This window comes from Bacillus paralicheniformis (assembly GCF_001042485.2).
Lineage (GTDB): Bacteria > Bacillota > Bacilli > Bacillales > Bacillaceae > Bacillus > Bacillus paralicheniformis.
This window is the reverse complement of the sequence record NZ_LBMN02000001.1, coordinates 112,666-170,336: the sequence shown is the minus strand read 5'-3', so window position 1 is coordinate 170,336 and position 57,671 is coordinate 112,666. Positions and strand designations below refer to the sequence as shown.

Sequence of the window (57,671 nt, the reverse complement as noted above, 5' to 3'; positions counted from 1 at the left end):
AGCGGGACTTTCTCTCCTGGCTTGACGATGATGACATCGCCCGCTTTAACCTCATCAGGAGATACTTTAACCGTACCGCCTTCCGTTTGAAGATTGGCGTAATCGGGACGGATGTCCATCAAATCGCTGATCGATTTCCTGGAGCGGCTGACCGCGGCTCCCTGGAACAGCTCGCCTATTTGATAGAACAGCATAACCGCCACACCCTCGGGATACTGCTGAATGATAAATGCACCCAGAGTGGCGATCGTCATTAAAAAGTGCTCATCAAAAACCCGGCCGCGAAAGATGTTTTTGACGGCCCTTAATACGACATCACCGCCGATGATGAGGTAAGCAAGGAAAAAGAGAATCCACTCAGCTGCGGTACCGCCGGGAAACAGAAAGCCCGCCGCGCCGAGAACGGTTCCTGCAGCCAGTCTTGCAACCGTTTTTTTAAACCGGCCATCACCTTCGGATGGAGCTTGTTTTGTCCCTTCCTTCAACTTCACGTTGACGTGCGGTTCGATCTCGGTTACTTTTTTCTTTATTTTTGAAGAAATGTCTTCGCCGCTGTTTTGGTCGACTTTGACAGTCAGCGTGCTTGTTGCAAAATTGACTGAACACGCTTCAATCCCTTTCATACCGGCTATCTCATGCTCAATTTTTTGTGCGCAATTGCCGCAGTCGAGACCGTTTAACATGTATTCCTGCTTCACCTTTTCCATCTCTCTCACCTTTCTTTTTCAGCGCCGGGCTTTATTTTATATATGAGCATATACGCATATATTATTTATCCTTATTATATGCTTCATTCGAAAAATGTGTCAATCGATCTTTGTTATCATACGCACCGGACTGTTTCCGCGTTTTACCCTGCTTTCGCGCCTGCGAAACTCTGCTGGCATATTAGAAGCGATGCCCAAATATACTTAGTTTAGCTATTAAACTAACAAGCTTTTTTTCATAAGGAGTGAGCGTTTTTGAAAAAATCGTGTCTGATGATCATCTGCCTCGCCCTTCTTCTCGTTTTTTCCGCAGGCTGCAAAAGTGGCACCAACGCCGGCGCAAAGCATGCGGAAGAAATCAAAGTCTGGGATTATTTCACCGGCAGACAGCAGGAACTTTATCATGAACTTGTCGACCAGTACAATCGGTCTCAGGATCGGTACAAAGTCGTAACAGAGTACATTCCTTTTAATGAAGTGAAAAAGCAGCTGTCTGTCGGAGCAGCCGGCAATGCCATGCCTGACGCCGTTTTCCTTGACAATGTCGACAATGCCTCATTCGCCGCCATGGGCGTGCTCGAAGATTTAACAGAGAAAGTCGAGCAATGGGGGCAGGCTGACCGGTATTATGAGGGGCCGCTCTCATCAGCCGTATATGAAGAGAAGTACTACGGCATCCCTTTCGCAAGCAATGCGCTTGCTTTGTTTTACAACAAAGACCTCTTGAAGGATGCAGGGATTTCCAAGCCGCCTGAAACGTGGAGCGAGCTGAAAAAAGCAGCGAAAAAAACGAGCAAAGGCCAAACGAAAGGATTTGCCCTGTCAGCCGTCAAATCAGAGGAAAGCGCTTTTCAATTTTATCCGTTCCTTTTGTCTTCCGGAGCAGATTTAAAACAGCTGCATTCAAAAGAAGCAGCCTCTTCCCTGCAGTTTTTAACGGATCTGGTCAAAGAAGGCGCAATGAGCAAGGAAGTGTTAAACGCCACCCAGGATGATCTGGCCAGACAGTTTGCAGCAGGTCAGCTCGCTATGATGATCAACGGCTCCTGGAATATTGAACGGCTGAGAGAAGCCGGTCACTTACATTACGGGATTACCTTCATCCCGAAGGATCAAACATTCGCTTCCGCCCTTGGCGGGGAAAATATGGCAGTCGTTAAAGGAAAAAACACCGACGGCGCCTGGGATTTCATCACTTGGCTGATCGATCCGGAGCGGCTCGAAACGCTGACAGCGGAAACAGGTGTATTCCCGCCGCGTAAGGATTTGCTCGAATCATCAAGTCATTGGAAAACAGATGACAATTTAAAAGCCTTCATTCCAATCATGGAGATTGCATCAGCCCGCGGCCCTTCGAAAAACTGGCCGAAAATTTCGGAAGCTTTACAGACGGCCCTGCAGGAAGCATTGAGCGAAAGCAAAACGCCGAAAGAAGCGCTGGATGAGGCCGCACAAAAAATCAACGCCTTAAACTAGCTTTAAGCGCACGAAGGAGTTTTGACATGATCAAAGCCATCATTCGTAAATGGGAAGGATGCTTCTATTTGTTCCCGGCCGTTCTTTTTATGCTTACCCTTATCGGTTATCCTCTCATCTACAACATAATTCTCAGCTTTCAAAACGTGTCGCTTGCAAATATAGCATCAAAGGATATCAGCTTTATAGGAATCGACAATTATCAGCGGCTTGCGCAGGATAAAGTATTTTGGGCATCTTTAAAAAACACGCTGCTCTACACGGCTGGAAGCGTCGTTTTTCAGTTTGCAATCGGCTTTTTGCTCGCTTTGTTTTTCAGCATGAAATTTCGGCTTGCCCCGTTTCTCAGGGGATTGATGATGGTGAGCTGGCTCATTCCGCTGACGGTTACGGCGCTTTTATTCAAGTTTATGATGGCTTCAAATGAAGGCGTGTTCAATCAGCTGCTCCTATCATGGGGAATGATCGACAATCCAATCCCCTGGCTGTCAGATCCGAAGATTGCCATCTGGTCCGTTATTATCGCCAACATCTGGGTCGGCATTCCCTTTAATATGCTGCTCATATCCGCCGGTCTCAGCTCCCTTCCGGAAGACGTCTATGAAAGCGCAAGCCTTGACGGCGCCAATGCTTTTCAGAAATTCATTCATCTGACCCTACCCTTATTGCGGCCGGTGATCACCGTCGTCATGATGCTCGGCTTCATTTATACGTTCAAAGTGTTCGACCTTGTGTTTGTGATGACTGGAGGCGGCCCCGTGCACGCCACTGAAGTCCTGTCAACCGTCAGCTACCGCTACTCCTTTGACGAATTTCAATTCAGCATGGGCGCAGCAAGCGCCAATGTCCTGTTTTTCATTCTTCTTTTGGTCAGTCTTGTCTATTTGCGGCTGATCAAAAAAGATGAGGTGATGTCATGAAAACGAAGCAAAAGGAATGGCTCTTTAACATTATTGGCGTCCTCGTTACGGCCGGCTTTTTATTCCCCGTTTACTGGATGATCGCCACAGCTTTCAAAAGCGAGGCAGAATTGTTTAAAACACCGCCTTTATTGTGGCCCGAGACATTCCGGACGGCCGGCTTCGAAGCTGTGTTCACTTCAGGCATCGCCGGATACTTTTTGAACAGCCTGCTGATTTCCGGGGCGGCTGCCGCCATCGTTCTCATATTGGCCGTTCCTTCCGCCTACGGCTTGGCGCGCTTTCGGATCAAGGGCAAAAAAATGTTCATTTTACTGTTTCTCATCACGCAAATGCTGCCTGCCACCGTTGTTTTGACTCCGCTGTTTATCGCCTTTAATCAGCTGAACATATTAAACACGTATATCGGACCGATTTTGACGGGAGCAACGCTCGGCGTTCCTTTTTCGGTATTAATGCTCAGAACTTTTTTTCTCGGGATTCCCAAGGACCTTGAGGATGCGGCCAAAATCGACGGCTGCAGCCGTTTTACCGCATTCATCCGCATTATTTTGCCTATCAGCGTACCCGGGATTGCCGTCAGCGGAGCGGTTTCCTTCTTTTTCACATGGGGAGATTTGATTTACAGCATGACATTCAACCGAAATCAGGAGCTGTGGCCGCTGACGGCCGGCATTTACAATGTGATCAGCCAATACGGAATCCAGTGGAATGATCTGATGGCATTTGCCGTTTTATCGGTTTTGCCTGTCATCATCATTTTTATACTGCTTCAAAAGCAGCTTGTTAAAGGTCTGATCAGCGGATCCATCAAGTAAAAATAGAAAGGGTGTTTTCGATCATGAAATTTTCAGACGGCTACTGGCTGACGCGCGAAGGATATCACATCAACACGCCAAAAGAAGCCTACGCCCGAATGATTGATCAGCAATCATTGACTGTATACGGGCCTGTCAAAGCGGTTCAAAAGCGCGGGGACACGCTGGACACCCGCATGCTCACCGTCAGATTTTCGAGTCCTCTTGAAGACGTGATCCGTGTGCAAGTGTCCCATTTTCAAGGGGAAACGCCTCGCAAGCCCGAGTTTCAGCTGGATATGACAGACGTTGAGCCGGTTATCTCCGAACAAGATGATGCGCTGACCTTCCAAAGCGGCAGCCTGTGCGTTGAGGTGAGCAAAAGCGGTTGGCGCTACCAATTTTCACGTGATGGACAGAGCCTGACCGCAAGCGAATCGAATAGCCTCGCCTATATCACGAGCAATGACGGGCGCACCTTTATGAGGGAACAGCTCAACATCGGCGTCGGCGAATTGATCTACGGTCTCGGCGAGCGTTTTACGGCATTCGTGAAAAACGGCCAAACCGTAGACATCTGGAATCAGGACGGCGGCACAAGCACGGAGCAGGCGTATAAAAATGTGCCGTTCTATTTGTCAAACAAAGGGTACGGTGTTTTTGTCAATCATCCCGAGCTCGTTTCGTATGAAATCGGTTCTGAAGTCGTATCCAAAGCGCAGTTTTCGGTCGAAGGGGAAACGCTTGACTATTTTATCATCAGCGGTGCTGAACCGAAGGATGTTTTGAAACGCTATGCGTCGTTAACGGGAAAACCGGCGCTTCCCCCGGCCTGGTCTTTCGGCCTCTGGCTGTCCACATCGTTTACAACCGACTATTCTGAGGAAACCGTGACACGTTTCATCGACGGGATGACCGAACGCGGCATCCCGCTCAGCGTGTTTCATTTTGACTGCTTCTGGATGAAAGAATTTGAATGGTGCAATTTCGAATGGGATGAACGATATTTTAAGCAGCCTGAAGCTATGCTCAGCCGCCTGAAAGATAAGGGGTTGAAAATATGCGTCTGGATCAACCCTTACATCGCCCAAAAATCGAAGCTTTTTCAGGAAGGAAAAGAACACGGCTACTTTTTAAAAAACAGCCGGGGGGATGTGTGGCAGTGGGACCGGTGGCAGGCCGGCATGGCAATCGTCGACTTCACCAATCGAAAAGCGCGTGACTGGTATTGTTCAAAACTTGAAAGCCTGCTCGACATGGGCGTCGACTGTTTCAAGACCGATTTCGGAGAACGGATTCCGAGAGACGCGGTTTACTTTGACGGATCAGACCCCGACAGAATGCACAATTATTATTCTTTTTTATACAACAAAACCGTATTTGACCTGTTGAAGCAAAAGCGCGGCGAACGGGAAGCGGTCGTGTTTGCAAGGTCGGCGACGGCCGGAGGCCAGCAATTTCCCGTACACTGGGGCGGGGATTGTTTTGCCAGCTATGATTCAATGGCTGAAAGCCTTCGCGGCGGCCTGTCGCTTTCCCTTTCAGGCTTCGGCTTCTGGAGCCACGATATCGGCGGATTTGAAAGCACGGCAACAGCCGATTTGTATAAGCGCTGGACCGCATTCGGCCTCTTGTCGACGCACAGCCGCCTGCACGGGAGCGAATCATATCGCGTTCCGTGGCTGTTTGACGAAGAAGCGGCCGATGTGATGCGGTATTTTGTCAAACTGAAGCACAGGCTGATGCCTTATTTGTACGCCGCCGCGCATGAAGCGCACGCTGAAGGCATTCCGATGATGCGGGCGATGCTCCTCGAATTTCCCGGGGACAACACTTGCCACTGGCTTGACAGACAGTACATGCTCGGCGGAAGACTCCTCGTCGCTCCCGTTTTTCAGGAAGACGGCGTTGTCCGTTATTATTTGCCAAAAGGCACCTGGACACACCTTTTGACGGGAAAAGAGACGGAAGGCGGAGAATGGAAAGAAGAACAGTACGGGTATATGGGGCTTCCCCTGTTCGTCAGGGAAAATACGCTGCTGCCGCTCGGGCAGGAATCCGGGCGACCTGATTATGATTATCTCGACGGTGTGACGTTCTGCCTTTACCAATTAAAAGACGGCTGCACAGCCGAACAGACGATTTACAATGAAAAGTGCGAAGCAATGACAGTCAGAGCTTCACGGCATGAAAATACGATTACCGTGAAAACAACAGGCGTCCAAAAGAAATGGAAGCTGCTCATCCGCGATCTGTCTGTCACTTCTGTCATAAACGGCGCAGCGGAAGCGCTTCAGGAGGGAACAGCAATTCAGCCAAAAGAAAAGGACCGGGATGTCTTCATTTTTTTCTAAAAGGAGTGATCAGGATGCTGAAAACGGTCCGCACCATCATGTTGGCGGCAATGTGCACGATCCTTTCCGCCGCCGCTGTCAATCCGCCGCCCGCGGCCGCTAAAACCCAGGCTGATGAATATGAATATCCCTTTCAAGATCCAAGTCTCCCTGTTCAAAAAAGGGTCAGCGACTTGCTTTCTCGACTGACCCTTGAGGAAAAAGTGTCGCTGATGCATCAATATCAGCCTGCCATTCCCCGGCTGGGCATTCCCGCTTTTAAAACAGGCACAGAAGCGCTTCACGGCGTTGCCTGGCTCGGGGAAGCGACCGTTTTCCCGCAGGCTGTCGGGCTCGCACACACATGGGACCGCTCTTTAATCAAACAAATCGGCTCAGCGGTCGGTGATGAAGTCCGCGGCTTCCATCACCTTGATCCCGCGGCAAACGGAGTCAATGTCTGGGCGCCGGTCGTTGATCTGCTGCGGGATCCAAGGTGGGGTAGAAATGAAGAAGGCTATTCCGAAGACCCTTTTTTAACAGGGGAAATAGCAACCGCCTATGCCTCCGGTTTAAGGGGCGAGCATCCCTTCTATTTGAAAACAGTTCCTACCTTAAAACATTTTCTTGCCTATAACAACGAAACAGACCGGGGATTCAGCTCCTCAAGCATTGATCCCAGGAACATGAACGAGTATTATTTGAAGCCCTTCAAAACGGCAATTTCCGCAAAAGCCGCATACGGCCTGATGCCAGCCTACAATTCTGTCAACGATAAACCGGCCATTTTGAGCCCGCTGCTCAACAGCACAGTCAAAGGAAAATGGGCCGGAGACGATTTCTTCATCGTCAGCGACGCCTTTGATCCTTCAGGAATCGTCACTGACCACAAGTATTATGACAGCCACGAAAAAGCGCATGCCCACGCCGTAAAAGCCGGCATTGACAACTTTACAGATCAGGGAGAAAATCCCGGGCTGACGAAAACCGCCTTAACCGGCGCCTTAAAGAATGGCCTTATGTCTGAGAAAGACCTCGATCAAGCCTTGGCCAACACATTCAGCATCCGTTTTCGAACAGGCGAATTCGATCCGGACGAACTCAATCCGTACAGCCGCCTGACAGATGGCGTCATCAACAGTCCAAAGCACCGGCAGCTTGCGAAAAAAGCGGCTGAAAAAGCCATTGTTTTACTGAAAAACGACCGGAATCTGCTGCCCTTCAATACCCGGAAAAATGAAAACATCGCAGTTATCGGACCGTTCGGAAATGCGCTTTACGAAGATTGGTACAGCGGAACGATGCCGTATCGGAAAACCCCGCTTGACGGAATCGCGGACAAAATCGGCAAAGACCGCGTCTCCTTTGCCGAAGGGCTGGAACAAAGCGGGTTCAAATCCGCCCTGACAGGAAAGTTTGTAACCGCAGGCCGGGACGGCAAACAACCGCTCACAGCATCGGCTGACAAGCTTGAGAAAAGCGCGGCATTCGATGCGGCGGATTGGGGAGAAAGCATTTTCACCCTCCGCGCCCAAGCGAACGGTCTCTATGTCTCGCTTCAGGATGACGGCAAACTGATCGCTGATCAGAAACAGCCGAACGGCTGGACCGTCAAAGAAACTTTCCAGTTTGAACAGCAGCCTGACGGGACATTCGCCATCAAAAATACGGCAAACGGCAAATATCTCACCGCCGGAAAAGACGGGACATTAACAGCCGCTGCCGAAAAGCCGGCGACAGCAGCGGAAAAGTTTTCAAAGGCGATCATCAAGAGCAGTACGGAGGAAGCGGTTCGACTGGTAAAAACCGCGGACAAAGCCGTCGTGTTTGTCGGCAACAATCCTTACATCAACGGCCGGGAAACCGAAGACCGGAAAGACATTACACTACCTCCGGTCCAGGAAAATCTGCTGAAAGCTGTTTCTAAAGCCAATCCCAATACGGTGCTTGTCGTAACGAGCAGCTATCCGTTCGCTCTCAACTGGGCTAAAGTGCACATTCCTGCGATCATATACTCCGCACACGGAGGCCAGGAGGCGGGAAGCGCATTGGCGGACATTCTCTTTGGAGATGAAAATCCGGGCGGACGGCTGACGCAAACTTGGCACACGTCAGTCAAAGAACTGCCGGATATGATGAATTACGATATCATCAAAGGAAAAAGAACCTATAAATATTTCGAAGGCAAGCCGCTGTATCCGTTCGGCCACGGGTTATCCTATACAGCGTTCCACTACAGCGGTTTAAGCGTTTCCTCTGACAGCATCAAAAAAGACGGCTCCGTCACGATCCGCGTCAACGTCACCAACACAGGCGGAAGAAAAGGAGATGAGGTCGTTCAGCTCTATACTTCTCCCCTGTTTAACACGCGGGTTAAACAGCCCAATCTGGACTTGAAAAACTTTCAGCGCGTTGAGCTGGCACCGAAAGAAACGAAAACCGTGACATTCAAGCTGAAACAGGCAGACCTTGCCTTCTGGGATGTAACGAGCGAAACGTTTGCCGTTGAAAGAGGCGCATACAAAATATCGGTCGGGAGCTCGGCGGCGGACATCCGCAAGACAAAGCGGATTTTCGTCCAAGGTGAAACGATTCGAGAACGGAACTTGCGGCGGCAGACAAACGCTGAAAACTACGACGACTACAAAGGCGTGCTCATCACCGAAGAATCCAAATACGGCGGCGATGCGGTAAAAAGCAGTACAGCAAACGCGTGGATCGCCTTCCATGATGTCTGCTTCAAAGGCGAAAAAAGGATAAAAGCAAAGGTTGCAAGCAGAGGCGGCGGCGAAATCGGCATCTTCCTCGATCATCCTCAAAAAGGAAAGCAAATCGGCTCGTTAAAAGTGCCTGACACATCCGGATTGCATAACTGGAAAACGATAAAAGCTTCCGTCCGAAAATCGGCAGGCACCCATCGCATCTACTTTGTCTTCAAAGGGAAAGTCGCAATCGATACGTTTCAATTTGAACGATAAACCGGCACAGAAGAAATTTTTTTAAAGCCATGCAGCTTGATCTGCATGGCTTTTACCGTTTTTCAGCAATTTTAGTGCTTTACAACTTAAGAATGATATATTAGAATTCAATCAAAAGTTGCATTAGGTAAAAAAAATGTCTTAAGGCAATAAAATATTACCGCAACAAAAATATTGTATTCAGGTTAACTTTCATATAGACATAGAAAGGGGTTAATGAACCTATGAAACCCGCGATTACTGTAAAAGATTTATATGTTTCTTATCACGGCGCAGAAGCGCTTCGCAATATCAATTTCTCGCTTGATCAAGGAATGATGGCGGGCGTTATCGGACCGAACGGCGCAGGAAAATCAACACTGTTAAAAGCCATGCTCCAATTGATTCCAAAAGATAAAGGCGACGTCCGTCTGCTCGGAAAACCGCTCAAACATGTACGCAAGCAAATCGCCTATGTTCCGCAGCGGAATGATATGGATTGGACGTTCCCGATCAATGTGCTCGACACCGTCATCCTCGGCACGTATCCTGAACTCGGCCTTTTCAGACGTCCGAAAAAACGCGATAAAGAATGGGCATATCACTGTCTTGAAAAAGTCGGGATGGAAGCATACGCCAAGCGCCAGATCGGTGAACTGTCAGGCGGGCAGCAGCAGCGCGTTTTTCTCGCCCGGGCGCTCGCCCAAAAAGCAGAGCTGTTCTGTCTTGACGAACCGTTCGTCGGAATTGATGTGACGAGTGAAGAAATGATCGTCAGCATCTTAAAGGAACTTCGTGATGAAGGAAAAACCGTTCTTGTCGTCCATCACGATTTGAGCAAAGCGGACAGCTATTTCAATGAATTAATTTTGCTGAACAAAGAGCTGATTCAAAAAGGCCTGGTCTCCGACATCCTCAATCCCGACGTGATGATGAAAGCCTACGAATCTCAGCTTCCGTTCCTGCAATCGAAAAGGGGTGCGATGTGATGGAATTTATCCATGGTTTGATGGAATATTCGTTTCTGCAAAAATCGCTGTTCACATCGATTATGGTGGGCATCATTTGCGGCGTCATCGGCTGCTTTATCATTCTCAGGGGAATGGCGCTGATGGGAGATGCGATTTCACACGCGGTCCTTCCCGGCGTCGCCATCTCTTATATGCTCGGCGTCAATTTTTTCTTCGGCGCCGTCTTTACGGGCATCCTGACGGCTCTCGGAATCGGCTATGTCAGCCAAAACAGCCGGATTAAAAACGATTCGGCCATCGGTATCGTCTTCACAGCCTTTTTCGCCGTCGGGATCATTTTGATCACGCTTGTCAAAAGCTCAAGCGATCTGTACCACATCTTATTCGGAAATGTGCTGGCCGTTCGTTCATCCGACATGTGGATCACGCTCGTCATCGGAGTCATGATTCTTACCGCCGTCTTTTTGTTTTACAAAGAGCTGCTCATCACCTCTTTCGACCCGACGATGGCGGCCGTCTACGGCTTGCCGAACCGGCTGATTCACTACTTTTTAATGACGCTTTTAACGATGGTCACGGTCGCATCGCTTCAGACCGTCGGCATTATCCTCGTCGTCGCGATGCTGATCACGCCTGCCGCAACCGCTTATTTATTAACGGACCGGCTGTGGGTGATGATCTATTTGTCCGCTTTCCTCGGCGCTTTGTCAGCGGTCGTCGGTCTTGGATTAAGCTATACGTACAACCTCTCCTCAGGAGCGGCGATCGTGCTCGTGGCTACGATTTTGTTCGGACTTTCCTTTACATTTTCACCGAAACAAGGCGTGCTTTGGAGAGCTTTGAAATCAAGAAGAAAGCGGGCAGCACTTCAATAATCCACAATATAAAGGGGGAACACAAAACATGAAATGGAAGCAAACATTAGCCATTGCGGCGGCATTGATTCTTGTTCTCGCCGCCGGCTGCTCATCGAAAAGCAGCAGTGAAGAAAACGGAAAGCTGAAGGTCGTCACCACCTACTCCATTCTCTATGACATCGTCAAACAAGTCGGAGGAGATCACATCGATTTATACAGCATTGTACCTGTTGGAACAGACCCGCACGAATACGACCCGCTGCCAAAAGACGTGCAAAAAACGACGGACGCCGATGTCATCTTTTACAACGGCCTGAATTTGGAGACAGGAAACGGCTGGTTTAACAAGCTGCTGGAAACAGCTGAAAAAGACGGCGATGACGCCCCTGTCTACAAGCTGAGCAAAGGGGTCAAGCCAAAGCATCTCACTGCCAAAGGTAAAGAAACGGAAGAAGATCCCCATGCATGGCTCGATATAGAAAACGGGATTCAATATGCCAAAAACGCGAGAGATGCGCTGATCAAAAACGATCCCGACCATAAAGAAGATTACGAGAAAAACGCTGAAGCCTATATCGGCAAGCTGCAAAAGCTTCATAATGAAGCGGTGAACCGCTTTAAAGATATACCGAAAGAGCGCCGCGTCCTTGTGACGAGCGAAGGAGCTTTTAAATATTTCGCTTCGGCCTACGGCGTCGACGCGCAGTATATTTGGGAAATCAATACCGAAAATGAAGGAACTCCCGGTCAGATGAAAAAAATCGTCGACACGGTGAAGAAAAAGGAAGTTCCGGCCTTATTTGTGGAGACAAGCGTTGACCCGCGGAGCATGGAAAGCCTGTCAGCGGAAACGGGCGTGCCGATTAAAGCAAAAGTCTTCACCGATTCGATCGGAAAGCCCGGTGAAGCGGGAGATTCCTATTATAAGATGATGAAAGAAAACCTTGACCGGATCCATCAAGGTCTCGCCGAATAACCAAAAACTGCTGTACATCCTGTACAGCAGTTTTTTTCGCATGTTTTCCCGATTTTAAAGCAGGGTACAACGAAGGGAAAACGCAGAAAAAAGGAGTGTATTTCGTGAAATCTGTATACGAGGAATGCATCAAAGCCTGCCGGGAATGCCTTGAAGCATGCAATCACTGCTTTGACAAATGTCTGATGGAAGAAGACGCGGGGATGATGGCCGAATGCATCCGACTTGACCGGGAATGCGCGGAGATGTGCGGATTCGCACTTCAAGCCATGACGCGCAACAGCCCGTATGCCGAAGACATTTGCCAGCTTTGCGCAAAGGTTTGCGAAGCTTGCGGCAATGAATGCAGCCTGCACAAGCATGACCACTGCCAGCTTTGCGCTGAAAGCTGCTTTGCATGTGCGGAAGCATGCAGAAAAATCGCTTCTTAACTTGAAATATCCGGCTCTCGGGCCGGATATTTTTATGTCGGAAACGTTTATTTTTTCTCCTCCCCCCTTGCTAAACTGATACAATATGACTATAAAAGGGGGTTTTAATATGAAAGACAGCGTGTTTCAAATGACTTCTGACACATATCAGTCGCTCAGCGATTCAGAACGGCATTTGCTCGAGTACATTTATCAGCACTTAGATGTCATCGCCACTTTATCGATTGTAAAATTAAGCGAGGATGCAAATGTTTCAACAGCCACGATTGTCAGGTTAATGAAAAAGCTCGGTTATGACGGCTACACTTCTTTTAAGTACGCATTAAAAGAAAAACACCACCTCGGCCACGCTCCGCTGATGGATGATATCGACAGCCAAATTAAACAGGCCGTGCTCAAGAATGAAAGAGAAGTTCTGGATACGATTAAAATGCTTGATATCGGGTTGATCGAAGATGCCATTCAAAAAATCAGCAATGCCGAAAAAGTTTACATTTTCGCAAGGGGATTGTCTGAAATGATTGGGACCGAGATGACGATCAAGCTTCAGCTGCTCGGCAAAAACTGCGAGATGCACAGCGACCCGAATATTATCAGAGGCAAGTCAAAAACACTGGCAAAAAAAGACCTCGGCCTTTTTGTTTCCCTGAACGGCGAGACAGAGGAGCTTGTTGAAGCCGCTCAAAATTTCAAATTGCAAGCCATTTCCACCATTACATTAACAACAAGGATCGATTCGCGTCTTGCGAAGTTATCAGAGATCGTACTGGTCGGGTTTAAAGGTGAACAATCATTTTTTCCCGATTATGAAGTCCGCTCGCGCCTCCCTCTGCAAGTCCTCTCCCGCATCATGCTGGACTCATACGTCATCCGCACCGCTCATAGCTGAAAACCTTTACACAACCTGTAAACATCCCCCCTTTTATCTGTGACATAATGTCTGTGAAGCCACAGATAAAGGGGGGATACAGCATGATCTATACATGCACGATGAATACCGCGGTCGACTTATTCGTTGAAACCGACGAGCTGCTTCCCGATGTCGTCAACCGCACTAAAGATGAAGATTATCAGCCAAACGGAAAAGGTGTCAATATTTCTTTTATGCTTAAGCGCCTCGGCCTTAACAATACCGCGCTTGGATTTACAGGCGGATTTACCGGGCGTTTTATTGAAAATGAACTGCTGAGTGAAAACATCGTCACAGACTTTGTCGAAGTCGAAGGCATATCACGGATTAATATTTTTATTAATGCCACCCGGGAATTCAAAATCGTAAACAAAGGTCCGCTCATATCTGAAGGCCGAAAACAGGAGCTGATCAACAAAATCCGTCAAATTCCGTCCGGCCGCTTTTTATTTGTTTCAGGCAGTCTTCCGAGAGGAGTCCCCGATGACATGTACCTTTCGCTTTCCGAGATTGCCGCCGAAAACAAACTGAAATTGATCTTGGATATCAGTTCTCCCGTCCTATTAGATTGTCTTTCATACCATCCTTACCTGATTAAACCGAATGAACAGGAGCTTGCCGCTTTTTTCAGCCGGAAGAAAGCGCTGTCTGAAGAAGAAATCATCCACTACGGAAAGGAGCTCCTCAATCGCGGCGCTCAAAGGGTTCTCATCTCACGCGGCAAAGACGGCGCCCTTTATTTGGACCGCCAAAGAACCTTAAAAGCGACCGCCGCCAAAGGCAAAGTTGTCAATACTGCGTGTGCCGGCGATGCCATGCTTGCCGTGTTCGTCGGAAAACAAGAGCTCGGCTGTTCTGTTCCTGAAGCACTCAGACACGCCTCTGCCGCCGGATCCTTGACGGCTTTCTCGAAAGGCCTCGGAGATGTGTCCAAACTCGATCAAACAGCTTCACAAATTCAAATCACTCATTTATAAAGGGGGTTTTCTTATGAAAAAGTTCAAAATCATCGCGGCAACCGGCTGTCCAACAGGCATTGCCCATACATTTATGGCTGAAGAGGCCTTAAAACAGGCCGCCGCCAAACTGGGTGTAGAAATCAAAGTCGAAACACACGGACAAATCGGCGTTCAAAACGAACTATCGCCAGAGGACATTAAACAAGCCGACGGAGTCATTGTCGCGGCTGACAAAGATGTAGGCGCCGAGCGTTTTGCAGGCAAACGCGTCCTTGACGTCCCGGTTGCGCGGGGCATCCGAGATGCGGAATCTTTAATTCGGGCGCTGATGAACGGCGAAGCGCCGATTTACCGCGAACAAACAGCGGCAAAAACAGAGGATGAACCCCAAACAGGCGAAGCCGCTTCCATCGGCCGTAAAATATATAAACATTTGATGAACGGGGTTTCCCACATGCTCCCATTTGTCGTCGGCGGAGGGGTTTTAATTGCACTTTCCTTTTTATTCGGCATCCATTCAGCAGATCCTGAACATCCAAGCTACAACGCTTTTGCCGAATTGCTGAATAAAACGGGCGCATTCGGCTTCCAGCTGATGGTTCCGATTTTATCCGCCTATATCGCCGCTTCAATGGCCAAACGTCCCGGCCTGATTGTCGGGTTTATCGGCGGCATGATCGCCAGTACAGGGGGAGCGGGTTTTCTGGGCGGCATCGTATCCGGTTTTTTGGCGGGACTGATCATTTACGGTCTCTCGTATGCACTTAAAAAAATGCCTCAATCCCTTGAAGGGCTAAAAGCAATTTTTCTTTATCCGGTTATCGGCATTTTTCTGATCGGTGCGGTCATGTTTTTCCTCGTGGAGCCGATGACGGCCATCAATGAAGGGATGAAGGACTTTTTAGCCGATTTTCAAGGAGCGAATCCCGTCATTCTCGGCTTGATTATCGGCTGTATGAGCGCATTTGACATGGGCGGTCCGGTCAATAAAGCCGCTTATGTCACCGGCACTGCTCTTCTCGCTGAAGGGAACCAATATTTCATGGCAGGCGTTTCCGCCGCGTGCATCACACCGCCGCTCGTCATTGCGTTTGCCACTTTGCTTTTCCGCAAATATTTCAGCCAGCAGGACCGAAATGCAGGGCTTGTCAATTTTATTCTCGGCGCCACTCATATTACCGAAGGTGCTATCCCGTTCGCCGCAAAAAAACCGATCCCTGTCATTCCGATTTTGATGATCGGCTCTTCGATATCGGCGATATTAACATACTCATTCGCAGTTCAAGTACCTGCCCCGCACGGCGGATTCCTTGTACTTCCCGTTGTCACAGGAGCCTTTCAATGGGTGTTGTCGATTATCATCGGATCGCTTATCGGCGCCTTCTTATACGGTTTTTATCAAAAACGGACATATGAAAAACAGAAAGGCTGATCAAACATGGGCACAACAGCTTTAATCAAAAAAGAGCACATCTATCTTCAAGAAACGTTATCTTCCCAAGCGGAAGCATTTGACCGGGTGGCTCAGGTCGCATATGAATCGGGAGCCGCCCCAACAAAACAAGCGGTCATACACGGATTGGCACAAAGAGAGGCTGAAAGTACGACCGGCTTCATTGAAGGCTTTGCCATTCCCCATGCAAAACTGAAGGACATCACAGAAGCATCTGTCATCATCATTCAAAACCAGATGGGCATCGAATGGAACGCGCTTGATCAAAACCCTGTCACATTTATCATTGCTTTATTGATACCAGATGCCGAGGCAGGCAGCACACATCTCAATCTATTATCATCGGTGTCTCGCATGCTTGTTCACGAAGATGCGAGGCAGCAGCTGCTTAAAGCCTCGAGTCCTGACGACATTCTGAACACCTTTTCGAGCTATATATCCTAATTTTGATCAGAAAGAAGGAATCGATATGCTGACAAATACGAAGAAAATGCTGTTGGACGCACAGACAAACGGCTATGCGGTACCGGCCTTTAACATTCACAACCTGGAAACCGTGCAAGCCGTGACAGAAGCGGCTGAAGCCCTAAGGTCCCCCGTGATTCTTGCGGCTACTCCCGGAACCTTCAGCTATGCAGGCCGCGACTATATTCAAGCGATTGCAGAAACGGCCGCAGCGCGCTGTTCAATCCCGGTCGCCCTCCATCTCGATCATCATGAAGAGATTGATGATATTCGCGAGTCTTTATCATTAGGGACAAAATCGGTGATGATTGATGCTTCGCACCATCCATTTGCCGAAAATACCGCAATTGTAGCGAGCGTCGTACAATATGCCCGGCAAAAAGATGCCACTGTAGAAGCCGAGCTCGGAAGGCTCGGCGGACAGGAAGATGATTTAATCGTGGATGAAGCCGACGCTTATTACACCGATCCGGATGCAGCAAAAGAGTTCGTCGAGAAAACCGGAATCGATTCGCTTGCGGTGGCAATCGGTACAGCCCACGGGCTTTACTCAAAAGAACCCAATATCGATTTTGACCGGCTGGCCGCGATTCAAAAACGGGTTTCAGTTCCGCTTGTCCTGCACGGCGCCTCAGGAATTCCGCAAGAAGATGTAAGAAAGTGCATCAAGCTCGGCTGTGCAAAAGTAAATATCGCGACTGAATTAAAAATTCCTTTTTCAGATAAACTGCGCCGTTATCTGCATGAACACACTGATGCAAGCGATCCAAGAAAATATATGGCCCCCGCCAAAGAAGCCATGAAAGAAATCGTTCAGGAAAAGATTTTGATGTGTATGAGCAATAACAGATACTAATGCAAAAAGCCGGATGTTCTTTAACATCCGGCCTTTTCAAATCATTTGGCATGCTCTTCTAAAGCATGACCGTCATGAGGCTTTTCATCCGGTATCGGTTCCTGAGCGGCCAATATGCTGTATACGAGCATGACAATTCCTACATAAACAACCGCCGAAACCGTCCAAACGAGAACTGTTTTATCCTTCAAGACGGATTCCTCCAATCAAGCTTCACCTTTTGCAGCCTGAGTGCATTCAGAACGACCGAGACCGAACTGAACGCCATCGCGGCACCTGCGATCCACGGGGCCAAAAGCCCGACGGCCGCGAACGGAATGCCGATGCTGTTGTAGGCAAACGCCCAGAAAAGGTTTTGTTTAATGTTTTTGATCGTCAGCCTGCTCATGAGGATCGCATCGGCGATGCTGTTTAAATCGCCGCGGATCAAGGTGATATCGGCGGCTTCCATGGCGACGTCAGTCCCCGTTCCGATCGCCATTCCGGTATCGGCTGCCGCCAGTGCCGGCGCATCATTGATGCCGTCGCCGACCATCGCGACTTTTTTGCCTTTTGCCTGGATTTTCTTCACTTCATCTGCTTTTCCTTCAGGCAGGACTTCTGCAATGACATGCTGAATGCCGGCTTCAGCAGCAATCGCTTCTGCCGTCCGCCGGTTGTCTCCGGTGATCATGACGACTTCAAGCCCCATATCATGCAGCCTTTTCACCGCTCTCTTCGACGTGTCTTTTATCGTATCGGCGACGGCGATCAGCCCGGCAAACCGACCGTCGATGGCGGCAAGCATCGCCGTCTTTCCTTGTGTTTCAAATTTCTCCATTTCGCTGTGCGCCTCTTGAATGTCAATATCACGGCTTTCCATCAGCCGTCTTGTGCCGATCAAAATCCGTTTTTCATTGACTGCGGCTTCGATACCATAACCGGGTATCGCTTCAAAGCTGTCTGCGGAGGCCGGTTCTATCTCTCTCTTTTTAACGCCTTCGACAATGGCTTCAGCAAGCGGATGTTCAGAGTTTTTTTCCGCAGCACCGATAAGCTTGAGAAACGATGTTTCATCGATCCATGGTTCAGTGCGCACATCTGTGAGCTGAGGCTTTCCATTTGTGACCGTCCCCGTCTTGTCAAGCACGATCGTCTCCAAGCGGTGAGCCGTCTCCAAATGTTCGCCGCCTTTGAATAAAATTCCGAATTCAGCCGCACGGCCCGATCCGGCCATGATCGAAGTCGGTGTTGCCAAACCGAGCGCACACGGACATGCGATCACAAGCACCGCAATCAGCTTTTCCAGCGCCGTGCCGAATTCACCGGGGCTAACCGCCAAATACCAGAAGAAAAATGTGATGACTGCGATCGCCACGACAATCGGCACAAAAACCCCGGAAATCCGGTCTGCGAGCCGTTGAATCGGAGCTTTTGAACCTTGCGCCTCTTCCACGACTTTTATAATCTGCGCCAGCGCAGTATCTTTGCCTACTTTTTCTGCTCTTACTTTTAAAAATCCATTTTTATTGATTGTAGCACCGATAACCGGATCTCCAACCGTCTTATCAACAGGGATGCTTTCACCGGTGATCATTGATTCATCCAGCGCAGAACGTCCTTCGACAATCTCTCCGTCTGCCGGTACTTTTTCACCGGGCTTCACGTACATGATGTCGCCTGCCAATACGTTTTCAATCGGCACGGTCATCTCTTCGCCGTTTCTGACGACGGTCGCCGTCTTTGCCTGCAGCCCCATCAGCTTTTTGATCGCTTCGGATGAGCGCCCTTTCGCTTTCGCTTCAAACAGCTTTCCTAAAATGATCAAGGTTAAGAGGATGGCGCTTGTTTCATAATAAAGTCCGTCCGGATGCCGGTTCGTGCCGAGGCTTTCAATGCTTAAATACAAGCTGTAGAAATACGCGGCAGACGTGCCGAGAGCGACCAGCACATCCATGTTCGCACTTTTGTTCCGAAGCGCTTTATAAGCCCCTGTGTAAAACTGTTTCCCGACGATAAACTGAACCGGTGTCGCCAACGCGAACTGAACCCAGGGATCCATGAACATCCCCGGCAGCCATATAAATGACGTGAATTTGAAATGGCTGACCATTGCCCAGAGCAGCGGAAAAGATAAAATGGCCGAAAAAATAAACTTGCCGGTTTGACGCTGAATGCCTTTTTCTCTTTGTTCCGCCGCTCCATCCGCAGTTTGGTCTTTTTTCAGCTCGAGCTTGTAGCCGAGCTTTTCAACGGCTTCGATCATTTCCTCCGGCGAAACCGCACCGGTATGATAGTCGACTGCCGCAGTCTCTATGGCAAAGTTGACGGCGGCGTTTTTGACGCCCGGCAGCTTGTTGAGGCGCTTTTCAACCCGGTTGGCGCAAGCCGCACACGTCATGCCGGAAATTGCGAATTCGGCTTTTTCCGCTGGAACTTGATAGCCGAGCGATTCGACTTTTTCAGCCAGCTGTCCGACTTCGATTTGCCCCGGATCATAAACGATTTTTGATTTTTCCAGCGCCAAGTTCACATTTGCGTCCTGAACGCCGTCAAGCCTTTTCAACCCTTTCTCGATCCGCGCCGCACAGGCGGCGCAGGTCATGCCAGAGATTTGGAGGGTGGCTTCTTTTTGTCCGTCCATATCCTTCACTCCTTATATACCCCTTATAGGTATACATTAGCCTGCGACATCATACCCCTGATCTTCGATCGTATCGATGATTTCTTTCAGCGATACTTTGCCTGAATCAAACGAAACTTCGACCTTGCCCTCGCTTAAATTCACTTTAACGGACTCTACTCCGCCAAGCTTTCCGACGTTTCCTTCTACTGCCTGAACACAGTGGTTGCAAGACATGCCTTCGACTTTCAGTGTTTTTTGTTCCATATTGAAAACCTCCTATGGTTTGATGATATTGATCGGTTTTATATTACCATACCCCTGTAGGGTATTTCAAGAAAACGATTTTCCCTTTTTTCGTTCACGACTTTGAAAAACGCTTAAACACATCAAGCAGCTCCTCGATGGCCTCTTCGCCTTCACCGCTTTTAATCGCGTTTGCGACACAATGGTGGGTATGATCTTCAAGCAGGCTGAAAGCCACCTTTTGCATCGCGGCTTGCACAGCTGAGATTTGAACAAGAATATCGACGCAGTAGCGGTCATTTTCGATCATGTTTTGAATGCCTCTGACCTGCCCTTCAATCCGCTTTAAACGGTTTGTGATTTGTTCTTTTCCTTTAGAACTTTTGGGATTTAATGTGTGTTCATGATGATCTGCTGACATCGGAGCACCTCTCTTTCCATTATATTTTGTCCAAGTTACCCGTTTGTACCATTATAAAATGCGAAGCGAAACATGTCTAAAAAAAAGAGACAACCCCAATTTTCTGCGGGGTCGTCCCTGCATATTATTTGTTTAACGCTTTAAAAAATTCTCTCATAAACTCCGGCAGATTGGACCAGTCATGGCCTGAGACCAGGTTGGCGTCGACATGAAGCTTCTCCTCTACATAAGTCGCGCCCGCTGCTTCGACTTCCGGTTTGCAGGCGATGTAAGCCGTCAGCTCCCGACCTTTCAGATGTTCTCTCAGGCTTGTGAAAATCAGGCTCGCGTGACAAATCGCGCCGACCGGTTTATTTTCCTCAAAGAAATGAGCAACAATTTTCAGCAGGGAATCGTACATCCGGATAAATTCCGGCGCGCGTCCGCCCGGAATGATGATGCCGTCGTATTCGGACGGATCAATCTCATCAAATGAAGCATGCGCGTCAATTAAATAGCCCGGCTTTTCGGTGTATGTATCCCAATCCAGAAAGTCATGAACAACCGTATGAATCTTTTTCTTTTTCGGTGCGGCGATCGTCGTTTCATAGCCCTCTTCAAGACAGCGGTAATAAGGATAATACACTTCCAGCGCTTCAACTGCGTCGCCCGTTACGATCAAAATCTTTTTCGCCATCAAAAACATCTCCTTTCCTTTTTCACTCTTCTATTTTATCCCATTTGCGCCTGATTTTAAAATCAAGTGCTTGAAAAGCTTGGTTTCAGCCGACGATCGTGATGGTCTCTGTAATGTCTTTCAAGAGGGCAAGGTTTGCTTTGTCAATTCCTGAATCTGTGATGATCCTGTATCCGTTATGAAGGCGGTCGATTTGCGAGAAAGCACGGGTCCCGAATTTGCTGCTGTCCGCCATCAAGATCGTTTCGTCCGCAATCTCGATCATCCGTTTTTTCAACAGCGCCTGCATTTCGTTTGAATCGCTCAAACCGCTCGCAGGGTCGACGCCTTTGCAAGATAGAAATGTTTTGTTGACGTGATACATATCAAGGGAGCGCTCAGCCAAAGGACCGACATATGACATCGATTGCGGCAGCAGCATCCCGCCGGTTGAAATGACCGTCACCTTTTCTTTTTTGCTGAGTTCAATCGCGACTCTGACTGAATTGGTGATGACGGTCAGCGGGATGTTTTCAAGCGCTTTTGCCATGTACCATGCCGTCGTGCTGGCGTCAAGAATTATTCGTTCCCCGCTTTTCACGTGCTTAACGGCTTCAAATGCAATCATCTTTTTTTCGTTTACGTTTGTAATTTCGCGCTCGCGAAAATGCACCTCCGCTTCTTCGGTCTGTACGCTGACAGCGCCGCCATGACTTCTTTTCAGCTTATTTTCCTTCTCAAGCTTTTCCAAATCGCGCCTGATCGTTTCTTCCGTGACGGAAAAAAGCTCGCTCAGTTCTGTGACGCGTACGCTCGAGCGCAGATTGACAAGCTCGACGATTTTTTGGTGTCTTTCAGCTACAAGCATCCGTTTACTTCCTTCCTTTTTTGGTAAAAGTCACTGTTACTTTCATGATAGCGCATCAGCGCCGATACAGGAAATGTTTTCAGCGGGAAGCGGCGCCGAGAATCTGACTTGTATAGCGGCGGTATGCCGCCTCCCACGCTTCTGTATCTTCCGGTACATACGTTTTTTGAGGGAAGGAAGTCCTGATCGCTTTTCGGGCGCTTTGAATATCCCAAAACATGTCGAGTGCGATGGCCTGTACGGCAATGTTGCCGATGGCGCTCGCCTCTGACGGTCCGGCCCATACATTTCTGGCCAGTACATTCGCCGTGTATTGGCACAGCAGTTCATTTCGAATCCCTCCGCCCGCCATGTGAAGTCCGTCATATTCTTTTCCTGTCAATGTTTCAATCCGTTCAAGGGTAAACCGGTATTTAAACGCAAGGCTTTCCAGCACGCAGCGGATCATCTGTCCGGGCGTTTCCGGCACGTGCTGCCCAGTTGCACGGCAATACTCCCTGATCGCCTCAGGCATATGCACGGGATTAAGAAACACCGGGTCATCCGGGTCAACCGCCGACCTGAATGCTTCCGACTGTCCGGCAAGTTTGACAAGCTCGACGCTCGAATAGCTGATCCCGTCTTTTTCCCAATCCGCCTGACAGCGCTGGAACAGCCACAATCCCATAATGTTTTTTAAAAAGCGGAATGTACCGCCGGCACTGCCCTCATTTGTAAAATTCCAATCGAGCGCCTGTTTTGACATCAGCGGAGTGTCAAGTTCAGTTCCAATCAGCGACCAGGTGCCGCAAATCAAATATGCAAAGTCTTCCGTTTCAGCGGGAACGCCGACAACTGCAGAAGCCGTGTCATGTTCGCCGACGGCAATGACCGGTACGGCAGGCACCGACAATTCGCTGCACACTGATTGTGACAGCCTCCCCGCTTCGCTTCCTGGCTTTGCTATATCCTTCGGAAAAATATTGGCCGGGAGTCCCATAAGGCTGATGAGCTCCCAATCCCAATCTGACGTTTTCGGGTTGAACAGCTGAGTTGTCGTCGCATTTGTAAACTCGCTTTTTTTCTCGCCCGTTAAAAAATAGCGCAGCAAATCAGGAATCATTAAAAGCGTTTCAGCGTGTTCCAACAGCGGAGAATTCGCTTTTTTCAGTGCCCGGAGCTGAAAGATGGTGTTGAACGGCAAAAGTTGAATACCGGTTCTTGAAAACAGCTCTTCTTTTCCGATTTCATTCAGCACCTCCATCATCATTCCGTCCGTGTAAGGGTCTCGGTAATGATAAGGGTTCCCCAACAGCTCTCCGTTACAATCGAGAAAGCCGACATCAACCGCCCATGAATCGATTCCGATACAGCTGATTCGTCCGCAGCCGTTTTTCGCCTTTAAAATGCCTTGTTTGATTTCATGATAAAGCCTGAGAATGTCCCAATAAAGGTGTTTTCCCGCCTGAACGGGCTGATTTGGAAAACGGTGAATTTCCTCCGCTTTGATCAGACCGCCGTCCACATGACCTGCATAAGCTCTGCCGCTCGACGCACCAAGATCAAAAGCGAGAATCGTCACCAGCTTGCACCGCCTTTGCCGCGTGCCAGTATTTTCTCCGCATACCCGCTTTCCGCATAAGCTTTGAGCGGATCAGGCGGGACGTTCATTTCCTCCCGCACGGCGTAAAGGAGCGGTTTGACGTCAATTTCAAATGCTTCGCGGATCGCAGCCTCTGCGGCAAGAACGTCATGATTTTCCTGCGCTTTCTTCACTTCATCGAAGTTGATCAAAAGCGCTTTTGCAAATTGAGTCTGCACATTCATGACCGAGCGCAGTACAGCCGGGATTTTAGGTTCGAGATTATGGCATTGATCAAGCATATACGAAATATGTTCGGCCGTCTTCCGGACATTCGGGTCGGAATCGCGGCAGGCGTCCAAAATTTGATAAAAAATGAGAAACAGTTCGTACGGGTTGTGCGCGCCTGCGATCAAATCGTCATCAGCGTATTTGCGGCTGTTGAAATGAAAGCCTCCGAGACGTTTTTCGTCAAGCAAATAAGCGACAATGTGCTCGATGTTCGTCCCTTGGGGATGGTGGCCGGTGTCGACGAGCACCTCAGCCTTCGGCCCGAGCTTTTGCGCCAAATTGTAAGCCATCCCCCAATCCGCCAGGTCTGTATGATAAAATGCCGGCTCAAAAAACTTGTATTCAATCAAGAGCCGCATATCATCGTCAAGCGCTTCGTATACTTCAGCCAGACACTCATACATCCAGTTTTTCCGTTTTCTGATGTCGCCCTGACCGGGATAGTTGGTTCCGTCGGCAAGCCAGAGGCTGATTTCCTTGGATCCTGTTTGTTTTGCAATATCGACGCATTCGAGCAATTGCTCAGTCGCTTTTTGGCGAATGTCCGCTTTAACGTTTGTGACGCTTCCGAATTTGTAGTCATCGTCCTGGAACAAGTTCGGATTCACGGCGCCGACGGCAAGGCCAAGCTGCTCGGCGTGCGCTTTCAGCTTTCCGTAATCATCAACTTGATCCCACGGAATATGGATGGCGACGGAAGGACAAGTTCCGGTTAATTTGTGAACGACTGATGCATCTTCCATTTTTTCAAATGGATCCCTCGGTACGCCCTCTTGCTGAAACACTTTGAAGCGCGTGCCCGAGTCCCCGTATCCCCATGAAGGCGTCTCGATTTTAAGCGCTTTCAATTTTTCCTTTACTTCAGAAAGGCTGATGCCTCTGTCTTTCTGCTGTTCTTCAAATAAAGCGTAAGCCCGGTCATTCATCATGTACACCCTTCCCCCTTGTTTTTAACGGATATGCCATGGTTGACATTAACGCAAGTTCCGGCTGGGTTGTGTCCAGCCGGCTGTACTGGACGATCACAGGTACATCGCTTGCGATCTCGATCGCATAAGGAACATTTTCAGGAATGCGTTCTCCTGCTCGTTGCAAAGAACTTGTGCGAATATGCTTCGTTCTCTTGCCCTGAACCGTCTCGGGAATGCCTTCGAGCGGCGGACGGTCTTCAAAGTATACTGTGATCGCAAGGTTTGCGTCTTCTTCATGGCAATTTAAAACACAAATGGCTTCATGGCTCGTCAAGCTTCCGGAACTTTCCGGAGGAATAAAACCGTCCGGTATGATCCAGTGGGTCTCGCCCTTCATCTCCCTTTTCCCCCTTTGTTTTCTGAAAGGACGGCCGAAGCCGTTCCTTTCCAATTACCTTGAAAATGCGGCCGGCACTCCCCCGTCAACCGTCAGCATGCATCCCGTCGTTTTTGCCGTTTTTTCTGAAGCGAAATAAGCGATCGCTTCGGCGATGTCGGCGGGATAAATGTTGACGGAAAGAGTCGTACGTTTGCGGTAATGCTCTTCAAGCCGATCGGGTTCAATCCCGTAGGCGGCGGCTCTTTCTTCGCGCCACTTGGAGTCCCAGATGGCCGACCCTTGAAGCACCGCATCCGGAAGCACTGAATTCACGCGGATTCCATACGGTCCGCCTTCAGCGGCGATGCATCTCGCCAAATGAACCTCAAGCGCTTTTGCAGAGCTGTATGCCGAAGCGTTTTTGCCTGCATAAACGGAATTTTTCGAGCCGATAAACACCATGCTGCCGCCTGAACCCTGTCTTTTCATTTGCTTAAAAGCTTCTCTGGCGACGAGAAAATATCCTGTTCCAAGTACATTCATATTCAAATTCCATTCTTCGAGAGTCGTTTCATCAAGCGGGCTGGATGTCGCAAGCCCCGCGTTGTTGACGAGAATGTCGATCCCGCCGTAATTAAGGACGATTTCCTCGAATGCCGCCTGAACGTCCTCTTCTTTCGTCACATCCATGCGGACGGCGGATGCTCGTTCCGCACCGTATTGTTCATTAATCTCTGCGGCTGTTTTTTCTGCGCCTTCTATATTAATGTCAGCAACAGCAACATGCGCACCTTCTGAAGCAAGGCGGCGGCAGGTCTCGCTGCCGATTCCGCCCGCTCCTCCCGTCACAAATGCGATCTTGCGGGAAAATTCGGCTTCCGGCGGAGCAAGCGTTAATTTATAAAGCTCAAGCGGCCAATATTCGACATTGTAGGATTCTTCCTCATTTAGAGATACAAAGTTTCCAAGGACTTCTGTTCCCTTCATGACAGCAATCGCCCGCCGATATAAATCTCGGCTGACCTTTGCCATCGCCAGGCTTTTACCTGCTGCCACCATGCCGATTCCCGGGATTAGCATCACGCGCGGCGCCGGTTCAAACATCTCGTCTCCTTCATGCCGGTTTCTTTGAAAATAGGCGGCATACGATTCTTTAAACCTAGCAATCTCGGTTTTGATCCGTTCGACCAGCTTCTCTGTGTCCTGTTCAGCGGGATTCCACGGAATATAGGCAGGCGTCCGCTTTGTATGCACAAGGTGATCCGGACATGCTGCGCCGACCTGTGAAAGCGATGGAGCGCGCCTGCTGTTCGTGAATTCGAGTACATCATCAGCATCGCACCATGTGAGCAGCATGCGTTTCTCTCCGCTGACAGCGCCGCGGATAATTGGCAAGATATCGGCTAAAATCCGTTTCCGGTCCTCCGGTGCAAGCGGCTCGACCATCTGTCCGCCAAACGGCTGATGATCTTCTGAACGGCTTTTAATGTATGCTTCCGCTTCGCGAATCACAGCAATCGTCTGATCATAGCTTTCTTTCGCCGTTTCCCCCCAGGTGACGAGCCCGTGCTTCTCCATTAAAACAAGCTCTGCATTCGGGTTGTTTTTCACACCTTCTGCTATCAGCTTCGATAAAGCGAAGCCCGGTCTGACATAAGGCACCCATACAAAGCGGCTGCCGAATATCTCCTCTGCGATCTCTTTTCCATTATCAGCGCAGCAGATGCTGATGATCGCATCGGGGTGGGTGTGATCGACATGCGGAAACGGCAAAAAAGCATGAAGAAGCGTTTCGATCGACGGCCGCGGGTGCTTTCCGTCCATCATGCAATGGGACAAATATGCCGTCATTTCTTCATCGGTCATGCTGCTCCGTTCCATCAGCGGACGAATATCATCGAGCCTCAGCCCGGTAAATTGGCCCGCTGACATCGTCGCCAAGTCCGAGCCGCTGCCTTTCACCCACATCACCTCGATGTCCCTGCCCCTGAAATCCTTTTCCGTCGTTTTCATCGATGTGTTTCCCCCGCCCCAGTTGCAGACCGATCGGTCAGAGCCGATCAGGTTGGAACGGTAGACGAGTTCGTCAAGACCCGGACGCAGCGATGCAGTCTCAGTTTCTGACCATAAATATTCCACCATACGTATCACTCCGTTTTTGTTTGTTTATTTTTGAATATGTTTGTTTAAAGAGTAACATATTTTGCTTTGTTTTGTAAGCGCTTTTTTCAGAAGCCATTTTATGATAGAGCTGTTTCAATCGGTCTATAAATAAAAAACCCTCAACAGCAGGCAGCCGTAGGGGGGGCAGGAATGTGGAATGTTTTAACCTTTGAAAATAAAATGTCGGATTTTAAGAAAGCGCTGGCATCATGATGATGACGCTTTTTGTCCCGCCGGCTAACCGTTTTGGGAACATATTGATCCACAACAAACGGTTGAAAATCGGCTTTTAATCTTTTAATATATAAACTCATGTTTTTTAAAAGGAGGGGTCAGGATGAATAATACACTGCACGCACCAGTCAAACTGATCATCGCAATTTTTATGATTTGCACATTTTCTATCGGCTTTACAGAGTACGTCGTTATGGGTATATTGACTTCCATTTCAAAGGATCTCTCTGTTCCGATTTCATCTACTGGCTTATTGGTAACGGCATATGCGGCAAGCGTTTGTCTGACGGGGCCGATCGTCACCATATTGTCGGTCAAAATGCCGCGAAAACCGGTATTGATCGGCTTGATGAGTGTGTTTGTACTGTCGAATGCGCTCAGTTTCCTGGCGCCGAACTTCACCGTTTTGTTGATCTCAAGAATCCTATCCGCTTCCATTCATGGCGCATTTTTTGCAACGACGATGGTGTTCGTCAGCGAAATGGTACCGCCCGAAAAGCGGGCCGCCGCTGCCGCTTCAATGAACGGCGGCTTGACCATCGCCCTGATGCTCGGCGTTCCGTTCGGTTCTTATTTAGGCGACCTTTTCAACTGGCGGATCGTTTTTCTGATGATCGCATTCCTCGGATTGATCGGCCTCGCCGGCATTTGGCTGACGGTGCCGCACAGAAAACCGAAAGTCGTCCCTAAATTGATCCATGAATGGGATGTGTTTAAAAATAAACAAGTTCTTTTCTCTTTTGCTATCACAATTTTCGGCTATTCAGGTGTATTCATCGCCTACACATTTATTGAACCGATGCTGCGGCATTCTGCCGGTTTTGGCAGCCTCGGCATTACAGCCGCCCTTTTCGCCTACGGATTTGGCGGAGTCGTCGGCAATTTCTACGCCGGAAAGGTGCCGTTTCACCTGTTAACCCGCTCCATGATCGGCGTGATGATCGCGCTCATGGCGATCCTTGCGGCCTTCCCTTTTGTCAGCGGACACCCTGCCGGCGCCATCATCGTGACGTTTTTATTCGGAGCCGGCGCTTTCGGAACGGTGCCCCTTTTGCAAACAAAGGTCGTGGCTGCGTCTGAACACGGAACAACGATCGCCACCTCTGTCAGCATCGCTGCATTTAACTTGGCCAACGCGCTCGGCGCATGGATCGGCGGACTCATTCTTCATGCATCAGAGTCCTACACATACCTTGCCACAGGCGGTGCGCTTATGACCATGTGCGGACTGACGCTGACGATGTTCGCCTTTGTGTCTGAGAAAAGACAAGTGAAAGAAGAAATGTGGAGAACGGATCTGTAATTAAAAAAGCTGCCCGGCTTTAAGACCTGGCAGCTTTTTTGTTTGGTTCTTGCAGCGTCTTTGTCTGAGCTGCTTTCCGCATGATCGCGATCATCAAAAGGGCGGCCGCGGCATAGACGATGCCGAAACAGCCGAAAACGAAAACAGAAGATGACATTCCTAATAACACGCCTGATAGAACAGGACCGCAGGCCATTCCCGTATACCTGATAAAATTAAACATGCCCATCGCACTGCCGCGGTTCTCATCAAATTCATTTGCCATCATCGTAGAGAACAGCGGCGGGATCAGCCCCATCGTGACGCCGAAAAGAACGAGGGCCGCCGACAACGCGAAAAGTGAAAACGAGTGGGTAAAGCCAAAACAGACGACGCTGGCCGCGGCGGTCAGATTGCCGATCAGAAACAGGCGTCCGAGCGACAATCTCTTTTGTATCCACTTAAACAGCACGCTGCCGGCAACCGTACTGACCGCTATCGGCAAATACAGCAAGCCGACGATCTGCAGATCAAGGTGATAATGATCAGTCAGCAAAATCGGCAAATATACGATCACTGAAAAATAAATAAAGAAAAGAAGATAGCTTAATATCAAAACGGCATTTCCCGTCCTGTTTTTGAAAATATCCTTATAATGCGACAACAGGCTGCCCGCGCTGAGACTGGTCTTTTTCTCCGCATGGCTCTGCGGAAAGCAAAACGCATTTCCGAAAAGCAAAAGAACAGACAAGACTGTCAAAAACCAAAAAATTCCTGGATAATTATAGCGCTCCCCGATAAAACCGCCGAGAATAGGCGCCGCTGCCGGTGCAAGGGAAAGCAGCATTTGATAAGTCCCCATCGCACTGCCCCGCTTCGTTCCCTGGAACAGAGATCCGATTGTGGTTGCCGCAATTAATGGAAGCGCTGCCGTCCCTAAAGCCTGCAGCACCCTAAAAAAAAGAAACAGTCCAAAGTCCCGTGCGACGGCGCAGCCGATTGTAGCAATGACCGTTACGATCATGCTCGCCATCATCACAAACCTCGATCCTTTAAAGTCGACAATTGAGCCGACAATGATCTGCATCACAGCTGTAATGAAGATGAACAGCGAGACGGACAGGTTGACCATCGATACGGAAACGTGAAACGAATCTCTGATTAACGGAATGATGGGTGAATAAATATTTTGATTCAACGATGCGAAAAAGGCGCTGATACACACAAAATACATAATGAAAGAAGCATTTAATTTCATTGGTCTCATGTCAAACCGCCTGCCTTGTTTTTGTTTATTCGTTAACAATTCCTTCAATATCGTTCACCAGTTAACAATATTAATTGTAGATGACTCCTTTATCAATGTCAACGAACATTTCTTACTACAGCTTTAAAGTTTTTACAAACTTTTTACTTATCGGGTTTCTTCACTCGAAAAACGCCTTAAAAAAAGGTTCCTTCTGATCAAAATTCCTCAGATTCACAAAAAACGTTACGAATATTTTCATATTTTGAATTTGATTTGTGTTGACAACTGGAAAAGATAGGGATAAAATGACTATTGTTTACTAGTAAACTTTCATGCTGTACCTTGCCTGATTTTGAGCTCAAACTCTTGCCCTGCTTTAACTATTGAACAAATGTGATACCCCTTCATCATGACCCGCACCATCGCTTATTCTTCTCGATTCATCGTGAAGTTGAGACCAGCCTATTCCCAGCTCGATAAACCGCACGTATCCCATCATTGATTGCAAAAGAAGTCATTCTATGTCCGTTAAGGAGGAAATCAATGACAGAGCTTACAATGGAGAGCAAACACCGGCCATTCAAAACTGAAACTCTTACCCGAAACTGCAATGAAATACTAAAACGCAGACGCCATGTTCTCATTGGCATCAGCCCGTTTAACAGCCGATTTTCCGAAGATTACATTCATCGGCTTATCGGCTGGGCCGTCCGTGAATTTCAACATGTATCCGTGCTTTTAGCCGGAAAGGAAGCAGCCAACCTTCTCGAAGCGCTCGGCACCCCGAATGGGAAGGCCGAACGGAAAGTCAGGAAAGAAGTCTCACGGAACCGGAGATTCGCTGAAAAGGCGTTGGAAGCGCATGGCGGCAACCCCGAGGCCATTCATACATTTTCCGATTTCGCGAACCAGACCGCATACCAGCGTTTGCGGATGGAAGTCGAAGACGCCTTTTTTGACCAGCCGCATTTCCGCAAAGCCTGCCTGGAGATGTCGCATGCGGCGATCCTCGGACGGGCTCGGGGCATTCGGATGGATGTCCAGGAGGTCAGCGCCGCCATGCTGGAGCTGGCTGTTGAATACGTCATCGCTGAACTTCCGTTTTTCATCGCCGCCCCTGATATTTTAGGCGTCGAAGAGACGCTTCTTGCTTATCACCGTCCATGGAAGCTCGGCGAACAGATCTCCCGTCATGAATTTGCCGTCAAAATGCGCCCAAATCAAGGATATCTTATGGTTTCCGAATCGGACGAAAGTGTGGAATCTAAAAGCATGCAGGAGGAACGAGTATGAATCAATCGCTAAAAACATTCAGCGTGTTGTCAGAACAATATCACGAGAATCCGTATCAATATTTCTCATACCTTCGGGAATCTGATCCCGTCCATTATGAAGAATCGCTAGACAGCTATTTTATCAGCCGCTACCAGGATGTGCGCCGCGTGCTCCAGAATCAGGACGTCTTTACAACGAAATCGCTTGCCAAACGGGCCGAGCCCGTCATGCGCGGACCTGTGCTCGCCCAAATGAAAGGCAAAGAACACACGGCGAAAAGGAGAATCGTTCTGCGCCGTTTTATCGGGGAATCCCTTGATCACCTCACACCGCTCATCAAAGAAAATGCACAAAGGCTTTTGGCCCCTCATCTGGAGAAAGGGCGGATCGACCTTGTCAATGATTTCGGCAAAACGTTCGCCGTTTGTGTGACGATGGACATTTTAGGTTTGGACAAGAACGACCACCAAACAGTGAGAAACTGGCACAGCGGCGTCGCCGATTTCATTACCAGTTTGAATCAGGCGCCTGAGGACCGGGAGCATTCCCTTAAATGCAGTGAACAGCTCGCTGAATATTTGAATCCGATTATCGAGGAAAGGCGCAAAAACCCCGGCCATGATTTAATATCCATCCTTTGCACTTCCGAATACGAGGGAGTAGCGATGTCTGACCGCGACATCCGCGCGCTGATTCTCAATATATTACTTGCCGCCACGGAACCGGCGGACAAGACGCTCGCATTAATGATTTATCATTTGCTTCATCATCCCGATCAAATGAATGACGTGCTGGAAGACCGCACGCTCCTGCCTCAGGCCATCGCAGAGACGTTGCGCTACAAGCCGCCGGTGCAGCTCATCCCGCGCCAGCTTTCACAGGACGCGGTGATCGCCGGAGTCGAGCTCAAAGAAGGGACGACTGTATTTTGCATGATAGGCGCGGCAAATCGCGATCCTGAAGCGTTTGAGAATCCCGACGAGTTCAACATCCATCGCACCGACCTGGAAGTCAAAAGCGCATTCAGCGGCGCAGCCAGGCATCTCGCATTCGGTTCAGGCGTCCACAACTGTGTAGGAGCGGGGTTTGCGAAGACGGAAATCGAGCTTGTCGCAAATATCGTCCTGGATCAGCTGAAGAATATCCAGCTGGAGGAAGACTTCGTTTACCGTGAGACAGGCCTTTACACACGCGGCCCCGTCTCGCTCAACATCAGATTTGATACGAAACATTAATCTTGTGAAAAAGCCTTCTCCTCCCGAGAGGAGGCTTTTTCAATTGCCGCCTCACTGATCTTCGCCAGCTCTTCAAAATCCTCCTTCCCTTCGATCGCATGTGAAAGTTCGTGGCATTGAACGATTTTAAAACCATTCATTTTAAACATCGCGATGACATCAATTCTCCCCCGGTCTCCGTTTGTTTTGACAACATTGACCGTATACCTGACCGCTGCGCTTTGCAGTCGCTCGTCAAACAAAAACTCATGAAAGGGCGACACCGTTATGGTGCGGGCAACCTTTTTCAGCGTCCTCATGTGATCTTTAAACTGCACAAGGTCAATTTGACTGCCGTCGGTTACTTGAACATAATTCTCGCTGAAATAATCGGGAATTTTTTCAGTATTCATTTCACTCAAGATGTCCTGATACATGCTGCTTAAAAACTGTTGGGCTTCACTTTTATTCATTCGCTGCTCCTCTTGATTAAATGTGTTTTGACCATTCGTTTAAAAAGCGGATGACGGTTTCCAGCTCGGATTCGGAAAACCGCTCAAACATCTCGATATAGCGCTGCTTTGCAATTTCGTGCATCCTGTCATGAATGTCGGCCAGTTTCTTCCCCTCGTCTGTTAATCTGTAATACAATTCTTTGTTGTTGTTCGGTTTTTTGTGCGATTCGATCATCCCGTGCTTTGTAAGCACATTGACCGCTTTTGTCACTGCCGCTTTTGATATTTGAAGTTTTGCTGCTAGGAAAGCGTTGTTGACGTCTGCCTCGTTTTCGCTGATAAGCGAGATAATGTGAAGCTGGGTCAGTGTCCAATGCTTCCGGATGCTGCCGTCTTCTTGAAAAGCTTCCTTTGCGAGCGCCTGCTGTTCATGCTGAGCCCGCTTTTCTCTTTTGAGAATAAAATCCTGAACGGCTTGAAATGCTTGCTCATACGTCTTGTTTTCCACGATCATCATATCCTTTCCATCATCGTTAACCGGTAAACTATTTAATAGTTTACCAGTTAACAATAATTAAAGCAAGCAAAAAGCATATGATGCAGAAAAGATCCGCAGCATATGCTTCCCTCATACTTGAAGAGATAACACGTGCTTTTCAGTCCAAGCCAGAAGCTTCAGGTCCTGTTTGCGGCCGGCGATGAATGAAAGCCCCAAAGGCTCGCCGTTTTTTGCCGGTAACGGAACGGTGATCTGCGGAAGCCCGCCAAGCCCGGCAATACACGTCAGTTTCATCGTGCGCGCCCTTCTCTCATGTAATTCGTTTTCCGGTAGCCCGCGGAGCGGCGGCGTGCCGGGAGCAGTTGGAATGACGAGTAAGCCGTCTTCCGCGAGCCATTCCGACAGTCTCCTTTTCACCGCTTCTCTTTTCATCAACACATGCTCATGATCGCTTTTCCTAAGACTTGACGTCCATTCAAATCTTTCTGCGATTCCAGAGCCGAACACTGGATTTGTGCGCTCGATCCAAGCTCCATGCTCCTCCCAAATATCCAGACCCTGCAGCAACTTGAACATCTCCGCCCATTCCGCGAGGCCTCCGTCAGCGGCAATGCACCAGTCGAATTCGCCGTCTATCAGGCCTAATGCATGAGCGTATACTTGTGTCCGGTCGCTTTCTTCAAGCAGGCTCCACGCCTCTTTTTCAAAATAAATCCGCTTGAAACAGGCCCCTGCCTCCTCCTGTCCGCTAAGCAGGACGCGGCCTGCCGCATGAAGAATTCCGATATCTTTTGACATCCATCCGACAGTGTCAAAGCTTTTCGCCAGTGGTATGACTCCATTAACCGGCACCTCGCCGTGCGTCGGCCGAAATCCGAAAATTCCGCAGTAGGAAGAAGGGATTCTGACAGACCCTCCGGTGTCTGTTCCAAGGGCAAAATCGGCCATGCCGGAAGCTGCCGCCACGGCCGAACCGCTTGAAGATCCTCCAGGAATGTTGTCCTTGGCACAAGGATTGACTGGCGTACCATAATGGACATTTTCTCCGTCAAGGCTGTACATCAGCTCATCCGTGTGAGCAGCACCTTTAAGCCTTGCCCCTTCACGCAGCAGCAAGTCAACGGCTTCCGCGTTTTTTTCGGCAGGTTCGTGCGTCCTCAGCCAATCAGGATTTCCCGCCGCATTTGTATGGCCTTCTACCGCAAACACATCCTTTACCGCAAACGAAAGGTTTTTCAAGCTTCCTTCAGCTGATGCCGGCTCGACAGCCAAATCCTTGTTCATAAAAGCGCCCCAATCATACTCCATTTTCAAAATCCCCTCTTTTTGTTTTTAACGATAACCGGACACCTCTTCAAATTGAACAAAATTGTGACAAAATCTTCCGTTCTCCGGTTGAAAAAGGTCTTTAGGTTTGTTCCTATAGGCAAACAGGGTAAAATAAAGGTGTGTTAATTACATATTAAAAACGAACATGGGAGAGGAGAATGAATGGTGAACAAGGTTCGCACAGGAATATTAGGATACGGTTTGTCAGGTTCGGTGTTTCATGCGCCTTTATTATCTGTGTTAGAAGATTTTGAGATTCGAAAGGTGATGACTTCAAGAAAAGAACAAGTCAAACAAGACCTCCCCGAAACAGAAGCCGTCAGCTCGATCGAAGACATCACAAATGACCCTGACATTGATCTCGTCATCGTGACCACGCCGAGCGGCCTTCATTACGAAATGGCGAAAGAGTGCATCCGCGCCGGAAAGCATGTCGTCCTGGAAAAACCGATGACGGCAACAGCGGAAGAAGCTGAAAAGCTCATCAATGCCGCGAAAGAAAAAGGGGTGCTTCTCAGCGTCTACCACAACCGAAGATGGGATAACGACTTTTTGACGATCAAACAGCTCATCAAAGAAGGGCGCCTCGGAGAGGTTAACACATTCCACGCCTCCTACGACCGGTTCCGGCCGAATGTCAGACAGCGCTGGAGAGAGCAGAAAGGACCGGGCTCAGGCGCACTGTACGATTTGGGTTCACACCTGATCGATCAGGTGCTTCATTTATTCGGCATGCCAAACAGCGTCACCGCTCAAGTGACCGCTCAAAGAGCCAATGCGGAAACAGACGATTACTTCCATGTCGTCCTTCACTATGATCAGCGCCAAGTGATTCTCCACTCGGGTTCGATTGTTCCGGCCAACGGTCCCCGCTACCAAATCCACGGTTCAAAAGGAAGCTTTATTAAGTATGGTATCGACGGCCAGGAGGATGCACTCAGAGCGGGTCAAAAACCTGCAGGCGATGAGTGGGGAGCCGATCAACCCAAATATTACGGGGAACTGGCCACAGTCGAAGGTGACGAGGTCATTAAGGAAACAGTGGAAAGCATCCCGGGTTCATACTTAACCTATTACAAGCAGCTTGCTTCAAGTATTCTTGAAGGCGGCAGCCTGCCTGTCACGGCTGAAGAAGGACGCGACGTCATCCGCATCATCGAAGCCGCGCAAAAAAGCAGCGAAACGAATCAAACGGTGTTCTTACACAAATAAAATAAAACCGCGGATCACGTCCGCGGTTTTTTCAAAAGGTCCGGCCCAATTCTTTGGCGCGGGCAATTGCATTTCGTTTAATTTCTTCGGCTTTATCCGGCTCTGCATTATGCCCTTCTATAAATAAACCTTCAAATTCCGGCACTCCGAAAAACTGCATCATGATGCTGATATAGCGGTGCCCCATCTCAAGTTCCGCAGCCGGCCCTTCTGAATAGTAGCCACCTCTCGCCTGGATGTGCAGGGCTTTTTTATCGGTTAACAGCCCGATCGGTCCCTGTTCGGTATATTTAAACGTCTTTCCCGCTACAGCGACCGCATCAAAGTACGCTTTCATCACCGGCGGAAAAGAGAAATTCCAAAGCGGCGTGACAAACACGTATTTGTCTCCCGCGATAAATTGCTCGCTCAGCTCATTCAAACGGCCGACTTTTGCCTTTTCGTGTTCAGAAAGCTGTTCAAATCCCGATCCCGACTGCAATTTTCCCCAGCCGCTGAAAACATCCGCATCAATCTGCGGAATGTTCTCCTTGTAAAGATCAAGATGTATGACTTCATCATCCGGATGAGCTTCTTTGTAAGATTCGATAAAAGCTTTTCCCGCCGCCATGCTGTATGATGCCCTTTCGTCATGCGGGTGAGCGGTAATGTAAAGGGTTTTTGTCATCTCTTTTGCTACCTGCCTTTTTGTATTGTTATTGGATAGTATGGGACGTTTTCAGGCAAATATTCAGAAAAACTCGGCTTATGCTGGAATCATCCGCCGGTCCAAAAACGTATAGCCGGAAATAGCTCGCAGACAGGATGCAAACTTCCCATACGGAAGTTTTACGACGCAGTTTGCACATATTGCTGATCGCCTGTTTCGCATTTTTGCACTAGCGGCTGGATCAAAAGCGTTAATTGATACTTTCGTTCAGCAGTCTGATCGCCTGCAAATACTTTCATTCTGCTTGCAATTCACGAATAAAAAAAGGAACGCCTCGATTTTTCAGGTCAAGGCGTTCCTCCATTCAAAACGAAAGCAGACTCCCTTGCAGGAGCAATGCCATTTCTTAGATGCTTGCGGCATCTTCGTTTTTTAGATGATACTTTTATATACAGCTTTTATGACTGCGCTGTATGCCCCTCTTCTTCCAGCTTTTCGAGTCTCTCTTGCACCTCTTCTTCTGAAAGGCCGTGCTCTTTGACATACAGGTTGTGCGGATGAACCCGGCACTCGTGCGTGCAGCCCCGCAAATAGCGGTGTTCATTTTCTTCAGAGCAGATGATCTGCTTGTTGCATTCAGGGTTGGCGCAGTTGACATAGCGCTCGCAAGGCTCGCCGGTGAAATAATCCTTGCCGACGATGACATGCTCTTTCTGGTTGACCGGAACACTCATTCTTTCATCGAAAACATAGCACTGCCCGTCCCACAGTTCACCTTGAACTTCAGGGTCTTTTCCATACGTCACAATCCCGCCGTGAAGCTGGGACACGTCTTCAAATCCTTCTTTTTTCAGCCATCCCGAAAATTTTTCGCAGCGGATACCGCCCGTGCAGTAAGTCAATATTTTCTTGCCTTCGAGCTTTTCTTTGTTATCACGGATCCATTCAGGCAATTCGCGGAACGCCTTAATGTCCGGTCTGACCGCGCCGCGGAAATGTCCCAAATCGTACTCATAGTCGTTCCGTGCGTCGACGACAATCGTATCTTCCCGCTGCATCGCCTCATAAAATTCTTTTGGCTCAAGGTATTTTCCCGTTAATTCATTCGGATCGATATCATCTTCCAGACGGAGCGTCACAAGCTCATCGCGATGGCGGACATGCATTTTTTTGAAAGCGTGCCCTTCTGATTCATCGATTTTAAACACCATATCTTCAAAGCGGGGATCGTTTTTCATTTCACTCATATAGCGGTCTGTCTGCTCTACGGTTCCTGACACGGTTCCGTTTATTCCTTCACCCGCCACAAGGATGCGCCCTTTCAGGCCCAAATCTTTGCAGAACTTGAGGTGATCTTCGGCAAATTGCTCGGGGTTGTCGATAAGAACATATTTATAATACAACAATACTCGGTATTGATTTTTCATGATATCTTACCACCTATCTGATGCATGTTTTTATAGGAGAAAAAATGGAATATCCATCCATTTATTTTATCAAACCTTTGTTCATATTAAAACAAATCATCACCATGATTTCAATGAAGCTGCTTGAACATTCCCTTAATCAAATGCTAGAAATTTTAACACTTCCGGCCGTTTTACGCAAGCAAAACAACTCAGGTTAAAGGACTTTCAGTAATTCTGTTATAAACTCCCAAAACCCAGGAACTTCTTGACATAAAAGCATCTCCGCTTTTTCGCAAATTTTCATCTTCAGCTCCTGTTCAAGATCCTCCCTCTCTTGATAGGATGTGTTGTTTAATTTGCTTTTGATCATCGGCGTGAAATTTTCCAGCAATTTCTCAATCTCTTTTTCGTCGTGCAGACTCACTGTTATCATTCCCCTCTGCTTTAGAATTCAGCAGCTCTCTTATCTTTTCGAGTGCCCTTTTATGAATTCTTGAAATATTTTGCCTTGATTCTCCCAAAGAGTCAGCCATTTCCTGCATGGATACCCCGTGAATGTAAATTTGCGCAAGCACTTTTTTCTGCTTGTCCGTCAATTGCAAAAAAGCTTCATAAAGCATCGGGTCTTGCAGATGTTCACTTAAATCCTCTTCCTGTTCCAAGACATCGTCTAACAGGTCCCCTCGGGGCGGCTCGGGCAAAGTCGGACTGTCGTCGATCATCAATGGAAAACGCTCTCGATTTTTCCGGACTCTTTTATCAAAGTCGACGGAGAAAATCCGGATCATCGAGTTGATGTATTTGATCATGCGGATGTTTTTGTAAAACCGCTTAAATTCGCGATCGAGACACTCTGCCTCTTCAGAATCCGGATGTTCCAAAACGTGGTTGAAAAGCCGCTCATACCGGGGGTTGCTCAAAAAATGCTTCACAAGCGGATGCCCTGTGATTTCCTTGATTTTCGCACGCAGTGACGTTTGATCAATCATAAAAACCGCCTCCTATTTATTTAGATGAAAGAAATGTAAAAAAAGTAAACTCATCTCTTCTTATTAACATGCAAACATAAGTTCCCATTCAGAGAAAATAGTTCTTTGCTTACATTTTTCAGACTTTCTTCACTTCTTAACATAGGAGGTGGTAAGAATGGACAGTGCATTCATTGAGGAAGCAGCGAAACAAATCGGCAATGTCGGCTTTCCAGCTGTATTGGCAATTTACCTGCTGACGCGTTTTGAAAAGAAAATCGATGAACTGATCGAATTGATCAAAGAAAAAAGTGACACCGATGATTGACATCGGCCTCACTTTTTTCACTTAACATGACAGAAGGGGAAAACGAAAGGCCTTTCAGCTCTCCTTTACATTTTGAGAAAGAGGGGATATCACATGGAAAAAAACAAATCAATTCCACAGCCGATCAGAGGAGAAAAAGGAGCGGAAACGAAAATTCCGCATAACGTTGAGCGCGATCGCCAAAATCCGGACATGCTTGCGCCGCCGGAAACCGACCACGGAACGGTGTCAAACATGAAATTTTCATTTTCCGATGTCCATAACCGACTCGAAAAAGGCGGATATGCACGGGAAGTCACCGTTCGCGAGCTGCCGATTTCAGACAAGCTTGCCTCTGTCAACATGAGGCTGAAACCTGGAGCCATCAGGGAACTTCACTGGCATAAGGAAGCCGAATGGGCATATATGCTGTACGGAAAAGCACGGATTACGTCTGTTGACCAAGACGGCAGAAACTTTATTGAAGATGTGAAAGAAGGAGATCTCTGGTACTTCCCGTCAGGTCTGCCGCATTCAATCCAAGCGCTTGAAGACGGCTGCGAATTCCTGCTCGTCTTCGATGACGGCTCTTTCTCTGAAAACAGCACCTTCCAGGTGACAGATTGGCTGGCCCATACGCCTGATGAGGTAATTGCCGCAAACTTCGGCATTTCAAAAGACGTCGTAGCATCTCTTCCAGATAAAGAAAAGTATATTTTCCAAGAAGTGATCCCTGGATGTCTTGAGAAAGACAAAGTCGAAAGCCCGAACGGAACGGTGCCTCAATCTTTCAGCTACAATTTGCTTGAACAGGAACCGATCGTATCTAGCGGCGGTAAAGTATGGATTGCCGATTCCACGAATTTCAAAGCGTCGAAAACAATCGCTTCTGCGCTGGTGGAAGTCGAACCTGGAGGCATCCGGGAGCTGCACTGGCATCCGAATACAGACGAATGGCAGTATTATATTTCCGGACAAGCGAAAATGACCGTTTTCGCGTCCGACGGGCATGCCAGAACATTTAACTACCAGGCCGGAGATGTCGGCTATGTGCCGTTTGCAATGGGACACTACGTCCAAAATACAGGAGACGAACCGCTTCGCTTCCTCGAAATCTTCAAAGACGACCACTATGCTGACGTTTCGTTAAACCAATGGCTCGCGCTCGTTCCGGAAGAGCTTGTCCGCCAGCACCTCGACGTCGGCAGCGAGTTTACAAACATGCTCTCTAAAGAAAAGCATCCGGTCGTGAAATTTGATAAGAAATAACCAGCCAGGCTTGCAGGAGACATATCCTGCAGGCCTTCGGCTGCTGTGTACATATTTAAAAGGAGTTGTATCATGAAACATTTCGTTATTTGCTGCTTATCGGTAATGTTCGTTTTTTTCGCCCACTTTCTCGGCATTTCGATCCTGTTTCATCTGCCGGGCGCATTTTACCAAACTGTCGGGTCCCTGCTTTTGTTTACGCTTTGTTATACCGCACTGACCTTTGTCCTGGAACCGGCTGAAAAGCTGCTCATCCACAGTATGAAGCTGCTGGGCATCAATCGGCGGATCACGTTTTTTGCAGCCGAAATGCTCACGATCGGATGTTTATGGGCCGCGATTTTTACAGCGGACGAATTGCTGGACGACGTTCTGCTGACCTCTTCGGCGGAAATCATGATTGCCGTTTCGTTTTTTACCATTGATAAAATCCTTTATCCACGGCAGAGGTCCGGTTCGCTCTTATATTGAGAATCCACTGTGCAGGAGAATGTTATATAATGGATTTCAAGTAATCAAAAGGAGGTTTTCGTTCTTGTATAAGGTACGTTTTAGACCCGACATGTCGATCAAAGAAATCGGCGAACAGGTGCAAAGCTATGTCGCCGCCAATTGGAAACAAACGCTTGAAGATCATCGCGAAGCGCTTTTAAAGGTGTTTCCCGAATTGGAAGACGCGACTTACGGCGTCTACCTGGACCACCTGCTGCCTCCTGTATTTGAAAGTCTCGAACAGTCCGGCTTTACAACGATTCAAGATGCGGGAAAAGGTGATTTTTTCATCGGAAAAGGCTTAAACTTTAGACAGTCCATGGAAAAATGGGGAGCTGACGACTGCCGCTCACGGGTGTTTTGGGCTGTCATCTCCGATCAGCAAGAAAAGCCTGCCGGGACGCTGCTCTTTGACTTTTTTCACTCTCACGCCGGGTTTGACGTGCCTCTTTCTCCGAAGATTTACACATTGGAGGAAACAGAGAGAGACAGAATTGTCGCTCACGTGAAACAGATAAAGGAAAACTAGCTGATAGCCGACCCACAACATCATAAGCTGCAACCGCTGGGTAACCCGGCGGTTTTTTTAATGCAGCACAAGGAATATTTTTGCAACCAATCAAACCACACATTCGTTATGTATAAGACCACCAACATCTTACATAAGGGAGAAAATCATGAGAACTTTCGAAATATTATTAACACTCCTGTCTTTTGTCATGCTGTTTCAGCAAAAAATGCCGAGAAAACTTGCGGCGGCAGCCGGATTTGCGAGTATTGGCGTGTTGGCGGGACAGCTTTTTTTTGAGGGATACAGATGGCAAATGGTTTTGATCTATCTGATCTCCGCCGCCCTCGCCTTTATCGCGATCTTCGGTAAAAGGCTTCAAATCAAGATGTGGAAGCCGCTGAAATATGGCTTGTATGTTCTAATATTCGCCATGCTGGCAATCTCCGTCTTCCTGTCTGTATACCTGCCCGTCTTCGATTTGCCTAAGCCTGACGGCGCTTATTCTGTCGGGACGAAGACGTTTCATTTGACCGACCGCGACAGAGAAGAAACGCTGACAAAAAATCCGCACGATAAAAGAGAACTGATGATCCAAGTATGGTACCCTGCCCAAGGTTTGCATGGACAGAAACGGGCACCTCTCTTTCCCGAAGACGCAAGCACATTTCACGAATATATCGAGAAGTTCGCAGATGGATTCGGTCTTCCCCCGTTTGCTTTGGACTATTGGCGCTACATCAAAACAAACTCATACGAAAACGTTGCGATCTCATCAGCTGAAGCCCGATATCCAGTCGTCGTAATCAGCCACGGCTTCGGAACAAGCCGGCTGCTGCACGCTTCCCAAGCCGAACATCTGGCAAGCCATGGATTTGTCGCAGTGGCGATCGATCATACGTACAGTACGATGGCAACGGCTTTTCCAGACGGACGGATGACAGGCTTAACAACCGAGCGATATATGAATGGAGTTTCCGAAAACAGCAGCAAGCTCGGGAACATTTGGACGCAGGACGCCGACTTTGTCATCAATCAGTTGGATCAGCTGAATCGCGATGCCTTTAAGGGAAAACTCGATATGGACAACATCGGGATGATGGGTCACTCATTCGGCGGCGCCACGGCGTTTAACGCCGCATATTCAAATCCCAAAATTAAAGCTGGAATCAACATGGACGGTTCACTGTACAATGTCAACGGCAAGCAGGCGATTTCAAAGCCGTTTCTATTCATGGAATCGAGCAGCTTTATGAACATTAAAGACAAGGCGCTCAGCGGAAAAATTTCTGATGAAGAAATCAAAAATTCGGGTTTAACGAAAGAAGAATTCAACAAGATGATTGAGGAACGAAAAAAGGAATACAAAATCATTGATCAAGCGTCAATGGTGTATATTGAAGGAACGGAGCATTACAACTTCACCGACTTGCAGCTTTATTCAAAACTTTTGAAGCAGCTCGGCATGACGGGCGACATCGACGGCGAACGAAGCGCGGATATCGTGAACCGGTACGTTTTGGATTTTTTCAACAAGCATTTAAAAGAAACCGGCGGCGGCTTGATCAGCAAGCCGAATCCGTCATATCCGGAGGTGAAGTTTCCGAAGGAATAAACCGAAAACGACAGAAAGGGTGCCGGCGGCGGCACCCTCTTTGTCTCATTAACAGATACACCCTGGATTGCGAGAACTAAATATTTTTCGTATGCCTTTTCACTAAATGGCCGCTAAGCCCGGCATATCGGAAGTGTGCGGCTTGTAACTCCGCTTCATGCGCGGCGTCGTTAATATTAGCGGAGGTTAGCGACAAATGTTGTCACACTCTGAGCCGGAAGATGCGCCCAAAAATGATTGTCTGTTACATTGAGATTCGTTCCAGGTTGAAGGTTGCTGCTGCTGCTCGTGATCCATCTGGATACTTGAGAAACAGATCCATTCTGCAGAACGAAGTTTTGGTTAACCCCTGAGTTGTTTTTATTAATGGCAACTATAACGACTTTGTTGTCACCTTTATAGGCAGATACGTAAACGTTTGAAGCGGGGCTCTTTGTCGCATCAACCCTGACATAACCGGGACGGACAAACTTCGAGAAATGAGCCATATTGTAACCGCGCTTGCTGATCGTACCGTCTTCTTTCATAGGACCGTATGATCTGCGGATGTACCACCATACATAAGCCTGAAAATCTCCCTCTACCATCGAATTGTGAATATGGTGCGAAACATCCAATGCCTCAGGCCAGCGGTCCGCAGAATTATTGTCACTGTTCGGATAATATACTTCCGTCATCCAAAGATCTTTTCCTGCTCCTTTTTGTTTGAACAGTGGATAAGCGAAATTGTTAAGCTGTGTACCATAAAGATGAGCGCCAAGAATATCCATATTGGCAAGCGCCTTCGGATCATTCAAAATCGGATCCGATATATTTTTTAAGTATTGAAACGACTCAGGCGCGATGACACGGGCATTAATCGAGCCGGCGTTCTCTTTCATAAAGCGAAGTATTTCTTGCGGTGTCCACCACGTCCAGTCGTGTGCGTAATCAGGCTCGTTTTGGACGGAAATCGCATACAGATTCACGCCATTATTTTTCATGAAGGTAACAAAGTCGTTAAGATGCTTCGCGTATGCGGCGTACTTATCGTATCTCAGCCGTTTAGCTGATGTGTCTCCATTCCGATTGAAAGTCTCAACCATATCGCTTGGCGGATTCCAGGGAGAAGCAAAAACGATTGCTCCGTGTTTGATCGCACTCTTTGCCGTCTCCACTTCTCTGTACCAATTGTTTCTATTTTCATCAACATGAATTCTTAAAATTGAAAAGCCTAACTGATTCTGTCCATTGCCAAAGGCGGTTTCTCTTTGAGCTGCTGTAAGATCCCCGATCCAAGCCGGGTGATTCATCCCTCCAAAACCGCGAATCACTTGTTTTTCTGCAGATAGACGAACTGTTGCGTCACTGGCTGCTGAAACTTCAGAAGCGGCAGGCCCGGTTAACATGAGCGACAGCATCGTTACATATGCCAACAATACACAAATTAATTTTTTCATATGCTTTCATCCTCTCATTGTTGTGGTATATGAAAACCCTTCTGAGACCACCTTTTTGCTGTTACCGGTGCTCATTTTGTGTAAACTGCCAGTAATCAAAATTAAACAAGTTGCCTGAACTGTTTCCGGTAAATACAAAATAGACGTTGTGAACACCGGTTGCGCCGCTCACAGTGGTTTCTATTTCTCTCCAAGTCTGCGCTCCGCCTGTGGAAGGTACATTCAGAGTTCCCACAAGCTTACCTGTTACACTGTCGAGACGGACTTCAATTTTACCGCCTGCAGTGGAAGCGACATTGGCTTTAAATGTCCTCGCTCCGCGCGTGCCGAAGTCAGCATTTCCTACAGCAATCCAGTCTCCGTTATGAATGCTTGTTACGTTTTGATTATTTTCCGGTCCGCCGGGTGCTGAGGATTTCTCCGTCAAAATGCGTCCATTCCAGGCAAACGTTTCAGCTTCTACCCGGTTATACGGATTCAAATTGGCAAGCTGAGACACTCCCCTGTAATTTGCCGCCACCTCTTGAATGGACCCGTTTGCAAGATGGACCAGCTTATTGATATGGGGAGAACGGTATCCTTTGCCGGCTCCGAACAAAGCGAAACTGACAGTTTGAGCATGGTACACCACATACCACTCGTTTTTAAAATTGAAAACAGCATGATGGTTGTTTCCGCCAGCCCCGAAGAATGCACCCGGATTTTTCAGGAAATGCCCTCTATACGTAAAGGGCCCATGGGACTTGAGCTGGTCATGTAGCCGATTTCACCCGGTGGTATATTGGCCGGGTGCACACCGCTGAAATTGATGCAATAGGAATAGTAATATTTTCCGTTATGTTTATGAATTCCCGAGTCTTCAAACATGAAAGGCGCATCAATCACAGACGCGCTTCCAACAACGCTGGTCATATCGTTCCCCAATTTTATGACTCGTGCTGTTTTAGGATTTGCCCATTGCTCCTGCGTTGGATTTGAACCGCCGGGGATGCCTCCGCCGGCATACAGATAACCGGTGCCATCGTCATCTACGAACACTGCCGGATCAAATAGCCAAACAACGCCGGACATTCCCGGTGTACTTATTGTAACCAACGCTTTTCCAATCGGATCTGTCCACGGCCCGGTCGGGCTGTCTGCGGTGAGGACCCCGATACCTCCGCCGCCGTTTGCAAAGTAAAGGAAGAATTTATCCTTACCATTTATCTTTTTAACTGCGACTGACGGGGCCCAGGACGCGCCTGCCCATTTCGCAATCCCCCGGCCGCCATTAGCCCCGTTGGCACCTGCCACCGGAATGGCTCCGTGATCTGTCCAGTTCACCATATCCGCTGAAGAGATGACGAACACTTTGTTCAAATTGGCAAATGAATTATCCTTAATCGTTCCGTTGCTGTTATATTCATAATCGTCACTGGACATATAGATGTAGACTCTTCCGTTATAGGTCAGCGCAAAGGGATCCGCTCCTAAATGATGGTCTATAAGCGGGTTAGAATTCCCTACATGTTTTGCAATGGTTGTGCTGGCAGCAAGTACAGATTTCCCAGGTATACAGCTCATGAATAGCACAAGAACCAATAAACATGCACCGCACTTCATTTTCATAACCAACATCCTCCTTTTATCTATAAAATCAGGCGAGTTGCCGATTTTTCCGGCAGAAGCCCCTGTCTTTGAAAAGTGCGATCCGGCTTTGGGGCGATTTCTAATCTTGAAGCAGCTTCTTTCATAGCTCTATTCCTTCGCGAAGCCGGGCCTAGCCCTCTTCCGGAAGAACGCGTTCAGAATCTTGGCCAACCGCAATAACCTGACCGGTGATTTATCTGCCGGCGCTTTGCTCTTCTTTCTCCGCATCCCCTCCTGTAGTTCATATTTAATAACCGTTTTGCATAAGCGTTGATCATACAAACTTTTACATTTAGCGCCTTCAAAAACTTACCATAATTTTTTAAGCATATTAAGTGTCTTTTATCATTTCTTTTTCATAATCTAAAATTGATTCTTATGAACTAATTTCATTTTTCTAAAAGAAAATAGGGTTGTTTTATAGACATCCGTACGTTGCCTAGAGGTGATTCTTAATCGCGGAAAGAAAAAGAGTTTAAGTTGAATCAGCGGAGCATTACAGCTTCCCCGAAGACGGAAAAGCGGAGATATTATAAATCATCATGTTTTGGATTTTTTAAGGAACGGGCGGCGACTTGACAAGCGAGCTGAATCCGGAGGAATGACCGAAAAGCTGAGTGCCGCTGAGGAAAGCGGCAACCTCTTATAATCAGGAGAAAATAAAGAAAAGACTTAAAGCAATCGCAGTCTGAACAAGCGAAATCAAAGCCAAGTGTCCAAACGGAGTCTTGGCTTTTTTGATGTATGTATCATAAATGGCATTAACAGTAAAGAAACAAACGTATCCTATTAGCGATTCAATGATGAGCATGGTAGACCTCCTTTTGGTCAGCTCCTTCGAATGTATATACAATCAAAGTTCGACATAATACCCTCTGATCCTTTTTTAGCGATCCCTAAGTCGATTACACGGTGCCTCTGCTATACCGATTCCAAAGAAAAGCCAATTTCTGAAAATAAATGAAACTTTATGCTAAAATTAAAGGAAAACAGGTTTGAGGTGCAGTAAACTTATGATCCAACACAGTGTCTTTCTTGAGGGAGAATATACATTACAGGATATGAGATACTTCTTTTTTTATTGGCTTAAAAAATACGCATTCCTTTATTTTATTCTTATTTTTCTATTGTTGGTCTGGGTGTTTTCCGTCGATGGGAAGATGCCGATTACCGTTTATCATAGTGAAACACTCGAATTGTTGTTGAATGGACTTCTCATGATTGTACTTTCAATAATATTAACCTCACTTTTAATTGGTTTTTTTTATATCCGGATGCAAATTGTCTATCGGAAAAATGAACGGCTAAAACGTAAAAGAACTTACACTATCAATCCACAAGGAATTCAGATTCAATTTAAGAATTTCGATACGTTGTTTCAATGGTATGAAGTGACAGCAGTAACAGAATATAAACGCCTCATCCTCATGAAAACGTCAAGCAGCCAGATGATTTTGATACCGAAACGCTTTTTCACATTTGAAAATGAACTTCATTCTTTCAGAGAGCTTGTGACTACATATGGGCAGGCCAAAAAATTGAAATTGCAATCTTAAGAAGATGGATTTCTCTTTTTTGTATATCCATTTTCATTTCGTAAAAGGAAGCTTTATTCTTTAGTGATTGTAACCAAATGTATCAGAGGAGAATGCTATTTTTAGAAAACCATTAATAATAAGAATGTCCCTATAATGAATCCAGTCGATAAATAAAAGGCGGTTGATAGTAATGAATAATGCAATACTAAAAAAATTACACCCACATATAGAGGAAGAGGTTACACTTGAAATAAACGGATTTGAATTCACTGGATTTTCAACTATTTGCCCCTATGTCATTGAAGAAGGGAGAGAGTATCCTGTTTTTATTAGCTTCACAATTTTAGATCAGTCAGACCTTCTTGAGTTAGATAAGGAAATCAAAGAATTAGCACGAATTGATGATAGTTATAGATATTATATACACGGAATACTACATGAAGATTATATTGATGCAGGAATAAAAATTTATGATGACAATGGATATTTTAATGATTATAAATATCTGGCAGGTAAACCCGTAGAGTTATTAGTTGACAGAATAGCAGTTGATTTTCTTGATAATAACTAATGACCAATCGGCAAGAAACCATTCAAAATAAAATAGATTGATGAAAGTCAAAAAAGTTTTAAAACAGTTCTTTAATCTCGAGTTTATAGAATTTGAAAATTATGATCCTGAGTGGTTGCAAGTATTTGACGCACCATTGGAACGATTTAGCCTAATTTTCTCCACCCTTCTTCCTTCCTCTTCATTATGATTCATTTTCAGTGAACCACAGGATTTATTGTCCATTCTTTTCTATAAAGTGGTAAACTTTTTTCTGAATAAGTCTTTTGAAAGGGTTTGACGTATGAAAGTCTTTGAAGCGAGTTCTTTAATTGAAGCAGCGAACAAACGTAAGAAAGAATATGAAGCCTTTGAAGAACAACTGCAAACACTGAAAAAAGCGTTTCTGGGCGTTGCTGATTTAGGTGATGACTTTGAGGGAAAAGGCGCGGACAACATCAAAGACTTCTTTAGAGGACAGGCCGAGATCGTTGATAGTTGGCTCAAGCTTGTCGATGCACAGATCGCTTTTTTTAAAGGGGTTTCCGGCGATATTAAAGATCAAAAGCTGTCCAATTCATATGTGGAAGTCTCCTTTCTGGATCATGAGCTGAAAAATGCGGATTTGAAAGCAACGGAAATCGTCTCAGGGCTCAAGCTGGAAATGGATAAGATCATCGCCAGCGTAAGCGATATTGTTGACTTGGATAATTGGACGCTAGATGACTATATTGATAAAATGGGCAAGGCACAAGAAACTCGCCAGAACACGATCGATGCTGTCAACAAGCTTGACGAATCGTTAAAAACCGAATACTCAAATTTAGAAGCTCTTGACAATACAGTGCTCGCTAAGTATTCCGGTCTAATGGAAGCAACAAGCCATGGAAAAAGTGCGGCTCCGATGCATTTTAGTTTGAAGTCGTTTCATTCCAGTGAAATCTACAAGAATACGATGGAAGTTGAAAAACAGGCCACTAATTACATCGACTCCAAAAGCGAACAAGCCGAAGCCCGGCAACTGCAGGAAAAACAAGAAGAAGAAGCAAACAAGCCTTGGTATTTAAAAACGCTTGATGCTGGTGGAACATTTTTAGGAGAAATCAGCGGGTACTATGATTATAAAAGAGCTGCTGAAGGGATTGACCCGATCACAGGCGAGAAATTAACGGATGGCCAGCGAGTCGCCGCCGGAGCGATGGGTGCGGCCGGCTATATCCCGGTTGTCGGCTGGTTAGGCAAAGGTGCAAAAGGGATCAAAGGTGTATACAGCATGTACAAGGCCGAAAAAGCAGTCACAACTGTAGACAAAGCTCTGGCTGCTTACAAAACCCCGAAAACCTTCCACGCTCTGAAAAACTCTGAAAAAGGCCTATATGGACTGGCCGCGGCTAATGGCTTCAGCGAAACCATCACCGGACGGGATATGCTCGGAAATAAGATTTCGGATGAACAGCGACAGGATAGCCTAAATCGTGCAATCGCAATGATAGCACCTTTCGGTATGCAGAAAGCCGGAAAAGTGCTGAGTGTAAACTCACATAACGGTAGGGCCACTAATCTTTACAGAGGTGAAGACTTTCCTTATGAGCCTAAAAGACCAAACGGCATAGGCAAGTCTCATATTTCCCCTGAAACCGGTAATCTTGTACCTGCCAACAAAACTGGTATGTACCAAGGTCGTCAGGTTACTGTAACAGAGCACGTCCTTGGAGGATATAGAAAAGGCGGGAAATCCAACAGCCCATATACAAGTTTTACAATAAATCAAAAAGTTGCAAAGGGATACGGTGAAAATACAATAGAACTCGACATATCTGCTCTCCGTAAAGCCATCAGGTCTGGTGAAGTGAAGGATATTGTAATTTTATCTCCTAAACAAATCGAAAGGTTAATCAAAAATGATACTCGACAGTCTGAATACTGGAAAAACAAAGCTTTAAAATGGACTCAAAGAGACACTGAATACTTTGTAAAAGGTGAAGTTCCAAAACAATTTATCAAAGTACATCCGAAGGAGTGATAAATATGCTTCTATATTATAAAAATGAATGCTTGGGTGAAATAAAAGGCGCTACTGTTGAAGGTGTCTGGATGTATGGAACAATCATTCCTAATGAAAACATGGAAAAGTTCAAAGATTTCTTTAAGGCTGTAGTAAACGAGGATGACCCTTTTGCCATTGAACAGTATAGTGAAGAATGGTTAGATGATGAAAATTGGTTTATTATTGATGAAAAGCAAAAAAAGGTTGGTATATCCCTTCCAGGGATTTACGAAAATGATAATGAAATAAATTGGAGATGGAGATAAGAAGGCCCTTATTAGAGGCCTTTTTGTATTACTTCAGTAGTGATTCAAGTTTTGCTTTCGTTTTCGGTCCGTAAATACCATCCGCAGACAACTCGTACATCAGCTGGAACCGTTTGACCGCGTTCGCCGTTTTCGGCCCGCAGCAGCCATTTCTATGTCGTTATTCTTTGCCTCTTTGTATGGATAGAAATAGAGGGCAGCTAAAGCCTCTTGAATCCGCCGAACGGCCGTTCCTTTCATGAGTGGGCTTTTTATCTTAAAGATGCCCGCAGGCAGCGTGTAGGATGATTTTTTGTCGCTCGAGGAAAGCTTTTTTTTTCCGCTGCAATATGAGGACCGATGACCCGCCATACATGTTCATTAAGCCTTTCAAAGGCTCTTGCACAAACATCAAAACTCCCCCAAAAACAAAAAAACCACCATCATATGTATGGTGGAGACGGTGGGAGTCGGATAGATAAGTTTTACATCGGTTTAGTAATAAGCGAAAAGGCTTTGTATCAAGGGTTTTATGTTTATCAGTTTTCCTTGGATAAGTATAAAATTATAATGCGATCTTGCCATTTTCTTGCCACGAAAAAGTAGTGATAAGAGGATGACCTAACAGACCATGAGGTCATCCACTTTTAATAAAAAGAAAAAAGGACGAGGGAAAATGAGTATCAACAAAATCAGATCAGCACTGTATAAGTCAGCTAAAATTTTAGGAGATGTTAACGCGGCGAAAAATGGAACGCTAGGGAAACGAATGGCCCGCCGAGCTGCAGGAAAAACAGCCGGCAAAATATTGGGCAAGCTGTTCAAGTAAAACTATGTAGAAAATCCCCCTCATTTGTTTTAAAATGTAAATGTTCATTATAAAACAATGAGGGCTTTTTTCACATGAAAGCTTGGACATGGAGGGGATATTTCTTAGAATGTATTGAGAATTTGTTGTTATTATTGAGATTAAAATTAAGGAGAGAATAAAGTTGAAACGAACAGCAGAGTTTACCTTATCATTAATTGCAACAATCTTTTTAACAATTGGTTGGTTTTTCACAGCTATTTTCACATTTTTTTATGGTTTTACACCAGCAGATGAAGCTGACATGGGATTTTTCTATTACTTATTAATTTATACTTATTTATCAATTCCACTTCTTGTGCTTATTTGGGTTGCAACATTTAAAGTCAAAGCAAACAGCAAAGGCTGGGGAATTTTCATTCTAATTATGGGTGTCCTTTATACCTTTTCTATTTACTTTGTGTCAGGCATTCTCTTGTTAATTGCCGGTATTATGATGGTCGCAAAACAAAATAATAATAGTAGTAATGTTATGTCTGCCTAAATTACATAAAAACAACAAAGCCACCAATCGTTAAATGGTGGCTTTTTCTTTATACAAAATATGCAATGTTCTCGGCTTACCTTCTTCCCAATCAACAAGCCCCTTTTTACGCAACCGGTCAAGATGACCTTTTGTTGTACTTGAAGATTTTAAACCAACCCTTTCACCTATTTCCCTAACAGATGGCGGGAAACCTTTTTCTTTAGTTAGTTCGTCTATGGCTTCTAATATTTGTTCGGATTTTTTCATAGTATCCCCCTCCATTGGTTTGTTTTACCTATGACAATTATACCAAACATTCGTTCTTTTTCCTACAGGAAGAGAACGTATTTTTGCATGCAGAGCATTATTGACCAGCTTCAAGTTCCTGTTTTTAAAATGTATCTTTTTTACTATTTTTCAATATTCAGAGGCATTACCACTCATTTTATGGTAATCTATACAATACCAAATACATTATAAGGGAGAGAGAAAAGTGGAGACGATAGCTAAAAGAGTCTGTAAACCATTTATCCTATTGCTAACAGCTGTCTTATTAGTAACCTTTGTTGTACCTCAAATTTCACAGGCAAGCGAATTTTCGAATTCCCAGGTGAAAAGCTATTCCGATTCTGGTGATTATTCAGAAAAGGAATTAGAGGAAATATTAAAGTTTTACTTCGAAGAAGTTGGGGAACTAACTAATGAGGGATATGTTATTAAAAACAAGGAATTGTTTGATAAAAAAGTTTTGGAGGGCGACCCTGCTGCCTTGAAACTAAAAGAATTAATGGCGTCAGACTCTTCTTTTCAGAAGTCTAGTTTTCAGGTTGCTAGTGCAACATCTTTTGGTAAATGTGTTGTAAACAAAATGATTGGTAGTTATGGAAATATAGCGCGTCAATTTTTAAATGGTGCTATCTTTACATATATCAAAACTAAGCAGTATGATTTAGCCGCAAGATTAATGTTCAAAACTTTGATTAAATCTGGGATGAAAGTTAATGCAGCGTCTCTTGCAATAGAGTTGGGATACTATGGATGGAAATGTCGAGGGAAGTGGTAAAAATGTCTCCATTAACAATAGTTGAAGTCATCTTAGCGTTAACCGTTTTAGGTTTATTTGCATGGACATTTAAAAGTAAAAAAAGTGCTGATGACGATGATGTGTATAGATATGCAAGGTACATGATTTATTTACTTGTAGCTGAAGTTGCGATATACGTCATATTCAGTTTCATTTAAAAAACCCCCATTTGGGGGTTTTTATTGTGCATAAAAGAATTTTGAATATCGCCAAAAAATTTTCTTTACTTTAACAGAGATTCAAGTTTCGCCTTTGTCTTCGGTCCGTAAATACCGTCAGCAGGCAGCCCGTGTATGAGCTGGAACCGTTTGACCGCAATAAAGTCGCGGACCGGAAATCGGTGAAACCGTTCAAATAGTGGGCTGTATCCATTACATAAACCAGCTGCACAACACTTTCCATGTCGTGGATTCAAAAGAAGACACCAACCTCATTAAATTTGAGGATGTCGTCAGTGTGGAAATAAAGTAAGCCCTTCTCACAGCTGAAGGGCTTTACTCATAAAAAACTACTTATTCTGGTTCAAATTCTTCTTTCCTCAACGTCCAAAGAATGAATTGCATGAAATGGAGAGTATAAAAAAGGTCCCTTTAAAGGACCTCAGCAGCTAATTAGTTGTTTTCTTTTTTTTACTTCAAATTTAAATCTGTCATTTATTGCTGTATTAATTTGCTTAGTAGTATCAATAAACTTTAGATGTCCTTTGACAAAGTCAAATCCATATTTATCAAGCAAATCAATAAGAGCTGTATTTACAAAAGATGAAGTAACGCCACTAATTCCTGAAAAAGAAAGATTCACTTCTTCTCCAAGACTGAACTTTTGATCAATAATATCAAAAATTATTTGTCCATCTTCATTGGAGTAACAACGTTCTACGTGGTCAATAACTTTGATTACAGATCCCATTCGAACTCCTCCTTATCATTAATCTCTTCTTCAAAGTTCCTTGTATCAAGGACAATTTCAATGAATGTGCCAGGATAATAACTATTTCCCTGTTTAGATTTTATCCAAACTTCATTGGAATTATTCTGCTTACATGTTAATATACCACGTAATGATTGAATGTGAACCTTTCCACCGTAATTTCCCACAACATTTTTTACGAGGGTCGACAATCCTACCCCTCTGTTTTGTGGGGTTGACTTTGAAGAATAGCCTTCTTCAACAGCTTTTTCTATAGCCTCTGTATCAGTTAGAAAAGGATCAACTTTTCTGATGGTGTTTGGAATGCCTATACCAAAATCAGAAATAGATATTTGAATTTCATTAATCCTTGGATAATGCTGGGCGAATATACAACCGATATTTTCTTCAGCATGATCATTAATGTTATTGAAAATTTCCCCAAAACACATTTTGATTGTATCAAGAGATGATTGGCTAAGACACATTTCTTTCGATAACCAAGGAATGAAGGTCGAACCCAACCACTGATAACTGCCGCTATATGTTACGTTCTGCAGTTCTAAAGTTGTTTTCCGTACCCTTGAATTATTATACAATGTCTTTCTAAGATAGCGATTAAAGAACATTGAATCATCCAAATATTTAAGGCCACTGTCCCTACCAATAGGTATTTTTTTAGGAGTCGCTAATATCACTCTTACGTCTCTCGCCTTTAACCATTCAAAAAGATTACTTAAAATGGTAACACCACTCGGTTCTATATAGTCTAGGCTACAAAAGTCAAATGTGATTTCTTGATCTTTAGGAAAAAAATCTTTTGTAATAACTTTGTCAATCAGTCCTCCCATCGTATCCTTGGTGAAACGATAGGGTAATTTTACATTAAGCAAAAACATCGCACCCTCTTCATATAATATGAAGGTATTTTACCATATAACAGTTGTCGAATTTTGCATAAATTTATCGAAAAAAAAGAACGGAAAAGCATTGTGTTTTACCTTATTCATCATACGGCCGATATTTTTTCCGGCCAGCTTCAAGTTCTTTCTTTTGAGCCTCCACATGATCACGGAGAAACAAGCTAACTGTACCAACCTTCTTCACAGGCTTTAGCTTCCCGGAAGTCACCAATGCACTTAAACGCTGCCTTGTAACCCCGAGGAGCTCGCCTGCTTCTGCAGCTGTCAAAACTTCATCATGGATAAATTTAATTTTTTCGTTTTCCTTCATGCCTTTTTTCGCTCCAAATCATAATTAATCCTTTTAACAGTGTAACTATCACAGCCAGGTATAAAATGATGCCTGTGATTTTCCCCAGAGTACCGACTTTTTCAAAATCAATTGCAAAAATGCCCGCTATTAGGATGAGCATAGTTGCCATGTCTAATGAGCTGTAATGCTTAAAATATTGTTTCATAATTTGTGGACGTGATATAATGAATTGGAGAGCAAGGGGATTTCTCCCCTTCTCTCGCTCACTATGTTTAGCGCTTCTTGCTTACCCGGCGGGAGCGCTTTTTCTTTTTCTTGCCTCTTTTTTTGCTTTCGTTTTGCCATATATCATAAATGTGTTTGAATATGGTCACCACTCCAGCAGTGGCAAGAATCCAGTTTCTTACCTCGTCCACTTTAGCACCTCCTTTCTATATTTTAATTATACCAAATCTATTTACAACGGTCAATAGATTACTGAAATATCTAGTCTTAATTATCTATGTAAATCGATTCATTTTCGTGGATGAACAGGATTTATTCCCCAACTGGTTTCCGTATAGTGGTAAAATCTATACTGATTGTAACCAAAAGGATTAGAGGAGAATGCCATGAAGACGCTGGATGTTCAAGCGCTGCACCATGCAATTGATCAAACGCTCGAACAATTAAAACAACAATCAGACGAATTCGCCAAGGTCAAAAAGGCCGTTGAAGGGATCACATCACTTGATGATGCTTTAAAAGGAAAAGGCGGCGACGCGATCCGCGCCTTTTACGAGGAATGTCACACCCCTTTTCTTCAGTTTTATGATACTTTCATAGAGGAATACAGTTCCACGCTGAAGAAAATGAAAAGCGCGCTGAATTCCCTGGAACCAAACCATAACGGATTTATTTCACAGTCCTTTCTCGAACACGAGTTGGAGAATGGCTTAAATGCCGCTGATCGCACAACAAAACATTTGGTTTCTAAGGCCAACGCCACGATCGCAAAAGTCAGCCATATCGTCGACTTACCGGATTTGAATGACAGCGGTTTTCATGAACAAAATCAGAAAGCGTTAAAGGAAATCAGCACGACTCTTGAAAAGCTGCATGCGTTTGACCGCGAGCAAACCAACGCCCTCAAAACGGCTGAAAACGATCTTGAGACGATGCAGAGATACATGGCGCGGCTCGAAAAGATGTATACCGGCCCTAAAATTGAAATCACAGGTTACCAAAAAGGCGCGATTTTAAAGCCGGATGAGATGGATACCCTGAGTGGAAATCAAGAAACAGCGATGGGTGCCATGTTGAAAAAAGTCGGAGACAAAGAAGATGTGGACACTAACACTATCGCCGATCCAGACCGATTAAAAAAATTGGCGACACAAAAGGTTTCCAAGAAAGAGTACACCCAAGAGGAATTGAATGAACTGAAAAAAGATTATAGAGTATTTAACGATACGCTTTACCGGGCATACATAGACGGCGATACAATCGTCAAGATAGAACCCGCCTACACCCTTCCAGAGAATGTGGAAAAAAGCGATTTTAATAAAAATTTCGATACGGCGATGGAATTTACAGGTGTGTATGATGCAGTAAGAGCAGCGTTTGGATATGACCTTGCGACAGGCGAAATCGTTAAAGGTAATGGGGATCGTTTGATGGCCGGATTGAGTGTCACACCTTTTGGAAAGGCATTTAAATACGGAAAGCGCGGCTTCAAGTTATTTAAAGGTGAAGAAGCGGGAAAGAAACTTGCGAAGGTAGATAAAACACCTTCCTACGGCAAACAATCCGTACCAAAAGGTCCGTATCGCGAAGTGCATGGTTTCCCTGCAAAAGTAAAACCAGGAGCTCAAGAAAAACATATTCCTGGAACACCAAACTACAAACAAGAAATAGCTAATGGTCGTAAAAACAAAAGCATCTTCTACGGAGATAATAAAACGGCACAAGAATTGCTAGATAAGTTTGCAGGAAAAGGCACTCTGTTAAAAAATGGGGTCAAAGAGAGAGTAGACTTTGGCAAAGTAATAGGAAAATTCTATGATAAAGATACTGGTAAGTATGTGGAGACTACTAGAGGTTTGATACATTACAGCAAAAACGGCGCTCATATAGTACCTTCAGAGCCTTTAAAACCTTAACTGAGGAGGATATAAATGGGATATGATCCTTTAATTTCAGCATTAAGAAAGTATAAAAATAACGATTTGATAATAGAATGGAAAAGTGGATTAAAGGTTATTGGAGAACCTGACACACTCTATGAAACAGACAACGGATTGGACGATGATGATGTCAATTATATAGAATATGACGCAGTCGCATTTCAAGTAAATAATATTTTATCCCAACCCACTAATAAAGATTGTGGTGTATATGATTGGTTAAGACAAGGAGAAAGTTCCTTAATTGAAATTTCACTTTATGAAGATACACCAAGTGCAGTATATTTAACAGACGGTCAGAAAATATGGGAGATGGATAGTGATGAATAACAATTGACAAGTTAGAATTTATAAAATCTAAGCCCTCTTGAAAGAGGGCCTTTTG

General features: G+C 46.3%; 58 protein-coding genes and 3 pseudogenes (1 of these 61 running past the window's edge). 32 read left to right on the top strand and 29 right to left on the bottom strand.

Annotated elements, in window-relative coordinates:
• Positions 1-707, bottom strand: partial view of a heavy metal translocating P-type ATPase gene (locus tag ACH97_RS00885; protein WP_048350386.1) — the 5' end (the start) only. 1,405 nt of this gene lie to the left of the window's left edge; 707 of the gene's 2,112 nt are visible here — the first part of the coding sequence; the start codon lies at positions 705-707; its stop codon lies beyond the left edge, outside the window.
• A 255-nt stretch (positions 708-962) separates the two neighbouring features.
• On the opposite strand from ACH97_RS00885, the gene ACH97_RS00880 reads away from it, so the two are divergent.
• The 14 genes from ACH97_RS00880 (at position 963) to ACH97_RS00815 (ending at position 17,068) form a co-directional block, all read left to right on the top strand.
• Positions 963-2,183 (top strand): ABC transporter substrate-binding protein, encoded by a 1,221-nt coding sequence (locus tag ACH97_RS00880; RefSeq protein WP_020452941.1) that lies wholly within the window; start codon positions 963-965, stop codon positions 2,181-2,183.
• Between the two features lie 26 nt (positions 2,184-2,209).
• A complete protein-coding gene (locus tag ACH97_RS00875; protein WP_020452942.1) occupies positions 2,210-3,103 on the top strand; it encodes a carbohydrate ABC transporter permease in 894 nt (297 codons plus the stop codon).
• Entirely contained in the window at positions 3,100-3,921 is an 822-nt protein-coding gene (locus ACH97_RS00870; protein WP_020452943.1) for a carbohydrate ABC transporter permease, read from the top strand. Before ACH97_RS00875 ends, ACH97_RS00870 begins: the two co-directional genes overlap by 4 nt.
• A gap of 23 nt (positions 3,922-3,944) precedes the next feature.
• Positions 3,945-6,254, top strand: a complete 2,310-nt coding sequence (yicI, locus tag ACH97_RS00865; RefSeq protein ID WP_020452944.1) for an alpha-xylosidase — start codon at positions 3,945-3,947, stop codon at positions 6,252-6,254.
• 14 nt (positions 6,255-6,268) lie between these two features.
• The gene (locus tag ACH97_RS00860) at positions 6,269-9,211 is read left to right on the top strand and encodes a glycoside hydrolase family 3 C-terminal domain-containing protein (RefSeq protein ID WP_020452945.1); all 2,943 of its coding nucleotides are present in this window, start codon (positions 6,269-6,271) and stop codon (positions 9,209-9,211) included.
• 224 nt (positions 9,212-9,435) lie between these two features.
• Positions 9,436-10,179 (top strand): metal ABC transporter ATP-binding protein, encoded by a 744-nt coding sequence (locus ACH97_RS00855; RefSeq protein ID WP_020452946.1) that lies wholly within the window; start codon positions 9,436-9,438, stop codon positions 10,177-10,179.
• Positions 10,179-11,036 (top strand): metal ABC transporter permease, encoded by an 858-nt coding sequence (locus ACH97_RS00850; protein ID WP_020452947.1) that lies wholly within the window; start codon positions 10,179-10,181, stop codon positions 11,034-11,036. The genes ACH97_RS00855 and ACH97_RS00850 overlap by 1 nt, the downstream gene beginning before the upstream one ends.
• A 28-nt stretch (positions 11,037-11,064) precedes the next feature.
• Positions 11,065-11,994 carry a metal ABC transporter substrate-binding protein gene (locus tag ACH97_RS00845; protein WP_020452948.1) on the top strand — a complete coding sequence of 310 codons (930 nt, stop codon included), beginning with the start codon at positions 11,065-11,067 and terminating at the stop codon, positions 11,992-11,994.
• Between the two features lie 104 nt (positions 11,995-12,098).
• Entirely contained in the window at positions 12,099-12,425 is a 327-nt protein-coding gene (locus ACH97_RS00840) for a four-helix bundle copper-binding protein (RefSeq protein WP_020452949.1), read from the top strand.
• A gap of 109 nt (positions 12,426-12,534) precedes the next feature.
• On the top strand, positions 12,535-13,314 hold the full coding sequence (locus tag ACH97_RS00835; RefSeq protein ID WP_003185233.1) for a MurR/RpiR family transcriptional regulator: 780 nt from the start codon (positions 12,535-12,537) through the stop codon (positions 13,312-13,314).
• An 83-nt stretch (positions 13,315-13,397) separates the two neighbouring features.
• The gene (gene pfkB, locus ACH97_RS00830; protein ID WP_020452950.1) at positions 13,398-14,312 is read left to right on the top strand and encodes a 1-phosphofructokinase; all 915 of its coding nucleotides are present in this window, start codon (positions 13,398-13,400) and stop codon (positions 14,310-14,312) included.
• Between the two features lie 13 nt (positions 14,313-14,325).
• Positions 14,326-15,726, top strand: a complete 1,401-nt coding sequence (locus tag ACH97_RS00825) for a PTS fructose transporter subunit IIC (protein WP_020452951.1) — start codon at positions 14,326-14,328, stop codon at positions 15,724-15,726.
• Between the two features lie 6 nt (positions 15,727-15,732).
• Complete coding sequence (locus ACH97_RS00820) at positions 15,733-16,191, top strand: PTS sugar transporter subunit IIA (RefSeq protein ID WP_020452952.1); 459 nt, start codon at positions 15,733-15,735, stop codon at positions 16,189-16,191.
• 25 nt (positions 16,192-16,216) lie between these two features.
• Positions 16,217-17,068 (top strand): tagatose bisphosphate family class II aldolase, encoded by an 852-nt coding sequence (locus ACH97_RS00815; protein ID WP_020452953.1) that lies wholly within the window; start codon positions 16,217-16,219, stop codon positions 17,066-17,068.
• 41 nt (positions 17,069-17,109) lie between these two features.
• Here the strand turns inward: ACH97_RS00815 and ACH97_RS23660 are convergent, their stop codons facing one another.
• From ACH97_RS23660 to ACH97_RS00770, 10 genes are all read right to left on the bottom strand, one after another.
• The gene (locus ACH97_RS23660) at positions 17,110-17,259 is read right to left on the bottom strand and encodes a hypothetical protein (protein WP_023856286.1); all 150 of its coding nucleotides are present in this window, start codon (positions 17,257-17,259) and stop codon (positions 17,110-17,112) included.
• Positions 17,256-19,691, bottom strand: coding sequence for a heavy metal translocating P-type ATPase (locus ACH97_RS00810; RefSeq protein WP_020452954.1), 2,436 nt, complete (start codon positions 19,689-19,691; stop codon positions 17,256-17,258). The genes ACH97_RS23660 and ACH97_RS00810 overlap by 4 nt, the downstream gene beginning before the upstream one ends.
• Before the next feature lie 36 nt (positions 19,692-19,727).
• Positions 19,728-19,937, bottom strand: coding sequence for a copper chaperone CopZ (copZ, locus tag ACH97_RS00805; protein ID WP_020452955.1), 210 nt, complete (start codon positions 19,935-19,937; stop codon positions 19,728-19,730).
• 94 nt (positions 19,938-20,031) lie between these two features.
• Positions 20,032-20,337 carry a copper-sensing transcriptional repressor CsoR gene (gene csoR, locus ACH97_RS00800; RefSeq protein WP_020452956.1) on the bottom strand — a complete coding sequence of 102 codons (306 nt, stop codon included), beginning with the start codon at positions 20,335-20,337 and terminating at the stop codon, positions 20,032-20,034.
• 124 nt (positions 20,338-20,461) lie between these two features.
• Positions 20,462-21,013, bottom strand: coding sequence for a DJ-1/PfpI family protein (locus tag ACH97_RS00795; RefSeq protein ID WP_003185255.1), 552 nt, complete (start codon positions 21,011-21,013; stop codon positions 20,462-20,464).
• Between the two features lie 85 nt (positions 21,014-21,098).
• The gene (locus ACH97_RS00790; RefSeq protein ID WP_020452957.1) at positions 21,099-21,860 is read right to left on the bottom strand and encodes a DeoR/GlpR family DNA-binding transcription regulator; all 762 of its coding nucleotides are present in this window, start codon (positions 21,858-21,860) and stop codon (positions 21,099-21,101) included.
• Between the two features lie 79 nt (positions 21,861-21,939).
• Entirely contained in the window at positions 21,940-23,421 is a 1,482-nt protein-coding gene (locus ACH97_RS00785; protein ID WP_020452958.1) for a rhamnulokinase, read from the bottom strand.
• A complete protein-coding gene (gene rhaI, locus ACH97_RS00780; RefSeq protein ID WP_020452959.1) occupies positions 23,418-24,638 on the bottom strand; it encodes an L-rhamnose isomerase in 1,221 nt (406 codons plus the stop codon). Before rhaI ends, ACH97_RS00785 begins: the two co-directional genes overlap by 4 nt.
• Complete coding sequence (locus ACH97_RS00775) at positions 24,631-25,020, bottom strand: sensory rhodopsin transducer (RefSeq protein ID WP_020452960.1); 390 nt, start codon at positions 25,018-25,020, stop codon at positions 24,631-24,633. Before ACH97_RS00775 ends, rhaI begins: the two co-directional genes overlap by 8 nt.
• A gap of 54 nt (positions 25,021-25,074) precedes the next feature.
• Complete coding sequence (locus tag ACH97_RS00770; protein WP_048350294.1) at positions 25,075-27,144, bottom strand: bifunctional rhamnulose-1-phosphate aldolase/short-chain dehydrogenase; 2,070 nt, start codon at positions 27,142-27,144, stop codon at positions 25,075-25,077.
• A 358-nt stretch (positions 27,145-27,502) separates the two neighbouring features.
• On the opposite strand from ACH97_RS00770, the gene ACH97_RS00765 reads away from it, so the two are divergent.
• Positions 27,503-28,702, top strand: coding sequence for an MFS transporter (locus ACH97_RS00765; protein WP_020452962.1), 1,200 nt, complete (start codon positions 27,503-27,505; stop codon positions 28,700-28,702).
• Positions 28,703-28,721: 19 nt separating this feature from the next.
• Here the strand turns inward: ACH97_RS00765 and ACH97_RS00760 are convergent, their stop codons facing one another.
• Positions 28,722-29,948 carry an MFS transporter gene (locus tag ACH97_RS00760; protein WP_020452963.1) on the bottom strand — a complete coding sequence of 409 codons (1,227 nt, stop codon included), beginning with the start codon at positions 29,946-29,948 and terminating at the stop codon, positions 28,722-28,724.
• A gap of 525 nt (positions 29,949-30,473) precedes the next feature.
• Between ACH97_RS00760 and ACH97_RS00755 the strand changes: the two genes are divergently transcribed.
• Both ACH97_RS00755 and cypX read left to right on the top strand, forming a co-directional pair.
• A complete protein-coding gene (locus ACH97_RS00755) occupies positions 30,474-31,223 on the top strand; it encodes a tRNA-dependent cyclodipeptide synthase (protein WP_020452964.1) in 750 nt (249 codons plus the stop codon).
• A complete protein-coding gene (cypX, locus tag ACH97_RS00750) occupies positions 31,220-32,440 on the top strand; it encodes a pulcherriminic acid synthase (RefSeq protein ID WP_035337710.1) in 1,221 nt (406 codons plus the stop codon). The genes ACH97_RS00755 and cypX overlap by 4 nt, the downstream gene beginning before the upstream one ends.
• Here the strand turns inward: cypX and ACH97_RS00745 are convergent.
• The 3 genes from ACH97_RS00745 to ACH97_RS00735 form a co-directional block, all read right to left on the bottom strand.
• Positions 32,437-32,892, bottom strand: coding sequence for a nuclear transport factor 2 family protein (locus tag ACH97_RS00745; RefSeq protein ID WP_023856297.1), 456 nt, complete (start codon positions 32,890-32,892; stop codon positions 32,437-32,439). The genes cypX and ACH97_RS00745 overlap by 4 nt on opposite strands.
• A 16-nt stretch (positions 32,893-32,908) precedes the next feature.
• Positions 32,909-33,391: a MarR family transcriptional regulator gene (locus ACH97_RS00740; RefSeq protein ID WP_217626224.1), complete on the bottom strand. Its 483-nt coding sequence runs from the start codon at positions 33,389-33,391 to the stop codon at positions 32,909-32,911.
• Between the two features lie 111 nt (positions 33,392-33,502).
• A complete protein-coding gene (locus ACH97_RS00735; protein ID WP_048350125.1) occupies positions 33,503-34,681 on the bottom strand; it encodes an amidase in 1,179 nt (392 codons plus the stop codon).
• Positions 34,682-34,864: 183 nt separating this feature from the next.
• On the opposite strand from ACH97_RS00735, the gene ACH97_RS00730 reads away from it, so the two are divergent.
• Positions 34,865-35,914: an oxidoreductase gene (locus tag ACH97_RS00730; RefSeq protein ID WP_048350124.1), complete on the top strand. Its 1,050-nt coding sequence runs from the start codon at positions 34,865-34,867 to the stop codon at positions 35,912-35,914.
• 31 nt (positions 35,915-35,945) lie between these two features.
• On the opposite strand, the gene ACH97_RS00725 is transcribed toward ACH97_RS00730, so the two are convergent.
• The 4 genes from ACH97_RS00725 to ACH97_RS00710 form a co-directional block, all read right to left on the bottom strand.
• A complete protein-coding gene (locus ACH97_RS00725; protein ID WP_020452970.1) occupies positions 35,946-36,581 on the bottom strand; it encodes an FMN-dependent NADH-azoreductase in 636 nt (211 codons plus the stop codon).
• Positions 36,582-37,021: 440 nt separating this feature from the next.
• Positions 37,022-37,990, bottom strand: coding sequence for an oxygen-dependent tRNA uridine(34) hydroxylase TrhO (trhO, locus tag ACH97_RS00720; RefSeq protein WP_057957802.1), 969 nt, complete (start codon positions 37,988-37,990; stop codon positions 37,022-37,024).
• A 196-nt stretch (positions 37,991-38,186) separates the two neighbouring features.
• Complete coding sequence (gene rsoA, locus ACH97_RS00715; protein ID WP_031305046.1) at positions 38,187-38,405, bottom strand: sigma-O factor regulator RsoA; 219 nt, start codon at positions 38,403-38,405, stop codon at positions 38,187-38,189.
• Positions 38,368-38,961 carry a sigma-70 family RNA polymerase sigma factor gene (locus ACH97_RS00710; protein WP_048350123.1) on the bottom strand — a complete coding sequence of 198 codons (594 nt, stop codon included), beginning with the start codon at positions 38,959-38,961 and terminating at the stop codon, positions 38,368-38,370. The genes rsoA and ACH97_RS00710 overlap by 38 nt, the downstream gene beginning before the upstream one ends.
• A gap of 157 nt (positions 38,962-39,118) precedes the next feature.
• Between ACH97_RS00710 and ACH97_RS22610 the strand changes: the two genes are divergently transcribed.
• From ACH97_RS22610 to ACH97_RS00690, 5 genes are all read left to right on the top strand, one after another.
• Complete coding sequence (locus ACH97_RS22610; RefSeq protein ID WP_020452973.1) at positions 39,119-39,268, top strand: YvrJ family protein; 150 nt, start codon at positions 39,119-39,121, stop codon at positions 39,266-39,268.
• Between the two features lie 93 nt (positions 39,269-39,361).
• Positions 39,362-40,516: an oxalate decarboxylase family bicupin gene (locus ACH97_RS00705; protein WP_020452974.1), complete on the top strand. Its 1,155-nt coding sequence runs from the start codon at positions 39,362-39,364 to the stop codon at positions 40,514-40,516.
• 72 nt (positions 40,517-40,588) lie between these two features.
• Positions 40,589-40,987, top strand: a complete 399-nt coding sequence (locus ACH97_RS00700; RefSeq protein WP_025810753.1) for a YrvL family regulatory protein — start codon at positions 40,589-40,591, stop codon at positions 40,985-40,987.
• A 64-nt stretch (positions 40,988-41,051) separates the two neighbouring features.
• A complete protein-coding gene (locus ACH97_RS00695; RefSeq protein ID WP_039073024.1) occupies positions 41,052-41,537 on the top strand; it encodes a DUF6022 family protein in 486 nt (161 codons plus the stop codon).
• Between the two features lie 148 nt (positions 41,538-41,685).
• Entirely contained in the window at positions 41,686-43,131 is a 1,446-nt protein-coding gene (locus tag ACH97_RS00690) for an alpha/beta hydrolase family protein (RefSeq protein WP_048350122.1), read from the top strand.
• Between the two features lie 176 nt (positions 43,132-43,307).
• Here ACH97_RS00690 and xynC read toward each other — a convergent pair whose 3' ends face one another.
• From xynC to ACH97_RS23310, 3 genes and pseudogenes are all read right to left on the bottom strand, one after another.
• The gene (xynC, locus tag ACH97_RS00685; RefSeq protein ID WP_035400315.1) at positions 43,308-44,570 is read right to left on the bottom strand and encodes a glucuronoarabinoxylan endo-1,4-beta-xylanase XynC; all 1,263 of its coding nucleotides are present in this window, start codon (positions 44,568-44,570) and stop codon (positions 43,308-43,310) included.
• A gap of 61 nt (positions 44,571-44,631) precedes the next feature.
• Positions 44,632-46,178 (bottom strand): annotated as a pseudogene (locus tag ACH97_RS00680) (glycoside hydrolase family 43 protein).
• 670 nt (positions 46,179-46,848) lie between these two features.
• Positions 46,849-47,010 carry a hypothetical protein gene (locus ACH97_RS23310; RefSeq protein ID WP_153247050.1) on the bottom strand — a complete coding sequence of 54 codons (162 nt, stop codon included), beginning with the start codon at positions 47,008-47,010 and terminating at the stop codon, positions 46,849-46,851.
• A gap of 202 nt (positions 47,011-47,212) precedes the next feature.
• On the opposite strand from ACH97_RS23310, the gene ACH97_RS00675 reads away from it, so the two are divergent.
• From ACH97_RS00675 to ACH97_RS00660, 4 genes are all read left to right on the top strand, one after another.
• Entirely contained in the window at positions 47,213-47,755 is a 543-nt protein-coding gene (locus ACH97_RS00675) for a YcxB family protein (protein WP_020452980.1), read from the top strand.
• Between the two features lie 172 nt (positions 47,756-47,927).
• Positions 47,928-48,308 carry a hypothetical protein gene (locus tag ACH97_RS00670; protein ID WP_020452981.1) on the top strand — a complete coding sequence of 127 codons (381 nt, stop codon included), beginning with the start codon at positions 47,928-47,930 and terminating at the stop codon, positions 48,306-48,308.
• A 283-nt stretch (positions 48,309-48,591) separates the two neighbouring features.
• Positions 48,592-50,310, top strand: coding sequence for a ribonuclease YeeF family protein (locus tag ACH97_RS00665; protein WP_020452982.1), 1,719 nt, complete (start codon positions 48,592-48,594; stop codon positions 50,308-50,310).
• A 5-nt stretch (positions 50,311-50,315) separates the two neighbouring features.
• Complete coding sequence (locus ACH97_RS00660; RefSeq protein WP_003185302.1) at positions 50,316-50,600, top strand: hypothetical protein; 285 nt, start codon at positions 50,316-50,318, stop codon at positions 50,598-50,600.
• 28 nt (positions 50,601-50,628) lie between these two features.
• Here the strand turns inward: ACH97_RS00660 and ACH97_RS00655 are convergent.
• Positions 50,629-50,918 (bottom strand): annotated as a pseudogene (locus tag ACH97_RS00655) (peptidoglycan-binding domain-containing protein); the annotation flags it as partial.
• Between the two features lie 337 nt (positions 50,919-51,255).
• Here ACH97_RS00655 and ACH97_RS23655 point away from each other — a divergent pair.
• Together ACH97_RS23655 and ACH97_RS00645 are read left to right on the top strand one after the other, a co-directional pair.
• Positions 51,256-51,408, top strand: a complete 153-nt coding sequence (locus ACH97_RS23655; RefSeq protein WP_011198291.1) for a hypothetical protein — start codon at positions 51,256-51,258, stop codon at positions 51,406-51,408.
• 163 nt (positions 51,409-51,571) lie between these two features.
• Positions 51,572-51,931 (top strand): DUF4064 domain-containing protein, encoded by a 360-nt coding sequence (locus ACH97_RS00645; protein WP_011198293.1) that lies wholly within the window; start codon positions 51,572-51,574, stop codon positions 51,929-51,931.
• A 30-nt stretch (positions 51,932-51,961) separates the two neighbouring features.
• Here the strand turns inward: ACH97_RS00645 and ACH97_RS00640 are convergent, their stop codons facing one another.
• Positions 51,962-52,180 carry a LexA family protein gene (locus ACH97_RS00640; RefSeq protein WP_011198294.1) on the bottom strand — a complete coding sequence of 73 codons (219 nt, stop codon included), beginning with the start codon at positions 52,178-52,180 and terminating at the stop codon, positions 51,962-51,964.
• Positions 52,181-52,406: 226 nt separating this feature from the next.
• On the opposite strand from ACH97_RS00640, the gene ACH97_RS00635 reads away from it, so the two are divergent.
• Positions 52,407-52,976: a hypothetical protein gene (locus ACH97_RS00635; protein ID WP_011198295.1), complete on the top strand. Its 570-nt coding sequence runs from the start codon at positions 52,407-52,409 to the stop codon at positions 52,974-52,976.
• A 244-nt stretch (positions 52,977-53,220) separates the two neighbouring features.
• Here ACH97_RS00635 and ACH97_RS22600 read toward each other — a convergent pair.
• The 5 genes and pseudogenes from ACH97_RS22600 to ACH97_RS23650 all read right to left on the bottom strand — a co-directional run.
• Positions 53,221-53,313, bottom strand: a pseudogene (locus ACH97_RS22600) (peptidoglycan-binding domain-containing protein); the annotation flags it as partial.
• A gap of 284 nt (positions 53,314-53,597) precedes the next feature.
• Entirely contained in the window at positions 53,598-53,906 is a 309-nt protein-coding gene (locus tag ACH97_RS00630; protein WP_023856424.1) for an STAS-like domain-containing protein, read from the bottom strand.
• Positions 53,894-54,799: an ATP-binding protein gene (locus ACH97_RS00625; RefSeq protein WP_241494235.1), complete on the bottom strand. Its 906-nt coding sequence runs from the start codon at positions 54,797-54,799 to the stop codon at positions 53,894-53,896. The genes ACH97_RS00630 and ACH97_RS00625 overlap by 13 nt, the downstream gene beginning before the upstream one ends.
• 109 nt (positions 54,800-54,908) lie before the next feature.
• Positions 54,909-55,139 (bottom strand): helix-turn-helix domain-containing protein, encoded by a 231-nt coding sequence (locus ACH97_RS00620; protein WP_048350120.1) that lies wholly within the window; start codon positions 55,137-55,139, stop codon positions 54,909-54,911.
• A 254-nt stretch (positions 55,140-55,393) separates the two neighbouring features.
• Complete coding sequence (locus ACH97_RS23650) at positions 55,394-55,537, bottom strand: hypothetical protein (RefSeq protein ID WP_021837703.1); 144 nt, start codon at positions 55,535-55,537, stop codon at positions 55,394-55,396.
• A gap of 195 nt (positions 55,538-55,732) precedes the next feature.
• On the opposite strand from ACH97_RS23650, the gene ACH97_RS00615 reads away from it, so the two are divergent.
• A complete protein-coding gene (locus ACH97_RS00615) occupies positions 55,733-57,262 on the top strand; it encodes a T7SS effector LXG polymorphic toxin (RefSeq protein ID WP_048350119.1) in 1,530 nt (509 codons plus the stop codon).
• A gap of 15 nt (positions 57,263-57,277) precedes the next feature.
• Positions 57,278-57,616 carry a hypothetical protein gene (locus tag ACH97_RS00610; protein WP_011198300.1) on the top strand — a complete coding sequence of 113 codons (339 nt, stop codon included), beginning with the start codon at positions 57,278-57,280 and terminating at the stop codon, positions 57,614-57,616.
• Positions 57,617-57,671 lie beyond the last annotated feature (55 nt).

Bases quoted from the DNA above. Each gene is read 5' to 3' on its own strand.
- ACH97_RS22610 (WP_020452973.1), top strand. From the start codon at position 39,119: ATGGACAGTGCATTCATTGAGGAAGCAGCGAAACAAATCGGCAATGTC.
- ACH97_RS00825 (WP_020452951.1), top strand. From the start codon at position 14,326: ATGAAAAAGTTCAAAATCATCGCGGCAACCGGCTGTCCAACAGGCATT.
- ACH97_RS00860 (WP_020452945.1), top strand. From the start codon at position 6,269: ATGCTGAAAACGGTCCGCACCATCATGTTGGCGGCAATGTGCACGATC.
- ACH97_RS00725 (WP_020452970.1), bottom strand. From the start codon at position 36,581: ATGACAAAAACCCTTTACATTACCGCTCACCCGCATGACGAAAGGGCA.
- ACH97_RS00700 (WP_025810753.1), top strand. From the start codon at position 40,589: ATGAAACATTTCGTTATTTGCTGCTTATCGGTAATGTTCGTTTTTTTC.
- ACH97_RS00705 (WP_020452974.1), top strand. From the start codon at position 39,362: ATGGAAAAAAACAAATCAATTCCACAGCCGATCAGAGGAGAAAAAGGA.
- ACH97_RS00855 (WP_020452946.1), top strand. From the start codon at position 9,436: ATGAAACCCGCGATTACTGTAAAAGATTTATATGTTTCTTATCACGGC.
- ACH97_RS00755 (WP_020452964.1), top strand. From the start codon at position 30,474: ATGACAGAGCTTACAATGGAGAGCAAACACCGGCCATTCAAAACTGAA.
- ACH97_RS00630 (WP_023856424.1), bottom strand. From the start codon at position 53,906: ATGGGATCTGTAATCAAAGTTATTGACCACGTAGAACGTTGTTACTCC.
- rhaI (WP_020452959.1), bottom strand. From the start codon at position 24,638: ATGAATGACCGGGCTTACGCTTTATTTGAAGAACAGCAGAAAGACAGA.
- pfkB (WP_020452950.1), top strand. From the start codon at position 13,398: ATGATCTATACATGCACGATGAATACCGCGGTCGACTTATTCGTTGAA.
- ACH97_RS00615 (WP_048350119.1), top strand. From the start codon at position 55,733: ATGAAGACGCTGGATGTTCAAGCGCTGCACCATGCAATTGATCAAACG.
- ACH97_RS00660 (WP_003185302.1), top strand. From the start codon at position 50,316: ATGCTTCTATATTATAAAAATGAATGCTTGGGTGAAATAAAAGGCGCT.
- ACH97_RS00740 (WP_217626224.1), bottom strand. From the start codon at position 33,391: ATGATGATCGTGGAAAACAAGACGTATGAGCAAGCATTTCAAGCCGTT.
- ACH97_RS00815 (WP_020452953.1), top strand. From the start codon at position 16,217: ATGCTGACAAATACGAAGAAAATGCTGTTGGACGCACAGACAAACGGC.
- ACH97_RS00675 (WP_020452980.1), top strand. From the start codon at position 47,213: ATGATCCAACACAGTGTCTTTCTTGAGGGAGAATATACATTACAGGAT.
- yicI (WP_020452944.1), top strand. From the start codon at position 3,945: ATGAAATTTTCAGACGGCTACTGGCTGACGCGCGAAGGATATCACATC.
- ACH97_RS00850 (WP_020452947.1), top strand. From the start codon at position 10,179: ATGGAATTTATCCATGGTTTGATGGAATATTCGTTTCTGCAAAAATCG.
- ACH97_RS00765 (WP_020452962.1), top strand. From the start codon at position 27,503: ATGAATAATACACTGCACGCACCAGTCAAACTGATCATCGCAATTTTT.
- ACH97_RS00735 (WP_048350125.1), bottom strand. From the start codon at position 34,681: ATGGAGTATGATTGGGGCGCTTTTATGAACAAGGATTTGGCTGTCGAG.
- copZ (WP_020452955.1), bottom strand. From the start codon at position 19,937: ATGGAACAAAAAACACTGAAAGTCGAAGGCATGTCTTGCAACCACTGT.
- ACH97_RS00790 (WP_020452957.1), bottom strand. From the start codon at position 21,860: ATGCTTGTAGCTGAAAGACACCAAAAAATCGTCGAGCTTGTCAATCTG.
- ACH97_RS00770 (WP_048350294.1), bottom strand. From the start codon at position 27,144: ATGGTGGAATATTTATGGTCAGAAACTGAGACTGCATCGCTGCGTCCG.
- rsoA (WP_031305046.1), bottom strand. From the start codon at position 38,405: ATGATAACAGTGAGTCTGCACGACGAAAAAGAGATTGAGAAATTGCTG.
- ACH97_RS23310 (WP_153247050.1), bottom strand. From the start codon at position 47,010: ATGCTCATCATTGAATCGCTAATAGGATACGTTTGTTTCTTTACTGTT.
- xynC (WP_035400315.1), bottom strand. From the start codon at position 44,570: ATGAAAAAATTAATTTGTGTATTGTTGGCATATGTAACGATGCTGTCG.
- ACH97_RS00620 (WP_048350120.1), bottom strand. From the start codon at position 55,139: ATGAAGGAAAACGAAAAAATTAAATTTATCCATGATGAAGTTTTGACA.
- ACH97_RS00610 (WP_011198300.1), top strand. From the start codon at position 57,278: ATGGGATATGATCCTTTAATTTCAGCATTAAGAAAGTATAAAAATAAC.
- ACH97_RS00730 (WP_048350124.1), top strand. From the start codon at position 34,865: ATGGTGAACAAGGTTCGCACAGGAATATTAGGATACGGTTTGTCAGGT.
- ACH97_RS00690 (WP_048350122.1), top strand. From the start codon at position 41,686: ATGAGAACTTTCGAAATATTATTAACACTCCTGTCTTTTGTCATGCTG.
- ACH97_RS00820 (WP_020452952.1), top strand. From the start codon at position 15,733: ATGGGCACAACAGCTTTAATCAAAAAAGAGCACATCTATCTTCAAGAA.
- ACH97_RS00665 (WP_020452982.1), top strand. From the start codon at position 48,592: ATGAAAGTCTTTGAAGCGAGTTCTTTAATTGAAGCAGCGAACAAACGT.
- cypX (WP_035337710.1), top strand. From the start codon at position 31,220: ATGAATCAATCGCTAAAAACATTCAGCGTGTTGTCAGAACAATATCAC.
- ACH97_RS00795 (WP_003185255.1), bottom strand. From the start codon at position 21,013: ATGGCGAAAAAGATTTTGATCGTAACGGGCGACGCAGTTGAAGCGCTG.
- csoR (WP_020452956.1), bottom strand. From the start codon at position 20,337: ATGTCAGCAGATCATCATGAACACACATTAAATCCCAAAAGTTCTAAA.
- ACH97_RS00640 (WP_011198294.1), bottom strand. From the start codon at position 52,180: ATGAAAAAATCCGAACAAATATTAGAAGCCATAGACGAACTAACTAAA.
- ACH97_RS00810 (WP_020452954.1), bottom strand. From the start codon at position 19,691: ATGGACGGACAAAAAGAAGCCACCCTCCAAATCTCTGGCATGACCTGC.
- ACH97_RS00845 (WP_020452948.1), top strand. From the start codon at position 11,065: ATGAAATGGAAGCAAACATTAGCCATTGCGGCGGCATTGATTCTTGTT.
- ACH97_RS00670 (WP_020452981.1), top strand. From the start codon at position 47,928: ATGAATAATGCAATACTAAAAAAATTACACCCACATATAGAGGAAGAG.
- ACH97_RS00870 (WP_020452943.1), top strand. From the start codon at position 3,100: ATGAAAACGAAGCAAAAGGAATGGCTCTTTAACATTATTGGCGTCCTC.
- ACH97_RS00760 (WP_020452963.1), bottom strand. From the start codon at position 29,948: ATGAGACCAATGAAATTAAATGCTTCTTTCATTATGTATTTTGTGTGT.
- ACH97_RS00835 (WP_003185233.1), top strand. From the start codon at position 12,535: ATGAAAGACAGCGTGTTTCAAATGACTTCTGACACATATCAGTCGCTC.
- ACH97_RS00710 (WP_048350123.1), bottom strand. From the start codon at position 38,961: ATGATTGATCAAACGTCACTGCGTGCGAAAATCAAGGAAATCACAGGG.
- ACH97_RS00745 (WP_023856297.1), bottom strand. From the start codon at position 32,892: ATGAATAAAAGTGAAGCCCAACAGTTTTTAAGCAGCATGTATCAGGAC.
- ACH97_RS00875 (WP_020452942.1), top strand. From the start codon at position 2,210: ATGATCAAAGCCATCATTCGTAAATGGGAAGGATGCTTCTATTTGTTC.
- ACH97_RS23655 (WP_011198291.1), top strand. From the start codon at position 51,256: ATGAGTATCAACAAAATCAGATCAGCACTGTATAAGTCAGCTAAAATT.
- ACH97_RS00775 (WP_020452960.1), bottom strand. From the start codon at position 25,020: ATGAAGGGCGAGACCCACTGGATCATACCGGACGGTTTTATTCCTCCG.
- trhO (WP_057957802.1), bottom strand. From the start codon at position 37,990: ATGAAAAATCAATACCGAGTATTGTTGTATTATAAATATGTTCTTATC.